Genomic DNA, 57,671 nt, shown 5'->3' with positions numbered 1-57,671 from the left:
CTTGATGGTCTCGTCCAGGTCGTCGATGGCCCGCACCAGCCGCTCCACCGCTCGCGGGTCGTCGACGATCCGACGGGCGCTCTGGAGGGTCATTCCGGTGGCGAAGAGGCGCTGGATGGCGAGGTCGTGCAGGTCGCGGGCGATGCGCTCGCGTTCGGTGAGCAGCGTCATCCGCTCGGTGTCCCGGCGGCGGTCGGCGAGTTCGAGGGCGAGGGCCGCATGGTCGGCGAAGGCGGACAGCGGCCGGGTCTCGGCGTCGGTGAGGGGTGGCCGCCCCGTGGCGCGGGCCAGGACCAGTACCCCCCGTACGGAGTCCCCGGAGCCCACCGGAACCGCGACCGCCGGGCCGAAGCCCTTCCAGCGGTCGGCCTCGGGGGCCGGACGATCGTCCCCGGCGAGGTTCGCCGTCGTCGTCCGGGCCCGGTCGGCGAGGGCACGGCCCGCCAGAGTCCCCTCCCGGGGCACCCGGGCCCCGGCGAACGTCCCGGCACGTTCGCCGAGCGCCAGCGCCACCCGCAGAGCGCCGTCCGCCTCCAGCAGATGGACGACGCCCAGGTCGGTGCCGGTGATCTCCCGGGCCCGCTCCACGATCTTCTCCAGCACCGTCGACTCCGGAGAACCCGAGAGCAGGGCGTTGGTGAACTCGGCGCCGGCGGCGAGCCAGCGCTCGCGGAACCGGACCTCCTCGAACAGCCGGGCGTTCTCGACGGCGATCCCGGCCGCCACCGCGAGCGTCGAGAGAACCGCCTCGTCCTCGGCGTCGAACTCGCCGCCGCCGCGCTTCCCGGTGAGGCGGAGATCGCCGAAGACGGTGTTCCGGACACGGATCGGCACTCCGAGGAAGGAGCGCACCGCCGGATGGCCCGGCGGGAAGCCGGACGACGCGGGATGCGCCGGGAGCTCCCCGGGCCGCAAGGGGGCGGGATGCCGGATCAGCTCGCCGAGCCGGCCTTGCCCCGACGGCGGATCGCCGATCTCGGCCCGCAGCGCGTCACTGACGCCCACCGGCACGAACTCGGCGAGCCGGTCGCCCTGCCCGACCACCCCCAGGGCGCCGTACTCGGCGTCGACCAGGACCACCGCGGCCTCCACGATGTCGTGGAGCACCTGCGGCAGATCCAGCTCGCGGCCGACGGAGAGCACCGCTTCGAGCAGGCCGTCCAGCCGGTCCCGGCCGCCCCGCACCTCGTCGATGCGGACTCGCACCTCACCGAGGAGTTCGCCGAGCCCCAGCCGGGGTGCCGGGTCCGTACGGCGTTCGTCCCCGCCCATGGAACCTCCGGGGGCTGACGGGCAGCGTCTGCCGAAGAGACTTCCACCGTAGCGCCGACCGGGGCCCAGGTCGCGCCGGAAGGGCGCGGGAGGGGGTCAGGAGGGTCCCAGTTCGTTGCTGATCCGCCGACCCGAGATCCGCCGGGGGGTGATCGCGAGCCAGATCGCCCGGTCCTCGCCGGCCCAGGCCAGCCCCGGTGCCCTCGCCTCCAGTTCCCGTACCTCCGCCGCGTCGGTGACGAACCGGCCCGGGCCCGTCGCCAGGATGCTCCAGCCCCGGCGGAAGGCGTCGTCGACGCGGTCGATCTCGAAGCAGACCTCCTGCTTCGCGGCTGCGGAGGGCGCGGAGCCCGGCGCGGTGCGGTAGAAGATCTCCCCCTCGGAGAAGAAGTAGTTGACCGGAGCGATCACCGGGCCCTCGGACGTCTCCACGGCCACCCGCCCCACTCCGCCCCGGCCCAGCAGCTCCCGGCACTCGGTCTCGTCCAGGACCTGGAGCGAGGCCCCCGCGGCGGCCTCGCCGGTGCCCGGCGGCTCGGTCGCCGACTTCCCCGTCAGCTCGTCGACGCCCACTCCGAGGGCGTCGGCGAGCCGCAGCATCACCCCGGTCCCGGGGGCACCGCCCCGCTCCTCGATGTACTGGATGTATCCGGGCACGGCGCCGCTGCGCTCGGCGACCTCCTCCCGGCTCAGGCCCAGCTCCCGCCGCCGGGCGGCGAGCCGTCGGCCGAAGTCGGTACGGTGTCGCGGACTCTCCGCGGTCATGGCGATCCCCTCTCAGGCCGGTACGACGGTGTCGTGCGGGACGCCGCCGAGTACCACCTTGAGGGCGCCGGTGTCGGCGGCGCGCGCGAAGACGTCGTACGCCTCCGCCATCCGGCCCAGTTCGAAGCGGTGGGTCACCAGGGACGACGAGGAGAGCGTGCCGTTGCCGAGCAGCCCCAGCAGGAGATCGGTGGAGAAGGTGTCGACCAGGCCCGTCGTGATCGTCACGTCCTTGATCCACAGATCCTCCAGATGCAGGGTCGCGGGCCGGCCGTGGACCCCCACGTTGGCGACCCGGCCGCCGGGGCGCACCACCCGGGCGCAGAGCTCGAAGGTCTCGGGCAGTCCCACCGCCTCCACGGCCACATCGGCTCCGAGCCCGCCGGTGAGATCGGTGATCAGCTGTTCGGGCTGCTCGTTCCCGCTGACGGTGACATCGGCGCCGATCTCGCGCGCCGCCGCCAGCCGGGAATCCGCCACGTCCACCGCGATGATCCGGCCCGGGGAGTAGAGCCGCGCGGTGGCGATCGTGGCGAGCCCGATCGGCCCGGCGCCGACCACGGCGACCGTGTCACCGGGCCGTACCCGGCCGTTCAGCACACCGACCTCGTAGGCGGTGGGGAAGATGTCCGCCAGCAGTACGGCTTCGGCGTCGTCCACCGGGCCTGGCAGCTGGTGCAGGGAGAGGTCGGCGAAGGGGACCCGGACGTACTCGGCCTGCGTGCCGTCGATCAGGTGCCCGAGGATCCAGCCGCCGCCCCCCTGGCAGAGCCCGTAGCGGCGCTCACGGCAGAAGCGACAGCCTCCGCAGGGGCTGATGCAGGAGATCAGCACCCGGTCGCCGGGCCGGACCGTGCCGACCTGCGCCCCGGTCTCCATCACCTCGCCCACGGCCTCGTGTCCGAGTACCGTGCCCGGGGCCACTTCGGGTACGTCGCCCTTGACGATGTGCAGATCGGTACCGCAGATGGTCACCGCGTCGACGCGGACGACGGCGTCCGACGGGTCCCGCGGCGCCGGATCGGGTACATCGCGCCAGGCGGTCCGTCCCGGACCTTCGAAGACAAGGGCCTTCATGGCGGCGGCCTCGCTTCCTTCCGACTGTGCCGGTGCCACCAAGCCTGCCGCCGGTCGCCGGTGCCGTCCTTGGGCCGTCCGGGTCGGCCCTGACCCGGACGGCCCTCCCCGGTGCGGCCCGAGCGGAGGAGACTGACCCGTACGGCACGCGTACCGCCGTCCGTCAGCAGGCGAAGGGCCCCGCCATGAACCGAAGCCCGTTCCGGGTCCGGGACGTGATGACCGCGCGGGTCGTGGCCGTCGCGCCGGAGACCGGATTCAAACAGATCGCCGACACCCTCGAAGAGTGGCGGATCACGGCGGTGCCCGTGGTGGACGCCGACCGCCGCGTCCTGGGGGTGGTCTCCGAGGCCGACCTGCTGGCCAAGGAGGAGTTCCACGACAGGGACCCCGGGATGACCGACCCGCTGCGCGAGGGGGACCGCCGGGTCAGGGCGGGCGGCACCCGGGCGGCCGACCTCATGACCGCCCCCGCGGTGACCGTGGGGGCCGACGCGCCGCTGCCCGAGGCCGCCCGCCTGATGGCCCGGGGCGGGATCAAACGTCTGCCCGTCGTCGGCGCCGACGGGGTGCTGCACGGCGTCGTCAGCCGGTCCGATCTCCTCAAGGTGTTCCTGCGTACGGACGACGAGATCGCCGACGAGGTCCGGACGGATGTGGTCCGCCGGGTCTTCCCGGTCTCCCACCGGGGGGTGGAGGTCTCGGTGCGGGACGGTGTGGTGACCCTCTCCGGCATCGTCGCCGACGGGGCGCTCATCCCGCTGGCCCGGCGGCTGGCGCTCACCGTCGAGGGCGTCGTCGGCGTGGAGTGCGTCCTCGGCACCTCGCCGACCCGGGCCCCGCTCTGACTCTCAGAGGCCGGCCGCGCAGGGGGTCCGGGTCTCGCCGGGCCTTGCGGTCGCGACCCGGTCCCCGAGTTCGACCCGGACCGGCATCCGGTCCGAGCGGGGCACGGTGATCAGCGGCCGCCCCCGCTCCAGCCGCAACCGGGCCCGGGAACGCAGCCGCCCCGGCAGCCGGAGGGCGACCGGGCGGACTCCGGCGCCGTCCGTCCCCAGCCGGGCCGGATAGGCGCGCTCCTTGGCCGACGCGACCGCCCGGACCTGCTCTTCCGTCGGGCGCGCTCCGCGAGCGGAGGAAGTCGCGCGCTCCGTCGAGCCGGGACCTGCCGTCGACGTGGCGCGGATAGTCCCCGACGGCGTCGAACGGCCGCCGGGCCCCGTCCCCCTCCGCGGCGAGAACGGGCCGAACGCCTCCTTCCAGGCGGCGGCGTGAAGCCGGGCCGTGTCGGTGAGGACGCCGTCGGTGTCGAAGACCGCCGCCCGGATCCCCCGGATCCCGCCGTGCGGAGCGAGCCCGCCGGGCCGGGGGCCCGGGGGCGGTCGTCCCGGCCTCACCCGTGCGGTACGACGGCGACCGGCACCGGGACGTGGTGCAGGACCCCGTACGTCACGGATCCCGCGCGGGTGCCCACCGGGAGTCGTCGCTCCCGGCGCCCCACCACCAGCAGGGCCGCCTCCCGCGAGGCGTCCGACAGCAGATCCACGGGCAGCCCGGCGGCGGCCCGGGTGGTGACGTCGACGGCCGGGTGGCGCTCGCGCCAGGGCCGGAGCCGTTCCCGGAGGGCGGTGACCTCGCTCCGTGCGCGGTCGGTGGTAAGCGCGTCACCGGCGACCATGCCGAAACCGTAGTAGCCGGGGATGCGCCACGCGTGGACGGCCCGCAGCGGGCATCCGCGCCGGGCCGCGGTGTCGAAGGCGAAATCCAGCGGCGCGTCGGCGCCGTCCGAGACCCCCACCACGACCGGGCCGTCCCGGGCGCCCGGCGACCCGGTCCGCACGAAGACCAGGGGTGTGCCGGTCACCTCGCCGAGGAGCAGATGTCCGGTGGAGCCGACCAGATATCCGGACAGGCCGCTCAGCCCCTGGGAGCCCAGGACCAGGAGCGCGGAGTCCGCCGCCGCCCGCGCCAGGGTCTGTCCGGGCAGTCCGTCGATCTGCTCCACCGAGAGTTCCAGACCGGGACGGGCGTGCCTGATCCGGCCTTCGGCCTCCCGGGGGACCCGGGAGGCCCAGTGCTCCAGGGCCTCCCGCGCCTCGGCGGCCTCCGGCTCGGGGAACGGCTTCCGCCAGGCATGGACGACGCGGAGCGGCAGACCGCGCAGCTCAGCTTCGCGGGCCGCCCAGTCGGCGGCGGCGAGGCTCTGCGGGGACCCGTCGACACCGACGGTGACGGAGCGGGGCACGGGACACCACCTCCGGGAACGGGGCACCGTGAGCGGCCCTGACTCCAGGATGGGGTGGCGGCCCGCCCGGCGCGAGGCGTCGGCCGCCGGCCCGTCCGGCTCAGGGAGCCCACGGCTGGCGGAAGGGGCACGGGAACCGGAAGGTGGAGCACGAGGGTGGATGCCCCGTGGGCGGATCACCGGAGGTGAGGAAGGATGCACGCGAGTATCGGAGACCGTCTGGTGGTGGAGAGCGCCACCACCGGGGCGACCAAACGCGACGGAGAGATCGTCGGGCTGCACCACACCGACGGGACGCCGCCGTACGACGTGCGCTGGTCGGACAGCGGCAGGGTGACCCTGGTCTATCCGGGGCCCGACGCCCATGTGCACCACCACCGGGGCGGGGAGGGCGCGGCTCGCCGCCGGGAATGATCCGCCGCGCCTTCGTCCGGCCCCGGGGGCCGGACGCCCCTCCGGGGGCCGGACGGCCCATCCCCGGATCCCGCCGGGCGGCCCACTGTGGAGACAGGGGCCGTCGGCCCGCGCCGAGGAGGCAGCGATGAGTACTTCGCCGCACCGGGTGAGCGACGTCATGACGCACACCGCCGTGGCGATCGGCAGACACGCCGGTTTCAAGGAGATCGTCGAGCTGATGGACCAGTGGAAGGTGAGCGCGCTGCCGGTGCTGGAAGGCGAGGGCAGGGTCGTCGGGGTCGTCTCGGAGGCGGATCTGCTGTCCAGGGAGGAGCACCGGGACGACGGTCCCGCGACGGGCGGGCGACCGCCGGCCCGGCCGGACGAGGCCGCCGGGCTCACCGCGGAGGAGCTGATGTCGGCGCCCGCCGTCACGGTCCATCCCGACGCCGCACTGGCCGAGGCAGCGCGGATCATGGCCCGCCGCCGGGTCAAGCGGCTCCCCGTCGTCGACTCCCTGGGTCTTCTGGAGGGGGTCGTCAGCCGGGGGGACCTGCTGAAGGTCTTTCTGCGCCCGGACGAGGAGATCGCGAAGGACGTCCGGCACACCCTTCGCGACACCGTCCCGGGTACGGAGCGGGTGACCGTATCCGTACGGGACGGAAAGGTCACCCTGCACGGCCCTGTGGACGACCGGGCCCTGATCCCCCTGCTGGAGCGGGCCGTACGGGCTGTGGAAGGCACGGTCGACACCCGGATGGACCTCGGAACCGGCACCCCGTGAGCGATGCCCCGCGGGGGCCGCGCGGGGCGGCCCGGTCACCGGGGCCGGGAAGGCGATGACCACATGGGACCGACGACACCGGTGTCGGCGCTGATGAGCGCACCCGCGGTGACCGCCGCGCCCTCCGCCGCCGTCCGGGAGGTCGCCGGGCTGATGGCCCGCCACGGCGTCGGCGCCGTCGTCCTGGTGGACCACGGCCGTCCGGAGGGCATCGTCACCGATCGCGACCTCGTTCTGCGCGCCCTCGCCCGCGGCGCCGACCCGGGGGGTTCCGTCCGTGCGGTGATGTCGGCACCGGTGATCGCGGTGGACGTCGATGACGAGATCCGGGCGGTCTACGACGTCTTCCGCCGGAGCGGGGTACGCCGGCTGCCCGTCCTCGACGGCGCCGGGATCGTCGGCATGCTGAGCGTGGACGACATGTTCCTCGACGTCTACCGGAGGATGTCGGATCTCCTCAGCGGCCCCGTGGCCGGGAGCGTGCTGGAGGAGCGCTACCGGCGGAACGGCGGGCCCGGACCGCCGCACCGGGCAGGCTAGGCCGTGTCGTCACGTTCCCGCCTGGCCCGCGACGCCCGGCACGCGCGCTCTCCCCCGTAGTCCTTCGGGCGCGGTAGGTACCCCCGGCGTTGCCGGGATTTCCCCAGTACGTCCCGTACGAGGGAGACCGCCCCCCCGGCTTCGCCGGGGGACCCCCACCGCCGTCGCGAATTCGCGCGCACCGGACGCCGCGAGCCCCGCCCTCCGGGCGGACGGCGCCATTTCGACGACACGGCCTAGGAGCCGCTGGCGGGAGCCGCCGCCCAAGCGGCGGCCTCGTCGAGCGCGTCGTAAGGGAAATGACGTACCTCGGCCCGGACGAAATGGTTGGCCAAGGGCGGTACGAGACCGGCGAGCCCGCTTTCGGCGACCAGGGCGATCCTCCGCACCCTCCGGTGGTGGTCCCGGACGAAGCGCAGATGGCGGAGGAGACCGCCGATGTTCTCCCAGCCGGGAAACGTCCGGGCCCGGATCACCACGCCCGCCAACTCCTCATGGGTCTCCAGCCAGGAGTCGACGGTGAGGGCGAGGGCGTCGAAGTCGGCGGCGCGCAGCGGCTGATCGACCTCGATCCGCAGAACGGGGGAGCCGGGGAGCAGCCGGTGGGAGATCCCGGGCCCCTCGGGGAGCGAGGCCAGCCAGCTCAGCGCCCCGACCCGGTCGCGCAGCGGAACGGCCTTCACCGGACAGGGCATCAGAAAGCCGCTCAGCCGGGTCGCTTCCCGGATCCAGCCGATGTCGGTGACGATCGCGCACCCCTCGAACAGCCGGGTGGCGCCGATGCCGACCCGCAGGTCCTCCCACGCCGCACCCGGGGTGAAGGACTCGAAGCCGGAACCGAACTCGCACAGCATCCTGATCCGACGGCCCTCGGCCCGCGCCGAGTCGATCAGAGGCTCGATCACGCTCTCGTAGTCGTGTCTCGACACGACCCCGACCGCCTTCAGCGCGTCGACCCCGGCGGGCGCACCGCCGATCCGCTCCAGCATTCCGCTCATCCCTCCGGGTCGGCCCCGACGGCGCCGGTACCCGCTCCCGCCGCCCGTCGAACGCCCGCGGGCGGCGGATCCGGCGGTTCCGTCCGGGGCGGTCCAGCCGATGGACCCGGGACCGACCGTACGCCCCGAACACCGGGGGCGCACCGCGACCGCCCGGGCACGGTCCCCGCCGACGGCGGATCCTCGGACTCCTCCCGCAGCCCCGGTCGCCCCCGGCCGGCACCGGTGACGAGACCCAGGTCACTGCCGTCGAGCGGTCCGGGTGGCACTGTGTTCGGGACGTACCGGGAGGCTTCACCGGATCCGGGACGTGTCACCGAGCCGACCGACCGAGTGGGACCGCCATGACCGCTGCCGCCGCCTCCGTACCCTCCCCGTCCGCCGCCCCGGCCGCCCGCGCCGGGACCGGCGGCCCCGGCGACCGGGCCGATCTGCTGGAGCAGATCCTCGGCTGGACGCTGGTCGTCCTCGTCGCCGTCCTGGTCACCCGGCTGGGCCTGCTCTGACAGCACTCGGCCGCCACCGTCACCGGGTGATTTCCCGGTCGTACCCCGGCCGGGAAATCACCCGGTGACGGCGGTGCGCTGATCGGGCATACTCAACGCGCCGACCGCCGACATGGGGCCTTTCCGCGATCCGGGAAGGCAGCATCGGCACGGCAGAAACCGGTGGCGCGCGCACACCCGTCGACGCGTGGCACCGCAGCGCCCGACAGGGAGGAGAGCGCGCTATGTCCGACCGTGCCCCGCAGCCGGTGGAACGTCAGCTGCCGACCGAGGAGGCCGGGGAGCTGATCGCCCTGGCCCGTGAGATCGCCCGGCGGGAGATCGCCCCGCGCGCCGCCGACGAGGAGGACGCCGGGCACTTCCCGCGCGACACCTTCGCCCTGCTCTCCGAATCCGGACTGCTCGGCCTCCCGTACGGCTCCGAGTACGGCGGCGGGGAGCAGCCGTACGAGGTCTACCTCCAGGTACTGGAGGAGCTGGCGGCGGCCCGGCTCACCGTCGGCCTCGGTGTCAGCGTCCATTCGCTGGCCTGCCACGCCCTCGCCGGATACGGCACCAAGGAGCAGCGGGCCGAGTGGCTGCCCGCGATGCTGGGCGGCGGTCTGCTGGGCGCGTACTGCCTCTCCGAGCCGTCCTCGGGCTCGGACGCCGCGTCCCTGCGCACCCGGGCCGAGCGCGACGGCGACGACTGGGTGATCACCGGTACCAAGGCGTGGATCACCCATGGCGGGATCGCCGACTTCCATACCGTCTTCGCCCGGACCGGCGGCCCCGGCGCCCGGGGGATCACCGCCTTCCTGGTGCCCGGCGGGGCCGAGGGGCTCGTACCGGCCGCCCCGGAGCGGAAGATGGGGATGAAGGGGTCGCCCACGGCCCAGCTCAGCTTCGACGGTGTCCGGGTCCCCGACAGCCGCCGGATCGGAGACGAGGGGCAGGGGTTCGGGATCGCCCTGGCGGCGCTGGACGCGGGCCGGCTGGGGATCTCCGCCTGTGCCGTCGGGATCGCCCAGGCCGCGCTGGACGAGGCGCTGGGCTATGCCGCCGGACGCCGCCAGTTCGGCCGGCCGATCGCGGACTTCCAGGGGATGCGGTTCCTGCTCGCCGACATGGCGACCAAGGTGGAGGCGGGCCGTGCGCTCTATCTGACCGCCGCCCGGCTCCGGGACGCGGGACGGCCCTACTCCCGGCAGGCGGCGATGGCCAAACTCTTCTGTACGGACGCGGCGATGAGCGTCACCACCGACGCCGTGCAGGTACTGGGCGGCTACGGCTACACCGCGGACTTCCCCGCCGAGCGGTACATGCGCGAGGCGAAGGCGCTGCAGATCGTGGAGGGGACCAATCAGATCCAGCGGATGGTGATCGCCCGTCATCTCACCGGTCCCGAGACCGGCTGAGGCGGGGCGTGGAAGGGGCGGGCGGCCGGCCTGCCCCTGCCGAACGGCCGGGCGGTGGTCCGCCCGGTCCCGGTGGTGGCGGGGCGCCCCGGTCCGTGGAGGGGGTGCCCGGCGCCGTCGTGGCGGCCGGGTTCAGGCCGCGCGGTCGCGCATCGCGGGCAGCCTGCGCAGCGGTCGCGACTCGGGGCCGCCGACGTGCGAGAAGGGCTGCATCCGCCAGTCGAGGCCCTGGGGGAGGGTCAGCAGCAGGCCCATCTCCTGCTCCTGGGGCTCCGGGCTCTCGTCGGCCGAGCGGGCCTCTGCGGCCGACCGGCCGGTGCCCGCGCACACGGTCAGCCCGAACGGGTTCCAGGGGGTGGGGCAGAGGGCGTGTTCGGGCAGTACGTCCTCATCGGCGAGCAGTGCGATCGGCTGTGCGCAGTCCGGGCAGACGACCCGGAACATCTCGAAGGTCTCGTACGCGTTCACCTCGTCCAACTCGACAGCCCTCCCGGAGTCCGCGGACCCTGCCGCCTCCGCCGGATCAACGGGCTCCGGTTCGGTACGGCCACTGCTCTTGACACTCTGCATGGAGAATCTCCCCCTCGGGTGGGCCGACCTGGCTCGTGTGGCCTCGACCACACCAAGCACTTCCCATCCGAAGTGCTGGATAACCATCCGGTTACGGTCAAGACCATTCCAATCTTGTGGCGTTCGTCACATCGATCGGCCGGTTCGGCCGTCGGGCCGCCGGGCGGTGTGCCGGAACCCCCGCGGGCAATTAAGTTGATGCGCATGGAGGAGTTGGATCGTCAGATCGTCGAGTTGCTCGTCAAGGACGGGCGGATGAGCTACACCGACCTGGGCAAGGCCACCGGCCTGTCGACCTCGGCGGTGCATCAGCGGGTCCGCCGTCTGGAGCAGCGGGGTGTCATCCGGGGCTATGCGGCCGTCGTCGACCCGGAGGCCGTCGGGCTGCCCCTGACGGCGTTCATCTCGGTCAAGCCGTTCGACCCGAGCGCGCCGGACGACATCTCCGAACGCCTGGCGGGCGTCGCGGAGATCGAGGCGTGCCACAGCGTCGCGGGCGACGAGAACTACATCCTCAAGGTCCGGGTCGCCACCCCGGCCGGTCTGGAGAACCTCCTCACCCGGATCCGTACCCTCGCCGGGGTCTCCACCCGGACGACGGTCGTCCTCTCCACTCCCTACGAAGCCCGCCCCCCGAGCCTCTGACCCCCCGTCCGGCCTCCGGGGCCGGGTCCCGCGGGCACCGTCCTCCGGGCGGACGGCGCCGCCCTCCGGACACGGCCTAGGCTGGGCGCCATGAGTGATCGCACCGCCCCCGTTCCCGGCGCTCCCGACGTTTCCGAGCGGACCGTTCTGCTGCGCGGCGGCGAGGTCCACAGCCCCGCCGACCCCTTCGCCACGGCGATGGTCGTCGAGCGGGGACACATCGCCTGGGTGGGATCCGAGGGGGCGGCCGACGCCTTCGCCGACGGCGTCGACGAGACCGTCGACCTCGCCGGGGCGCTCGTCACCCCGGCGTTCGCCGACGCACATGTGCACACGACCGCCACCGGGCTCGCGCTCACCGGACTCGACCTGTCGGGCGCCGCCTCCCTCGCCGACGCGCTGGCGCTGGTACGGAAGCACGCCGCCGCCCACCCCGGCGACGCGGTCCTGCTCGGCGGCGGCTGGGACGCGGCCCGCTGGCCCGAGCGGCGGCCCCCGTCCCGGGCCGAACTGGACGAGGCGACCGGCGGACGGCCGCTCTATCTGCCCCGGGTCGACGTCCACTCGGCCGTCGCCACCACCGCCCTCCTCGACCTGGTCCCCGGCGTCACCGGGCTGACCGGCTACCACCCCGGGGCACCCCTCACCGACGCCGCCCACCACGCCGTACGCGCCGCCGCCCACGGAGCCGTCACCCCCGCCCAGCGGACGGCCGCCCAGCGTGCCGCGCTCGACCGGGCCGCCGCCCTCGGCATCGGCACCCTCCACGAGTGCGCCGGGCCCGAGATCTCCTCCGAGGCCGACCTCGCCGGACTGCTCGCCCTCGCCGCCGACGGCCCCGCCCCCCGGGTCGTCGGCTACTGGGCCGAACCCGTCGCGGACGCGAAGGACGCCGAACGGATCCGCGCCCTGGGCGCCCTGGGCGCGGCGGGCGACCTCTTCGCCGACGGCTCCCTCGGCTCCCACACGGCCGCTCTGCGCGCCCCCTACGCCGACGCCGGCCACGCCGGTAAGGCCCACCTCGACGCCGCCGCGGTCGCCGCCCATGTCGCCGCCTGTACCGAGGCCGGGCTCCAGGCCGGATTCCACGCCATCGGCGACGCCGCGCTCACCGCCGTCGTGACCGGCGTACGGGCCGCCGCCGGCCGGCTGGGCACCGCCCGGATCAGGGCCGCCCGCCACCGGGTCGAACACGCCGAACTGCTCACCCCCGAACACATCGCGGCCTTCGCCGAGTTCGGGCTCACGGCCTCCGTCCAGCCCGCCTTCGACGCCGCCTGGGGCGGCGACGAGGGCATGTACGCCGAACGGCTCGGCGTCGAACGGGCCAGGACCCTCAATCCGTACGCCGCCCTGCTGCGCGCCGGGGTGCCGCTGGCGCTCGGCTCGGACAGTCCGGTGACCCCGCTGGACCCCTGGGGCACGGTCCGGGCCGCCGCCTTCCACCGCACGCCCGAACACCGGATCTCGGTCCGGGCCGCCTTCACCGCCCACACCCGGGGCGGCTGGCGGGCCGTCGGCCGGGACGACGCGGGAACCCTGGTCCCCGGAGCGCCCGCCGACTACGCCGTCTGGCGGACCGGCGACCTGGTGGTCCAGGCCCCCGACGACCGGGTGGCGCGCTGGTCCACCGACCCCCGGTCCGGCACCCCGGGGCTGCCGGATCTGACCCCCGGAGCCGAACTGCCGTTCTGTCTGCGCACAGTAGTGTCGGGACAAATCATCTTTGATCGTCTGAATGGGTGACGTCCGGACATTTCGCTCAACGGCCCGGCCTTCCGGGCTCTCCGCCGCTACCTGCGAATCTGCGGCGCCGGTCGGGCGAATTGGGCAAACCGCCCAGATCGCACGACTGTTGACACGGAGCGCCCAGGGGCGGGTAGGTTCGGCCGAGTCCACCACAGGACGTCCGACCGGACGAGCATCCACACACGTCTCGAACGCCGCTGGGTCATGGGGCAGCGCACCGCACCGGAGCGCTGCCACTGGGAGCCAGGTCCAGCGCCCGCGCCTCGGGGGCGAGGGAAGGTTTCAGCCGGTCGGCAGGTGTGACCCGGATAGGGGTCCGGCGTTCAGTAGACAACGGCTCTCGGTCGATCCGCAGCCAGCGGGTCCCAGGTCGGCCCGAAGGACGCCGGTCCCCGATCCGTCCGCCCCTCGCCTCCGGTGCCGCCGGCCGCCCCCGGAACCGTCCCGGCGGCCCTTTCCCGACACCCCATATCCCGAGCCGCCGCTGCCCGCCGCCCCGCGATCGCTAAGGTGGGTCCCTGTGCACGACATGAAGGGGCAGCAGTGAACGAGGGTGCTACGGACCGCGGGGTCCAGAGGCGGTACGGGCCACTCGGCCGGGCCTTGGTGATCATCCCGACCTATAACGAGGCGGAGAACATCAAGAAGATCGTGTCCCGGGTCCGGGACGCGGTACCGGACGCGGACGTGCTGGTCGCCGACGACAACAGCCCCGACGGCACCGGAAAGCTGGCCGACGAGCTGGCGGCCGAGGACGAACAGGTCCATGTACTCCACCGCAAGGGCAAGGAGGGCCTGGGCGCGGCCTACCTCGCCGGCTTCTCCTGGGGCCTGGAGCACGACTACGGCGTACTGATCGAAATGGACGCCGACGGCTCCCACCAGCCCGAGGAGCTGCCCCGGCTGCTGACCGCGCTCAAGGGCGCCGATCTCGTACTCGGCTCGCGCTGGGTCCCCGGCGGCCGGGTGGTGAACTGGCCGAAGTACCGCGAATTCCTCTCCCGGGGCGGCAGTACCTACTCCCGGCTGCTCCTCGGCATCTCCATCAGGGACGTCACCGGCGGCTACCGCGCCTTCCGGGCCGAGACGCTGCGCGGCCTCGGGCTCTCCGAGGTCGCGTCCCAGGGCTACTGCTTCCAGGTCGATCTGGCCCGCCGGGCGGTGGCCGCCGGCTACCACGTGGTCGAGGTCCCGATCACCTTCGTCGAGCGGGAGCTGGGCGACTCCAAGATGAACCGGAACATCGCCGTCGAGGCGCTGTGGCGGGTCGCGGGCTGGGGTCTGTCGGACCGGGCGAACCGTGTCCGGGGCCGGTCGGCCCCCTGACGCGCCCCGGAGCCCCCGCCCCGGCCGGAACGGCCCGTACGGGACCCGTAAGGGCTCGTCGGGCTCGTACGGGCGGGAAACCGCCCGGGAGCCGACCGAAGATCACCCGGCCGTGCCGGAGCGGTGCCCGCCCAGGCACACTGGGGGCATGACGACCGGCCCCGTGCCCCCGACGGCACCCCAGAGCTCACGTGTCCGCAGGCTGCTCCCCTTCGTCTCGCTCGGCTGGCTGGCGCTGGAGATCTGGCTGCTGATCCTGGTCGGCGGGGCGATCGGGGTGCTCCCGCTGTTCGCGCTGCTGATCGCCCAGGCCGTGGCCGGCGCTGCGATCGTCAAGCAGGCGGGCCGCAACGCCTTCCGGAACCTCAGTGAGACCCTTCAGCGGGCCCAGCGGCCCGGGGCCGACCCGGCGAAGGCGCCGGAGTCCTCGGGGAACGGCTTCCTGATGCTCGCCGGGGTGCTGATCATGTCCCCCGGGTTCGCCTCCGACGTCATCGGTCTGGTGCTGCTGGTACCGCCGGTCCGCAAGGCGCTGAGCCGGTCTCTGGAGCGGTCGATGGAGCGCCGGATGCGGGCCGCCGCGCCGGGCACGATCGGCGACGCCTTCAACCAGGCCAGGATGCACCGTCCCGACGGCAAGGTCGTACCGGGCGAGGTCGTCGACCCGGCCCCGGCGCCGCCGTCCGCCCGGCCGGAGGAGGCCGACCGGCCTCCGAAGATCATCGAGGGCCGGGTCATCCGTCCCGACGAGCGCCCGTAGGGCCTGCCCGGTGAACAGCGGATCGCGAGGCGGCGAGTAGAGGCACCTCTCCGCGCCGCCGTGCCCGAGGGGAACGCGGGGCCGGTCGGCGAGGCCGGTGAGGCGGAGCCGGTCGGGGGCGCCGTGAGTGCCGGTGGCGCTGGGGGCCCGGCGCCGAAGGCATAGGGGGCGGAACCGCGTGACAAGCCCCTGCCGGGCCGCCCCGGTCGTCGGAGCCATTGGGCCGTGTCGTCACGTTCCCGCCTGGCTCGCGACGCCGGTACGCGCGCTCTCGCCCGTAGTCCTTCGGGCCCGGGAGGTGCCCCCGGCGTTGCCGGGGTTTCCCGAGTGCGTTCCGTACGGGGGAGACCGCCCCCTGGCTTCGCCGGGGGACCTCCATCGCCGTCGCGGATCGCGCGCACCGGACGCCGCGGGCCCCGCCCTGCGGGCGGACGGCGCCATGGTGACGACACGGCCCAGGGGCCGGGGCGGCGGTGCGGCTGCCCTGAGCGGGGCGGAGGCCCCTCTCCCGGCCGTACGGGTGTCCCGGCGTCCGGGCGGCCCGCGCCACCGCCGTGCGGCCGTAGACCGGACGCGGACCGTACCGGAGCCTCCCCGCGTCGGCCCGGCCCTCGTCGGCGGAGGCCGGGACGCTCCGGCGTCGGCCCGTCGGGGAGCGCGAAAGCAAACGCCCGCGGGCCGGGTCACCAGAAGGTGACCCGGCCCGCGGGCGTTTCGATGGTCGCCGAAGCCGCTCGAGCTATCCGTCCGTACCGTCAGACGGTCCGGACGGACGGGCTCACGCGGACTTCCGGCTGTCCCGCGGATGCACCGCGATATTCATGGCGCCGGAACGCAGGACCGCCAGCCGCTCGGCCAGGACCTCCTCCAGCTCCTCGCGGGTCCGCCGCTCCATGAGCATGTCCCAGTGCGTCCTAGCGGGCTTGCCCTTCTTCTCCTCGGGGCCGTCGCCGTCCACCAGGAGTGCCTGGGCGCCGCACGCCTTGCACTCCCACTCCGGCGGAATTTCCGCCTCCACCGAGAACGGCATCTCAAAACGATGTCCGTTCTGGCATGCGTACTCCACCGCCTGGCGCGGGGCCAGATCGATGCCGCGGTCCGTCTCGTAGCTGGTCACCACGAGTCGCGTGCCGCGGAGAGCTCGCTCACTCATGAATCGTGCCTCCCGGGCTTGTCGCCCACAGGACAGGTGTCGCTGTCGTCGTCATCCGGTCAACGTCCGGTCGGCCGTAAAGATTCCCGTTCCGGGTCATGCGTCGCCCGTCGTGCCGCTGCTTCCCCCGTGTTGGGGTACCCGCCGACGCCCGGTTTGTCACATCTGGCAGAAAGTGTCACCCAGTGATGTCGCTTTCACCGTGCGCAGTAACGGTCCGCCTGGCAGGCCAAACGCGTACACTACCGGCCTTTCACTTCAAGGTCTAAATCCGGTCCGGTACGGGATTGCCCGCCGCGGCCACCGCGCGCCGCAGCGGCACCCTCGCGAGCAGGACGAAACCGATCGCGAAGAAGGCCACCAGGGAGAGGATCGCGTCCCGGTAGCTCCCGGTCAGCTGGTACGCGAGACCGAAGACGAGCGGTCCCAGCCAGCTCAGCCCCCGGTCGCTCAGCTCGTACGCGGAGAAGTACTCGGCCTCCTTGCCGCGCGGCACCAGATGGGAGAAGAGGGACCGGGACAGCGCCTGGCTGCCGCCCAGGACCAGGCCGATCGCCGCCGCGAGGCCGAAGAACCAGACCGGGGCCCGGGCGGGCAGGAAGTAGGCCGCCGCCAGGATCAGGGTCCAGACGCCGAGCGATCCGAGGACGACCGGCCGCGCCCCGTACCGCCGGGCCAGCCGCCCCATCCCCAGCGCCCCCGCCACGGCCAGTACCTGCACCAGCAGGACCGCCACGATGAGCGTCGTCTGGCCGAGATCCAGCTCCTCCTGGCCGTAGACCGACGCCTGGGAGATCACGGTCTGGATCCCGTCGTTGTAGACGAGATACGCCAGCAGGAACGAGAGCGTCAGCGGATGCCGCCGCATGTCCCGCAGGGTGGCCGCGAGCTGCCGCAGCCCGCCCGCGCCCGCGGCCCGCTCCCCGGGCGGAATCCTCCGGTCCCGCAGCCGCCGCAGCGGGATGAGGGTGAACGCGCCCCACCAGAGCCCGGCCGAGGCGAGACAGATCCGTACCGCCTCCGACTCCGACAGGCCGAAGCCCTCGTGGTTCCCGTACAGCACCAGATTGAGTACCAGGACCAGGGCACCCGAGGTGTAGCCGAAGGCCCACCCCCGGGAGGAGACCGCGTCCCGCTCGGCGGGCTCCGCCAGCTCCGGCAGATAGGAGTTGTAGAGCACCATCGAGACCGCCAGCGCCGCATTGGCGACGATCAGCAGCGCCGCCCCCAGCAGATAGCGGTCCCCGTCGAGGAAGAACATGCCGGTCGTCGCGGCCGCCCCGGTATAGGCGGAGACCGCCAGCAGCGGCTTCTTCCGGCCAGTACGGTCCGCCCACGCGCCCGCCAGCGGCATCAGCACCACCGCGAGCACCAGCGACACGGAGACGGCGTAGGCGAAGAGGGAACCGGCCCGGACGGGTATCCCCAGGGGATGGACATAGCCGTCGGCCCCGGCCGCCGCCTTGGTGACCTCGGTCAGATACGGCCCGAGGAAGACGGTGACGACGCTGGTGGAGTAGACCGAGCAGGCGAAGTCGTAGAAGTACCAGCCGTGCCGCTGCCGGGCGAGCTCCCGCCCGTCCGGGCCGCCGTTCCCGTCCCGGTTCCCGTCTCCGGCACCGTTCCCGTTCTCACCGCCGTGGCCCGCCGGTTCCGTGATCTCGGCGACCATGCCGCGCCCCCCTCGTCTCTCGTGGCGCGGACGCGGCGGATCAGACCCAGGCTCCCCGTTCGGTCAGCACCGCGCGCAGCGTCTCCAGATGATCGGTCATGATGCCATCCACGCCCAGGTCGAGCAGGGCCCGCATCCGGGCGGGGTCGTTCACCGTCCAGACATGGACCTTCAGCCCCCGCCGCCGGGCCTCGGCGACGAATCTCCGGTCCACCACCCGGATCCCGCCCCGGTACTCCGGGACCTGGACGCAGACCGCGCCGGGGCGCAGCGGCGCCGGGATCCGGAGCGACCGCAGCCGCAGTCCGACGACGCCCCCGACGCCGTACGACGTCGCCAGCCGGGGGCCCGCCACCCGGGCCGCCCGGGCGATCCGGCCCTCCGAGAACGAGCCCGCGCAGAGCCGGTCCCACAGATCCGCCCGCCGGACCAGTGCCACCAGCGGTTCCACCGCCGACTCGGCCTTGAGGTCGACGTTCCAGCGGGCCCAGGGCAACTCCTCCACCAGTTCCTCCAGCAGTACCGGCGGCTCGACCCCGCCCACCCGGGCCCGCCGTACCTCGGACCAGGGCAGCTCGGCGATCCGCCCCCGGGCGTCGGTGACCCGGTCCAGCGTCTCGTCGTGGAAGGCGACCAGGCGGCCGTCGGCGGTGGTGTGGACATCGGTCTCGAACCAGCGGTAGCCGAGGGCGGCGGCGCGCCGGAAGGCGGTGAGGGTGTTCTCCAGACCGTCGGCCGCCCCGCCCCGGTGCGCGAAGGGCACCACCGAGGGGTGGTCGAGATACGGATGGGTCCGGGGCGGGGGAACGCTGCTCACCGCCGCAGTATCACCCGGTCCGGGGTGCCTTTGGCCACGACCCGGCTGGTGGCGTCCGGCTCGGGAACGGCGAAGATCCGGAGGAAGAACTGGGCCAGCGGGCCGATGGCCAGGGTGTAGGCGATGGTTCCGACACCGACCGTGCCGCCGAGCAGGAAACCGGTGGTGACCACCGTCACCTCGACGATCGTCCGCACCAGCCGGATCGACAGGCCCGTCGCCCGGTGCAGTCCGGTCATGATGCCGTCCCGGGGCCCCGGACCGAACCGGGCCGCGATGTAGAGGCCGGTCGCCACCCCGTTCAGTACGATCCCGGCGACCGTCACCGGGATCCGTACGGCCAGGCCCTCCGGCTCCGGCAGCACCATCAGCGCCCCGTCCATGACGAAGCCGATCACCACCACATTGGAGACCGTGCCGAGACCCGGGCGCTGCCGGACCGGGATCCACAGCAGCAGTACCAGGGCGCCGACCGCGGTCATGACCACCCCCATGGAGAGCCCGGTGCGCTCGGAGAGCCCCTGATGGAGGACGTTCCACGGTTCGAGGCCGAGCCCGCCGCGGAGGATCAGCGCGCAGCTGACGCCGTACAGCACCAGTCCGGCGTAGAGCTGGGTCAGCCGGCGGGCGAGCCGTCGGCCCCCGGGGGCGGGCGGTGCCCCGGCCGTGCCGTCCGCCGTGCCGCCGGTCGTGCCGTCCACCGCGGCGCCCCGGTCGCCGGCGGTGTCGGCGGAGGGTGCCCGCTCGTCGGCGGGAACGTTCCGGCGATCGGCGGGGTCATGCCGCCGGGTTTCCTCGGGCACGGGCTCGGTGGACACGGTTGGCCCCCTCCTGGTCTCAGTGGACTGACTTATGTCACCCTGTGGCCATGGGCTGGATGCCAGCCATGGCCAATTCGCGGAAGGTGGACTGATTTCCTTGTCCCGGTGGACTTCTGCCGTCGGTGCGGCCCAGCTCGCCCGTCAGCTCGCCGCCCAGCAGCCCCGCCCGGCCGGGCCCGGCACCCGCAAGCCGCCCGCCTACCGGGCCCTCGCCGACGGGATCCGGGTCCTCGTCCTGGAGGGCCGCGTCCCGGTCGCCGCCCGGCTGCCCGCCGAACGGGAGCTGGCCCTGGCGCTGGCCGTCAGCCGGACCACCGTCGCCGCCGCGTACGAGGCGCTGCGCACCGAGGGCTTCCTGGAGTCCCGCCGGGGATCCGGGAGCTGGACCGCCGTACCGGCGGGCAATCCGCTGCCCGCGCGCGGCCTCGAACCCCTGCCGCCCGAAGCCCTCGGCTCCATGATCGACCTGGGCTGCGCCGCCCTCCCCGCCCCCGAACCCTGGCTCACCCGGGGGATACAGGGCGCCCTGGAGGAGCTGCCGCCGTACGCCCATACCCACGGCGACTACCCGGCGGGCATCCCCGTCCTGCGGCAGCTGCTCGCCGAGCGGTACACGGCCCGCGGCATCCCCACCATGCCCGAACAGATCATGGTGACGACCGGCGCGATGGGCGCCATGGACGCGCTCTGCCATCTCTTCGCGGGGCGCGGCGAGCGGGTCGCCGTGGAGTCCCCGTCGTACGCCAACATCCTCCAGCTGATGCGCGAGGCCGGGTCGCGGCTGGTTCCGGTGGCGATGCTCGAAGGGCTCGGCGGCTGGGATCTGGACCGCTGGCGGCAGGTGCTGCGGGAGGCCGCGCCCCGGCTGGCGTACGTCGTCGCCGACTTCCACAACCCCACCGGCGCGCTCGCCGACGAGGAGCGGCGGCGCGGACTGGTGGAGGCGGCCCGGTCCGCCGGGACCGTACTCGTGGTGGACGAGACCATGACCGAGCTACGGCTCGACGAGAAGACCGACCAGCCCAGGCCGGTCTGCGCCTTCGACCCGGCGGGCAGCACGGTGGTGACCGTGGGCTCGGCCAGCAAGGCGTTCTGGGCGGGGATGCGGATCGGCTGGGTCCGGGCCGCTCCCGATGTGATCCGCTCCCTCGTCGCCGCCCGCGCCTACGCCGACCTGGGCACCCCCGTCCTGGAGCAGCTCGGCGTCAACTGGCTGATGCGGACCGGCGGCTGGGAGGAGGCGGTCGCCGTCCGGCGCGCCCAGGCCCGGGAGAACCGGGACGCGCTGGTCACCGCGGTCCGCCGCGAGCTGCCGGAGTGGGAGTTCACGGTGCCCGCGGGCGGGCTGACGCTCTGGGTGCGGACCGGCGGGCTGTCGGGGTCCCGGATCGCGGAGGCGGGGGAGCGGGTGGGCATCCGGGTACCGTCCGGTCCCCGGTTCGGTGTCGACGGGGCCTTCGAGGGGTTCGTACGGCTGCCGTTCACGGTCGCCGGGCCCGTCGCCGACGAGGCCGCGACCCGGCTGGCGGCGGCGGCCCGCCTGGTGGAACGCGGCGGCACGACGGGCACGGAGCCGCAGCGTACCTTCGTGGCCTGACGGGGCCTGGGCGGCCGGCTGTGGGGGTCCGGCCGCGTCCGGCTGCCCACGGGGTAGTCGTCGGTCCGCGGACCGTGCGTGGTTGCTCGCGCAGTTCCCCGCGCCCCTGAACACCTTCACCTGAGCCCGCCGACAGGGGGAGAGTATCCAGGGGCGGCGGGGAACTGTGCGACAAGCCGGTTGCGATCCGAAAGGCACCTTCGGGCGCCGGGCGCGGCCGGAACCCGTAGTGCCGGCCGCCCGAGGCCCCGTCAGCTGTCCGCCGGGAGCGCCGCCGGGATCTGGGGCCGTACGTCCGGCGCCGGGTCCGGCAGCTCGTCATGGCGTTCCGGCAGCAGATCCAGTACGGCCTCGCGGCTGGTCTCGTCGGTCGCGTCGTCGTACGGGTCCGGGGTCGCCGGTACCTGGATCCGCAGTACGGGACCGGTGCCGAGCCGGGCGTAGCCGCGTCCCGGCGGGACCTGTGCGAGCGGGGTCGTCGGCGGGCCCTCGCCCAGGACCTCGGCGATCCGCCCGGCCGGCAGGGGGCCGAGCGCCACCCGGGCCCTGGTGTGATCGCGTACCGCGTCGGTGAGGCAGTCCAGGGAGTCCGCCTGCTCGGCCACCACCACGATCACCTGGGCCGCCCGGCCGTGCCGCAGCGGGATGCGCAGCAGGTCCTGCGGGTCGGGGCGCTCGTCGGCGGCGGCCGGATGCGCCAGGGCCGACGGCCGGTCCACCAGGATCCACAGCGGCCGCCGGGTGTCGGGGGGCGCGGGCAGCCCCGCCCGGCGGGCCCGGTCGGCGGAGATCAGCCGCCGCTCGGTCTCCCGGGCGGCCCGGTCGAGCGCCGCGACCGCGCCGTCGGGGGTGCACTCGACGGCCACCACGCCCACCCGGCCGGCCAGGAACGCGTACTCGCCCGTACCGCCGCCTTCCACGATCAGGACGTCGCCGCCGTGCCGGAGCGCCTGGACGGCGATCGACCGCAGCAGGGTCGAGGCGCCGCCGCCGGGGTCGCCCACCACCAGGAGATGCGGTTCGGCCGAGCGGGGGCCGGTCCGCCAGATCACCGGCGGGGCGTCCCGGACGCCGCCGTCGTCGTCGCCGGACGCGTCCCGGTCCCGGACGGGCAGGGTCCGCCGGACGGCGCCCTCGTCGGTGAAGCCGAGGACGGTCTCCCCGGGAGCGGTCACGAAGTGCTGGGCCACGACGGTCGTCGGCAGCGGCGGGAGGACGCCGAGGGTCAGTTCGTTGCCCTCCTCGTCCCAGTCGAAGCGGTACTCGCGGCCACGGCCCGACTTGGCGTACAGCACCTGCTCCACCCTGGCCCGGGACGCGGCCTCGCCGTCGGTGAAGTACGCCGGGTAGCGGATCCGGAGCGCCGTCAGCCGTCCGGCGTCGTCGAAGGCGGCGTCGGAGAAGGCGCTCTCCCACCGGCCGCCGGGGGCGAACAGCGGAGCCGGGTCGTCGGGGACGGCGAAGTACGGCACCAGAGCCTCGTAGAGGGCCTGGAGCCGCCCGGTCTCCGCCTCGTCCGGCCCCGTGTCGACGGGCGCGGGCGCCCGCCCCTTCCAGGCGGCGGCGGACATCAGCGCGATCAGGGCCGTGAGGGGTCCGTACGGGACGAACGCGACCACCAGCACCCCGGCACCCGCGAAGAAGAGGGCGGGGCCCCGCTTCTCCTTCGGCGTATCGGCCCAGCGGCGCCGGGCCGCGCCCGCCAGCTCCCGCAGCCCCCGGGAGAGGACGATCAGCGGATGGAGCACGTCCGTGGCCCCGGCACCGGCCGAACGGGCCAGTTCCCGGCTCCGGGCGAGCCGCGCGGTTCCGCTGCTCATGATGCGGGTGAGTGGTCGCGGGGCCACGTCGTACTCCTGATCCTGGGGGTCCTCGAAGGCGGGGCTGATACGGACAACGGCCGCGGGGGATCAGAACTTGATGCCGCCCAGCAGGCTGGCCAGGCTCTGGCTGCCCGCGGTGATGCTGGGCGCGATGGCCGTGCCCGCGAGGAAGAAGCCGAAGAGGGCGCAGACCAGCGCGTGGGACGCCTTGAGGCCGTCCTTCTTGAAGAAGAGGAAGACGATGATCGCGAGCAGGACCACGCCCGAGATGGAGAGGATCATGATGTTCTCCTGGGTGAGGGGACAGTCACCTTGAGTACTTCCAGCCTCACAGGAAGTGCATATGTGATTAAAGGTGCAAAAGGGTGAAAAATTGGAATGTTCACCAGAGTGGCGGACAAACCAGTTGGAATCGGTGATCGAACCGGACCCGGGCAGCCGGAAGGCGGGGTCGGCCGACGGAATCACGGCCGTCCCGGCGGCCGCCGGGACGGTGCCGGGCGTACGGGCAGTACGCTGTCCGTCGCTCGTACGGCTGTTCCCGCCGTACGCCCAGGTCAGCGGAGCCGGAGACGGCCCGCCGACAGCACCGGCGAAACCCCGACGACCCCGACGATGCCGACGACCCCGACGATGCTGACGAGTGAAAGGCGGTCCCCGCGATGAGTGAGTCCCCCGACCCGGACGTGGTCGAACTCGCGACCAAGGTCTTCGACCTGGCGCGCCGCGGGGAGACCGAGGCGCTCGCCGCGTATGTCGACGCCGGAGTCCCCGCCGACCTCACCAACGACCGCGGCGACACCCTGGTGATGCTCGCGGCCTATCACGGGCACTCCGCCGCCGTCGAGGCGCTGCTCGCCCGCGGGGCCGCGCCCGACCGCGCCAACGACCGGGGCCAGACCCCGCTCGCCGGAGCCGTCTTCAAGGGCGAGGACGAGGTCGTCCGCGTCCTGATCGCCCACGGGGCCGATCCCGGGGCCGGAACACCCTCTGCCGTGGATACCGCGCGAATGTTTGGGAAGACAGAGCTTCTGGAACTGTTCGGCCACCCCGGCGACCACTGAGGCGATCGAACGGCTCCCACCCCTTCGTCACGGAGAGTTTCCGGCTCCGCCCCGGAGACCACACCCGCCGAATGCGGGGATCACCGGCAAAGGACGTCGTAAATGTGGTCGCGGTGGCGATATGGGTGGGTCATCATGACGACGGGTCCCGTCCCGGACATCACCGGGAGTTCCCCCGGGGACCCACCGACGAGAGGCGAAGAAGATGGTCTACACCAAGCGACGTGCGTGGAGGACGAACAAGGCGAAGGCCGGTTCCTCGGGCTGTTGCGCGGCTTAGGCATCTCCGTCCCCGGTTGCGTCGAGAGCTTGATGTGAGGCTTTCCCCATGTTCGATCCAGTCATAGCGCCGAGCGGTACGCTGCTCGGCCTGTTGCAGAGGGGCCGCGGCGACGGCACGCTGCACGCCCTCGCCGCCCCCCGCGCCGAGGCGCTCGCCGCCCTCAACCACTGCGTGCTGAACGATCCCCGCCACGACTGGCAGGTCGAGAACCGCTCCCTCTACTACGCCCGGCTCTACCTCGACCTCCACGGAGGTCTGGAGGAGATCAGGCGCCATCTGTCCGACGCCGACGACGTCCTCGACACCGACGAGGCCAGGACCGGGCTCGCGCTCGCCGTCCTCGGCCATCTCGCTGCCTACGGCCGGCCCGACGCCCTCGCCCTGCTGCGCGACTACGCCGCCCGCGGGTCGAACTGGGAGTGGGCGCTCGACGAGCTGGCGCTCCGTGACGACGACGCGGGGCTGCGCGCCCTCGCCGAGCCCGTACTCGCCAGATTCCCCGCCGGACCGGAGGGCGACGCCGAACTGGCCGTCGCCGTCCGCGACGCCTTCGAGCCCCGGCCCTGGCGGCTCTGGGCCGAGGACCCGCGCGAGGACGTCGGCGCCCGGGTGCGGGCCGCCCGTGAGGCGGGCTCCTTCGACCGCTGGCAACGCCAGATGCGGCCCTCAGGGCCCCGGCCCGACTGGAGTGTGCAGTCCGTCTTCGACTGGGCCGACCAGGGCCAGGAGCGCGGCACGCCCCTGCACGTCCCCGCGGCCCGCTGCCTGACGGCCGTCGCCGGTGACGCCGACCGGCCCGCCGTCCTGGTCGCCGCGCGCGACGGCGCCGACGGCGCCCGCTCCGCGGCGCTCCACTACCTCGCCGAACGAGGCGACCCGGCCGTCCTCGACCTGATCGAATACGCGGTCTCCACCGGCTCCCGTACCGTCGCCGACGCGGCCGTCGCCGCGTTCGAGCGGATGTGCGGCGAGGCGGCCGTCGACCGGGCCCGCGGCTGGGTCCAGCGGCCCGACGCGCTCGGCGCCTCGGCCGCCGGGGTGCTCGCCTGCCGGGGCGGTACGGACGACGCCCGGCTCGTCCTCGGCGCGCTCCGCGAGACCGTCCGGGCCCAGGGCCCCGACTCCCCCCTGCTGTGGACCCTGGTCGACGGCGCGGGGCGGCTCGGCATCGGCTGCGCGGCGCCCGTACTGCGCCATGTCTACCGCGAGACCGCGTCCTCCTGTCTGCGCGGCCGGACGGCCCGCGCCCTGGCCGCGACCGACCCGTCCTTCGCCACCGGCTTCGCGGTGGAATGCCTGTGGGACTGCGAGGAGACCACCCGCGAGGTGGCCGCCCACCACGCCGCGACCGGCGACCTCCGCGTCGCCGAACGGTTCCGCCGCCTCGCCGCCGATCCGGCGGAGGAGGCCGAGGTCCAGACGGCGGTCCGGAGCCGGATGGCCGCGGACGGCCCGCCCCACTGATACCCGTCGTACGCCCCGCCGCCCGGCACCGAACCCGCCGGGCGGCGGCCCGCCGCGCGTACGACCACCACCGCGCCCCGGCCCTGCCGTGCCGCCCGCGCGGTCACATGCCGTCCGCTCACCCGGCTCGCGCGCGGCCCCGGTACGGGTGCCGTATCCCGGGGCCGTGAGACCGTACGCGCCGACCGGCTCAGCCCTCTTCCTCGGCCCGACGGCCGGCCGACGCGGCCTGACCGGCCCGTACCGGTTCCCGGCCGACTCCGCTGCCGTACGGGCCGACCGCGGCCGGCCCTACCGGACCGTCGGCGTACCGTGCCCCGGCCGTGCCGTACGGACGTACGCGATCAGCCGGCGTCCGCCGTCGCGCCGCCTGCCCGGGCGCGACGCGCCGACGCCGCCCGACCGGGCAGATTCCGATTCCGATTCCGGTTCCGGAGCCGCGGACGCCGCCCCGGCCGGGCCGGGCCGGAAAGACCCACGCCGTCACCCCCGCCGGTTCAGAATGGGGATATGACCGGGCGCTGGGAGTTCTGGATCGACCGAGGCGGCACCTTCACCGATGTCATCGGACGGCGGCCCGACGGGCGGCTCGTCACCCGCAAACTCCTCTCCCACGACCCCGGGCGCTATCGCGACGCCGCCGTCGCCGGGATCCGGCTGATCCTCGGCCTCGCGCCCGGCGAACCCGTGCCCGCCGAACGGGTCGGCACGGTCCGGATGGGGACGACCGTCGCCACCAACGCCCTGCTGGAGCGGCGCGGCGAACCCACCGCGTTGCTGATCACCGAGGGGTTCGGCGACGCCCTCGCGATCGCCTACCAGAACCGGCCCCGGATCTTCGACCGCCGGATCGAGCTGCCGTCGCCGGTCTACGAACACGTCGTGGAGATCCCCGAACGGGTCGATGCCCGCGGCACGGTCGTCCGCCCCCTCGACCTCACCGCAGTCACCGAACGTCTCGCCGCAGTCCGGGACGCCGGGGTCCGTTCCGCCGCTGTCGTCCTGCTCCACGGCTACCGGCACCCCGGACACGAGATCCGGGTCGCCGACGCCGCCCGGGACCTCGGCTTCACCCGGATCAGCTGTTCCCACGAGGTCAGCCCGCTGATCAAACTGGTGCCCCGGGGCGACACCACCGTCGTGGACGCCTATCTCTCGCCCATTCTGCGGCGGTACGTCGACGAGGTCGCCGCCGAACTCCCCGGGATCCGGCTGCTGTTCATGCAGTCCAACGGCGGACTGCGCGAGGCCGCCCACTTCCGGGGCAAGGACGCGGTGCTCTCCGGCCCCGCGGGCGGGGTCGTCGGCATGGCCGGAACCGCCGCCCAGGCCGGATGCGACCGGGTCATCGGCTTCGACATGGGCGGTACGTCCACCGATGTCTCCCACTACGCCGGGGAGTTCGAACGCGAACTGGGCACCCGGGTCGCGGGCGTGCGGATGAGCGCCCCCATGATGAGCGTCCACACCGTCGCCGCGGGCGGCGGCTCGGTCCTCCACTTCGACGGCCGCCGCTACCGGGTGGGGCCCGACTCGGCGGGCGCCGACCCCGGCCCGGCCTGCTACCGCCGGGGCGGACCGCTGACCGTCACCGACGCCAATGTGATGCTCGGCCGGATCCAGCCCGGCCACTTCCCCGCCGTCTTCGGACCCGACGGCGACCAGCCCCTCGACGCCGGCGTCGTCCGCGAGCGCTTCGCCGCGCTCGCCGAGCGCGTCCGCCGCGAGACCGGGACCGACCACGGCCCCGAGGAGGTCGCCGCGGGCTTCCTGGAGATCGCCGTCCTCAATATGGCCAACGCGGTCAAGAAGATCTCCGTACAGCGGGGACACGACATCACCCGCTACGCCCTCACCTCCTTCGGCGGCGCGGGCGGCCAGCACGCCTGCGCGGTCGCCGACTCGCTGGGCGTCGGCACCGTCCTCGTACCGCCGCTCGCCGGGGTGCTCTCCGCCTACGGCATCGGGCTCGCCGACGCCACCGCGATGCGGGAGCGGTCCGTGGAGACCGTACTGACCGGACCCGCCGTCGCGCAGGTCCGGGAGCTCTGCGACCGGCTGGCCGACCGCACCCGGGCCGAACTGCGCGCCGACGGCGTACCCGACGAATCCATCACCACCCGGGCCCGGGTCGTCATCCGCTACGAGGGCACCGACGCCGGGCTGCCCGTACCACTCGCCGACGCCACCGCGATGCGGAACGCCTTCGAGACCGCCCACCGGGCCCGATACGGCTTCACCATGGAGAAACCCCTGGTCCTGGCGGTCGTCTCGGTCGAGGCCACCGGCGCGGCGGGGGAGCGGCATCCGGCGGACGAGGCCGCGCCGCCGCCCGCGGACCACCCGGGACGGAGGCCCGCGCCCCGAGCCCTCGTCCCCCTCCACACCGAGGGCGCCCGCCGGGACGTCCCCCTGTACCGCCGCGCGGACCTGCGCCCCGGCGACACCGTCACCGGCCCGGCGATCCTCACCGAGGACGACGCGACCACCGTCGTCGACCCCGGCTGGCGCGCCGAAGCAGGCGCCGTCGGGCATCTGCTGCTCACCCGGGCCGAGCCCCGCCCGGCCGAGGCCGCCGCCGGAACGGCCGTCGACCCCGTACGGCTGGAGGTCTTCAACAACCTCTTCATGGCCATCGCCGAGCAGATGGGCGTCCGGCTGGAGAACACCGCGCACTCCGTGAACATCAAGGAACGGCTCGACTTCTCCTGCGCCCTCTTCGACGCCGAGGGCAATCTGATCGCCAACGCCCCGCACATCCCGGTCCATCTGGGCTCCATGGGCGACTCCATCAAGGAGGTGCTCCGGCGCGACCGGGACGGCACCGGCCACGGAATGCGCCCGGGCGATGTGTTCGCGATCAACGATCCGTACCACGGCGGCACCCATCTGCCCGATGTGACGGTCGTGACCCCCGTCTACGACGGTTCCGGCACCGAGCTGCTGTTCCTGGTCGCCTCCCGGGGCCACCACGCCGAGATCGGCGGTATCACCCCCGGCTCCATGCCCGCCTTCAGCACCACCGTCGAGGAGGAGGGCGTCCTCTTCGACAACTGGCTGCTGGTCCGGGACGGCCGGCTGCGGGAGCGGGAGACCCGGGACCTGCTCACCGGGGCCCGCCACCCCTCCCGCGCGCCCGACGCCAACATCGCCGACCTGCGCGCCCAGATCGCGGCCAACGAGAAGGGCATCGCGGAACTCCGCAAGACGGTCGACCAGTTCGGCCTCGATGTCGTACGGGCCTATATGCGGCACGTCCGCGACAACGCCGAGGAGTCCGTCCGCCGGATCGTGGCCCGGCTCGGCGACGGCTCCTACGCCTACGAGACGGACGGCGGCGCGGTCATCCGGGTCGCCGTCCGCGTCGACCGCGCCCGCCGGAGCGCCGTGATCGACTTCGCCGGTACGTCCCCCCAGCGGCCCGACAACACCAACGCGCCCACCTCCGTGGTCACGGCCGCCGTGCTCTATGTCTTCCGTACCCTCGTCGGCGAGGACATCCCCCTCAACAGCGGCTGTCTGGAACCACTGGACATCCGGGTACCGCCCGGGTCGATGCTGGCACCCGAACCGCCCGCCGCGACCGTCGCGGGGAACGTCGAGACGTCCCAGGCGGTGACCGGCGCGCTCTACGCGGCCCTCGGCGTCCAGGCGGAGGGCTCCGGCACGATGAACAACGTCACCTTCGGCGACGACCGGGTGCAGTACTACGAGACCGTGGCCAGCGGCTCCGGCGCGGGCGACGGCTTCGACGGAGCCGACGCGGTACAGACCCATATGACCAACTCCCGGCTGACCGACCCGGAGATCCTCGAATGGCGCTACCCGGTCCGGGTCGACTCCTTCGCCGTCCGCCCGGACAGCGGGGGAGCGGGCCGGTGGCACGGCGGGAACGGGGTCGTCCGGCGGCTGCGCTTCCTCGAACCCATGACCGTCGCCCTGCTCACCGGCCACCGCCGGATCGCCCCCTACGGCATGGCGGGCGGCGCGCCGGGCGCGCTCGGCGAGAACCGGATCGAACACGCCGACGGTACGGTCACCCCGCTCGCCGGAACCGATACGGCCGAGGTCGCGCCGGGCGACGTCCTGGTCGTCGTGACCCCGGGCGGCGGAGGCTACGGCACCCCCGGCGATCCCCCGCGTCCGGAGCACCCCGCGCACTCCGGGTGAGCCACCCGGCGGCGCGCCCCAGGGCCCGCCCGGTCCACCGCACCCCACGGACCCACCGGCTTCGTCGATTCCCGCCTCCTCAAGCGCCCGGCGACCCACCCGCCCGGCCCCGCCCGGCGGCCACCCGCCACCCCGTCCGACGGGTCGTTCCGGTCGTACCGGTACCGCCCGTCCCGGCCGTACGCGGACAGCGGGCGCGGTCGGCACCGCGGGCCCGCCCGGCCCGGCGGCGTCAGGACAGGGCGACGAACCGGACGGGAGTGCCCGGGACCGCCTGGGCCGCCGCGGGCAGATCGCGGCCGTCGACCACCGCGACCACCGGATAGCCGCCCGTCGTCGGATGGTCCGCGAGAAAGACCACCGGCCGCCCGTCCGGCGGGACCTGGACCGCGCCCAGCACCATTCCCTCACTCGGCAACTCCCCCTTCCGCGCCCGCCCCAGCGGCGGGCCCTCCGTCCGGATCCCGATCCGGTTGCTCGCCGGGGAGACCCGGTGACCACCGGAGACCAGGGCCCGCAGCGCGGCCGGGGTGAACCAGTCCGCCCGGGGCCCCGTCCGGATCCGCAGCACCAACTCGGCGGGCGGCCCCGGCCACGGCACCACCCCGCCCGCACCGGACGGCGGACCGCCCGGACCGCCCAGCGGCAGCACCGTTCCGGCGGCGAGCACCGGAGGACCGAGACCCGACAGCAGATCCGTCGACCGGCTCCCCAGGACGGGATCCACGGCGATCCCGCCCGCGAACGCCGCGTACGTCCGCACCCCCCGGGCCGCCCGGCCGATGTCCAGCAGTGCCCCCGACGGCACCCGTACCGGCGCGCCCCACGCCACCGGGCGCCCGTCCACCCGCACTCCGCAGGGCGCCCCGCCGACGGCCACCGTCACCGCCCGGCGCGGCCGGAGCGCACAGCCGTCGACCGTGGTCTCCAGCACCGCCGCGTCCACCGGATTGCCCACCAGCCGGTTCACCAGCCGGGCCGAGGGCGCGTCCAGGGCACCCGACCGGGGCACCCCGAGATGGGCGTACCCCGGTCTTCCCGAGTCCTGAACCGTGGTCAGCGCCCCGGCCCTGACCACCACCACCGCCCGATCGGTCATGAAGCCGTCGGAACGAACCGCACCCGTACCCCCGGCGACAGCAGCGCGGCCGGTTCCCGGCCCGGATCCCACAACTCCAGCTCGGTCCGCCCGATCAGCCGCCAGCCCCCGGGCGACGCCCGGGGATAGACCCCGGTATAGGGCCCGGCGAGACCGACCGCCCCGGCGGGCACCGCCGTCCGCGGCGTCGCCCGGCGCGGCACCGCGTACCGTGCGGGCAGCCCGGTCAGATAACCGAAGCCGGGGGCGAAACCGCAGAACGCGACCCGGAACTCCACCGCCGAGTGGATCGCGGCCACCTCCTCCGCCGGCACCCCCCACAGCGCCGCCACCTCCGCCAGATCGGGCCCGTCGTAACGGACCGGCACGTCGACCGTGCCCGCGCCTTCGGTGACCGGCGGCGCGGGCTCCCAGCCGGCCAGCTCCATCGCCAGCCCCCCGGGATCCGCCACCCCGTCCAGCAGCACGGTCCGGGCCGCGGGGACGATCTCCGCCACCGGCGGCAGCCGCCCCTCCGCCCGGCGGCGCAGCAACTCCGCGTGGAGCGCCCCCACCTCCTCCCCGTCCGCCAGCTCGACCAGCAGCCCCCGCTCGCCCACCCGCAGCGACCTCATCCGAACGCCTCCACCCGGACCCCCGCCTCCGTCAGTCCCCGCCGCACCCGGCGGGCCAGTTCCACCGCGCCCGGGGTGTCCCCGTGGACACAGAGCGACCTGGGCCGCATCGGTATGGTCCGTCCGCAGTACGTGGTGACCGTCCCGAAGCGGGCCATGCCGACCGACCGTTCGACCACGGCCGCCTCGTCCGTGACCACCGCCCCCTCCTGTCCCCGCGGCACCAGGGTGCCCTCCGCCGTATAGGCCCGGTCGGCGAACCCCTCCGTGATCACCGGCAGTCCCGCCTTCTCCGCCGCCGTGTGCAGCGCCGACCCCGGCAGGGAGAGCAGCGGCAGCCGCCCGTCCGCGAGCAGTACCCCCTCCACCACGGCCGCCGCCTGCTCCTCGTCCCGTACCACCCGGTTGTAGAGGGCGCCGTGCGGCTTCACGTACGACACCCGGGAACCGGCCGCCGCGGCGAAGATCCCCAACGCGCCGATCTGATAGGCGACTTCGGCCGACAGTTCCCGGGCCGGTACCTCCATCGCCCGGCGCCCGAACCCGGCCAGGTCCCGGTAGGAGACCTGGGCCCCGATCCGTACCGACCGCTCGGCCGCCCAGCCGCACACCTCCCGCATGGTCGCCGCGTCCCCCGCGTGGAAGCCGCAGGCGACATTGGCGCTGGTCACCACCGACAGCAGCGCCAGGTCGTCGGTCAGCCGCCAGCGGCCGAACCCCTCGCCCAGATCGGCGTTGAGATCGATGGACGCCCAGGACATCCGGTTTCTCCTCTCCCGGGGGAGTCGTATTTCGGTGATCACGGTGACGGGCCGGACCGGCCCGCCGCCGTCACAGCAGCTCCCGGCCCCGGGTCTCGGGCAGGCCGAGCAGGGCCACGACGGCCAGACCGTAGCCGACGGCGCCCAGGGCCAGCGCTCCGCCGACTCCCCAGCTGTCGGAGAGGAAGCCGACCAGGGTCGGCAGAAAGGCCCCCACCGCCCGCCCGCTGTTGTAGGTGAAGCCCTGGCCCGTGCCGCGGACCTCGGTGGGATACAACTCGCTCAGGAAGGAGCCGAATCCGCTGAAGATGGCCGACATGCAGAACCCGAGCGGGAACCCGAGGGCCAGCAGCAGCCCGTTCTCCCCGGCGGGCAGCTGGGAGTAGGCCAGCACACCCGCCGCGGAGAGCACGGCGAAGAGCCGGATGTTGTTCTTGCGGCCTATTCGGTCGGTGAGATAGCCCCCGGTCAGATAGCCGAGGAAGGCGCCCGAGATCAGCAGGGCCAGATAGCCGCCCGTGCCGACCACGGTGAGTCCGCGTTCCTGCTTGAGGTAGGTCGGCACCCAGGTCGCCAGGGTGTAGTAGCCGCCCTGGACGCCGGTGGAGAGCAGGGTGGCGAAGAGGGTGACCCGCAGCAGGTCCTGCCGGAAGATCGCCGGGAAGGAGCCGCGCCGCGCATCGCCGTCGCGCGCCGTCTCCACCCGGGGCGCGTCCTTCACATGCCGTCGTACATAGATCACCAGCAGGGCCGGGGCGGCGCCGGTGAAGAACATGACCCGCCAGGCCGTGTCCGGGTCGAGCAGTTCGAAGACCAGGGTGTAGACGAGGACCGCGAGCCCCCAGCCGACGGCCCAGGCGCTCTGGACGACGCCGAGGGTACGACCGCGGTGCTCGGCCCGCGCGTACTCCGCGACCAGGATCGCCCCGACCGCCCACTCGCCGCCGAAGCCCAGCCCCTGGAGGGCGCGGAACACCAGCAGGGTCTCGTAGTTGGGGGCGAAGCCGCAGGCCACGGTGAAGACCGCATAGGTGATCACGGTCGCCATCAGCGCCTTCACCCGGCCGATCCGGTCGGCCAGGATCCCGGCCAGCGCGCCGCCCACGGCGGAGACCACCAGCGTGACCGTGGTCAGCAGCCCCGTCTGCCCGTTGTCCAGGGAGAAGTAGGCCGAGATGGCCATCATGCTCAGCGGCAGCGTGAAGTAGTCGTACGAGTCGAGGGCGTAGCCCCCGAACGCACCGCCGAAAGCGCGGCGTCCGCGCGGCCCGAGCGCCCTCAACCAGGCGAAAGCGCCGGTGTCCTCGGTGGATCCATCCTTCGTCGGCTGTACCCGGACCGTACTCATCTGCACCTCGCAGCAGGAAGAAGCGCATGGAACGCCGGAGCGGAGCACGGGCGGCACCGCCCGCGTGGCGGCAGCGACCCTGTTCCGTCAAGCTAGAGGATTGTTGAACGATCCGACAAGGGGCGCGTCGGCTCGTCGCGCCCTTCTACGATGGCTACCGTGCGCCGGGTTGAAACGGCCGGGACGGGAGAGAAGGGGTGTTGTGGCGACAACGGGACGGGGAACGAGCGGAACCGGCGCGACCGCGGGCGGTCTCGCGGACGACCGGGCGCTGCTGAGCCGTACCAGCACCGCCGAACGGGTCGCGGACATCCTGCGCGGCCGGATCGCCGAGGGCTACTTCCGGCCGGGCGAACGGCTCTCCGAGGAAGGCATCGGCAAGGCCCTCAACGTCTCCCGCAACACGCTCCGCGAGGCGTTCCGGCTGCTGACCCACGAACGGCTGCTGGTCCACCAGCTCAACCGGGGCGTCTTCGTCCGCAGACTCGCCGTCCGCGACGTCGCCGACATCTACCGCACCCGCCGGCTCGTCGAATGCGCCGTCGTCCACGACCTCGGCGAGCCCCCCTACCCCCTCGACGGTCTCGAAACGGCCGTCGCCACCGGCGAGCGCCATGAGCACGAGGCGGACTGGACCGGCGTCGCCACCGCCAATATCCACTTCCACCGCGAGCTGGTCGCCCTGGCCGGCAGCGCCCGCACCGACGAACTGATGCGCGGCGTCCTGGCCGAGCTGAGGCTCGCCTTCCACGTCGTGGACGACCCCCGCGGCCTCCACCGCCCCTATCTCCTGCGCAACCGCACGATCCTCGAAGCGCTCCGCGACGGCGACCGGACCGCCGCCGAGCGCCTGCTCGCCGACTATCTGGAGGACTCCCGCGCCCAGCTCGTCGAGGTGTACTCCCGGGTCGTCGCCGACGAGGACACCGACGCGTTCTGACCGCCCCCGCGAGCGGCGCGCCGGGACCGGCGGCGCCCGGTCCCGCCACCCGGCGACGCCATCCGGACAACTGTCGCGTTTCGTCGTTTCGACCGTTGTCAGTGCGAGGACCTAATCTGTCCACCGTGACTTCGCCCGCCTCGACGGAAACCGTTCCGCCCCAGCTCAGCCCGGGGCCGCGACCCGCGCAGGGCCCGGCCGCCGACGAAGGGCTGGCGCGGCGGCTCCGCGCGCTCGCCTGTACCGCCCCGCTGCACGACCTCGACGTCCGCAAGGCGAACCTCGCCGGTGAGTACTCGGTCTACGCGATGGCGGAGGTCGCCCTCGCCGCCATCGACCTCGTCACCCTCAACATGGACTTCGACACCGGCGCCGACCACGAGCAGATCATCGCCAGACTGCTGCCCCGCATCACCGCCCAGGCCCCCGCGCGCCCCGCCGCCGAACACGAGCGCGTCGCCCGCTGGGTGCTGGAGAACCTGATCAACGTCGGCAGCGTCGACCGCGGCTTCCGCGCGGTCTACGGCACCTTCGGCGCGGACGGTGTCTACACCCGCCGGGACTACGACTTCAAACTCGTCGAAGAGGTCCCCGGCTACGGCGGCGCCGTCTATCTGCGTACCACCGACGAGGCGGTCAACGTCCTCGTCGGCGCCCTCGACACCGATGTCACCAGCGCGCAGATCGCCGCCGAGGTCAAGCTGGAGGTCCTGATCAGCCGGGGCAGACTGGCCGACGCCCAGCTCGCCGCCGAACAGGCCCGCTACCGCACCGTGCAGTACTCGGAGACCCTCCGCCGCACGCTTGAGGCCACCCGGCGCAACGTCCGCGCGGTGGACTGGCTCAACACGGTCCCCGACATGATCGCCGAAGCCCTCGACCACGTCGCCGACCGCTACCGCCACGAGAACGCCATCCTCACCAACATCCGCAAGGCGCGCGACGAGGCCGAGGACCCCGAGCACAAGCGGCGGGCCGCCGAACTCGTCGACATCGTCAAGGACTGCATCCGCCGCCACACCCAGCTCCAGTCCCGGCTGCTGGAGGCGGGCCCCCTCTTCCGCGCCGAACAGGACCGGCAGGCCTTCGCCCGGCCCACCACCCGAACCGGACTCGACCTCTACGGCCAGCTCGTCGCCCCCCTCCTGCCGCTGCCCCTGGAATCCGCGATCAGGGTCACCGACGCCTTCTTCACCCGGGGCACCGGACTGCGCACCCCCTCGTCCGTCCGGGTCGGCGACCTGGTCGAGCTGCTGCTCACACCCCCCGTCGAACGGGAACACCTGGGCGCCGAGATGCCCGAGCCCGATCTCATCGCCACCCCCGACGACAGCCGCTTCTCCGAGGAACAGCTCGCCCGCGCGATGGAACTGCTCGACCTGGAACACGACGCGCCGCGCCGTCTCTCCGGACTGCTCGCCGACGCCCGCCGCCACGACCCCGACCTGCCGTATCTCGTCGCCCTGCTCGCCGTGCACGCCGCCAGCCCCCCGGTCGGCACCGCCTACCGCCAGGGCGAGGAGCGGCTGCTGTTCGCCGTCGACGACGGCACCCGGCTCGACGACCCCGAATTCGGCGGCGCCGATCTCATCGTGGGCACCGCCCTGCTCGACGCGGCCGGGATGGCCGCCGACCGCACGGAAGCCGCATGACCCCCGGCGGGCCGCGCCCGGACCGCCGCGCCCCCGGCGCCGTACCCGAGCGCACCGCCCCGTACCACCGCACCCCGCAGCCGCACGAGGAGCCCGTCCAGTGACCGAACCGCACCCCGAGCGCGATCCCCGGCGCGACGCCGCCGACGCGCCCGCCCCCGCGGGGTCCCCGGGCCCGGGCGCCCCCGCCGTCACCCCGGCCGACGCCGCCGACGCCGCCCGCCTGGTCTCCTTCGGCCTGCAACCCAAACTGCTCCCCGCCCGCGACGCGGAGTACGCCGACCTCCTCCGCCGCTACCGCGAGGACACCCCCTTCGCCCGGCTCGCCGACGCCGTCGCCACCGGACTCGGACTCGTCGTCCTGGAGGTCTCCCCGCGCGCCGGAATGGCCGTCACCGCGGGCGAGGACTCCGTCTTCGCGGTCCGGATGGGCGACTACGCACGCCGGGCCTCCGCCGACTCCGCCGACCGCTTCCTGCACGGACTGGCCCATCTCGCCGTCGCCGCCATGGCCTTCCCCCGGCCCGAGGACCTCGCCGACGACGGCTATATCGGCCGGATCACCGTCAACGGCGTCGACGCCTTCGTCCGCCAGGCGTGCCGCAGGCTGGAGGAGCGCGCCGACGCGGCCGGGGAGAACACCGACCCGGCCACCGGCGCCCCCGGCCTCGAATCCGCCTGGCGCGTCTACGCCCGCCGCAGCGCCACCGGAGCCACCAAGGACGCCCGCCGACTCGCCGGCTCCACCACGGGCATCGTCGGCAAGGCCGCCGCCTTCCTCACCGACTCCGGCTTCCTCCAGCGCACCGGCGACGACGCCGGAGGCACCTACCGGACGACCGCCCGCTACCAGCTCCAGGTCCGCGATCTCGCGGGCACCGCCGCCATGGCCGAACTCCTCGATCTCGGCGTCGTCCCCGTCAGCGACGGCACCGCCACCCTGCTGCCGCCGCCCGACGGCGACGACCTCGAACTCGCCGCCGACGCCGGTCTCCCCTTCCACGCCTGAGCGGGTCCGGCCTCCACCGCCCGCCCGCCCCTACCGCCTTCCCGCCGTCCGCCCCGACCAGTCGACCCCTGAGAGTCCGTAGCCATGTACGAGCTGTCCCGCGTCCGCCTCTACTCCATCGGGCCCGCGGGTGCGCGCTACGCCGACACCGTGCTGGATCTGCGCGGAGTCGGCGACCCGGTTCCCGACCCCGCGCCCACCCAGGCGGAGTTCTTCGAGGACGAGCCGGTCGGCCCGCCCCGCCGCCCCGCCCCCGCGGGCGTCCTGTTCCTGGAGAACGGCGGCGGCAAGTCCGTACTCCTCAAGCTGATCTTCTCGGTGATGCTGCCCGGCCACCGCAACACCCTGGGCGGCGCCAGCTCGGGTGTCCTGCGCAAGTTCCTGCTCGCCGACGACTGCGGCCATGTCGCCCTCGAATGGCAGCACACCCTCACCGGCGAACCGGTCGTCGTCGGCAAGGTCAGCGAATGGCGCGGCCGCCAGGTCTCCAACGACCCCCGCAAGTTCGCCGAGGCGTGGTACTCCTTCCGGCCCGGTCCCGGACTCGGCCTCGACTCCCTCCCGGTCGCCGAGTCCACCGCCGTACGGCCCGCCGCCGAAGGCGCCTCCGGGGCCCGGGGCCGCCGCCGCACCATGAAGGGCTTCCGCGACGCGCTGACCGACGCGGGCAAGGCGTACCCCCATCTCGACGTCCACTGGGAGGAGATCCACGACCGCTGGAACGAGCACCTCGGCGATCTCGGCCTCGACCCCGAACTCTTCCGCTACCAGCGCGAGATGAACGCCGACGAGGGCGAGGCCGCCGGACTCTTCGCGGTCAAGAAGGACTCCGACTTCACCGATCTGCTGCTGCGGGCCGTCACCGACACCCGCGACACCGACGGCCTCGCCGACCTCGTCGGCGGCTTCGGCGACAAACTGGGCCGCCGGGCCGAACTCACCGCCGAACGCGACTTCACCGCGGGCTCCGTCGACCTCCTCCACCGGATCGTCGAGGCCGCCGACCGCCGCGGCCGGACCCGGGAGATCCACACCGCCGCCGAGCGCCGCGCCAGGACCCTCGCCCGGCGCCTGCTCGCCCGCGCCGGTGCCGAACGGGGCCGCGCCGCCGACCTCGCCCAGCAGGTCACCGCCGCCGCCCACACCGTCACCGAGGCCGAACACGCCCGCGGCCGAAGCGCCCTCGTCGCCGCCGAACTCGCCTACCGCCACGCGTCCCTGGCCCTCGCCGCGGCCGAGAAGGGCGCCGCCGCCCAGCGCCGCGAACTCACCGAGGCCCGTACCCTGCACTCCGCCTGGCAGGCCGCCGAGGCCGTACTGCGCCACCGGGCCGCCGCCGACCGCTCCGCCCGGGTCGCCGCCGCCATCCGCGAGGCCGAACGCGACGCGGCGCCCGCCCTCGCCGCCCGGGCCGAGGCCGCCGCCGACCTCGTCCGCGCCCTGCACGCGGCCGCCGCCCGCGGCGAAGGGCTCGCCAACGAACAGGAGGAACGCTCCGCGACCCTCCAGGAAGCGGGCGAGGCCGCGCACCGCGACGCCACCGCCGCCGCCACGGCCGCCCAGCGCGCCCGGAGCGAGATCGGCCACCTCCGCCAGCGGCTCGCCGAAGTGGCCCAGGAGACCGACGAGGCGGTACGGGCCGGCTGGCTCGACGACACCGCCCCCGACGCCGACCCCGCCCGGGCCGCCCTCGCCGCCAGCGACGCCGAGAAGACCGCCGTCGCGGCCTGGGACACCGCCCGCGAGACCGGCCGGACCGCCGCCGAACGGGCCAAGGAGACCGCCGCCGCCGAGACCCGGGCCGAACTGGCCGCCGCCCGGGCCGCCGACGCCGCCGCGGCCGCCGAGAACGCCCACGCCGCCGAGTACCGGGCCGCCGCCGCCATCGCCGAAGACCCCCGGCTGGCCGAACTCCTCAGCCTCCCCGCACCCGCCCCGTCCGGACCGGGAGCCCCGGACGGACAGGACCGGCCGGAAACCCGCGCGGCCGGATCCGCCGCCCGGCCCGACCGCGCCGACGGTCCGCTGACCGCCGAAGACCTCGACCGCTGGGCCGACGACCTGCGCGAACTGCTCGACCAGTACGTGACATCGGCCGAGCGCCAGCTGTTCGACCTGCGGACCGCCGCCGCCGACGACGCCCGGATCCTCGGCGCCCTCGGCGACGGCGGACTGCTGCCCCCGAAGCCCGATGTCCTCGCCACCGTCGAATACCTGGCGGAACACGGCATCCCCGCCCTCCCCGGCTGGCGCTACCTCGCCCAGGCCGTCGATCCCGCCGACCACGCCACCGTCCTCGCCGCCCGGCCCGAACTCGTCGACGGCGTCGTCATCACCGACCCCGAGTCCCACCACCGGGCCCGGGACGTCCTCGGCGGCGCCGCCCTGCTGCCGCGCTCCGCCGTCGCCGTCGGCACCGCGGCCGCCCTTCTCGCCCCCGTCCCCGGCCCCGGCGCCACCGGGGGCGACCCCGGCGTCTTCCTCGTACCGCCCAATCCGGCCATGCACGACGAGGGCGCCGCCGACGAGGAACGACAGGCCCTGCGCGCCCGCGCCGCCGCCCGCGACGAGGAGATCAGGACCCTCGCCGCCCGGCTCGCCGGGGACCGCGCGCTCGCCGCCCGGCTCGCCTCCTGGCGCGCCGACTGCCCGCCCGGCATGCTCGCCGAACTCGCCGGAGGGGCCACCACCGCCCGGGAGACCGCGGAGACGGCCCGGGAGGAGCTGGCCGTCGCCCGGGCCGCCAGGACCGAGGCCGACGAAGTCGCCGCCGAGACCGCCCGGATCCGCGAGGAACGCCAGGAGACCGCCCAGCGCGCCCGCCGGGCCGCCGACGCCCTCGCCGGGCTCGCCCACCGGCTCCGGGAACGGTCCGGCTGGCAGCTCAAACTGCGGGAACTCGCCGATGACGCCGTCGAGGCCGAAGCCCGTGCCACCAGCTGTCTGGAGCGCGCCAAGGCCGCCGACGAGGACCGCCGCGCCGCCCAGCGCGCCGCCGACGACGCCCGCAGGACCGCTCGCGCCCTGCGCGCCGAACGCGCCGAGATCGCGGGCGCGCCCGACCACGCCGAACAGCCCGAGCCGGACGGAGCGGACGGGACACCGGACACCGCCGAACCGCTGAAGGTGTCCCTGCCCGCCCTCCGCGAGGCGTACCGGGCCGCGTCCACGCTCTACGAGAAGGTCGGCGTCGGCGCCGACCTCCGCGCCGAGCAGGCCCGCGCCGAAGGCGACGAAAGCGCCGCCCTCGCCGAACTCGACCGGCTCACCAACAAGGTCCGCACCCGCGCCGCCCAGCTCCTGGAGAGCCCCGACGGCGCCGACGGACCCTCCCGCCAGGCCGCCGCCGCCCGCGCCGAATCCCTCGTCCAGATGCTGGAGTCGCGTACCTCCGAGGCGAGCGAGAAACTCGGCCGGCTGCGCGGCGAGGCCGAACGGCTCGCCCCCGCCGACGGCACCGCCCACACGGAGCTGCCCGAAGATCTCGTCCCCGCCGACGCCGAGCACGCCCAGAGCCTGCTGCGTACCGCCACCGGCGAACTGGCCGCCCGCACCGACGCGCTGGACACCGCCCGCGCCGCCCACAGCACCCTGCTGGCCGCCCATCGCACCGCCGAGGACGGCGCGGGCGGCTTCGACGAGACCGCCGCCCAGCTCCGCGATCTCCTCCGCGACCACCAGGACGACGACGCCCCCGAGCCGCCCGAGCCCTACACCGACGCCCTCGCCGAAGCCCGGCAGGCCGCCGCCGAGGCCCGCCGCTCCCTCCGGGGCTGCGCCACCGATCTGTCGGCGGCGGAGACGGCCGTACGGGAAGCCTCCGACGTCCTCGTCCGGCACGCCAACTCCACCCGCTACGAACAGGTCCGCACCCCCGCCCGCCAGCAGATCCGGGAGCTGCCCGCCTCGGCCCTGCCGGAGCACGCCGCCGCCTGGGCCGAGGCGTTCGCGCCCCGGCTGCGCGTCCTCACCGACGAACTGGCCCAGCTGGAACGGAACCGCGACACCATCGTCGACCGGCTGCGCGGACTGGTCGAATCGGCCCTGGCCACCCTCCGCTCCGCCCAGCGCCTCTCCCGGCTGCCCGAAGGGCTGGGGGAGTGGTCCGGCCAGGAATTCCTCCGGATCCGCTTCGAGGAGCCCGACCAGGCGACCCTCGCGGAGCGGCTCGGCGAGGTCGTCGACGAGGCGACCCGGGCCGCCCTGCGCAAGAACGCCTCGGGCGCCTACGGCGAAGGCCGCAGGGACGGGATGTCCCTGCTGCTCCGAGGGGTGCAGGCGGCGCTCCAGCCCAAGGGCGTCGCGGTGGAGATCCTCAAGCCGGACGCGGTCCTGCGCGCCGAGCGGGTCCCCGTCGGGCAGATGGGCGACGTCTTCTCCGGCGGCCAGCTGCTGACCGCCGCCATCGCCCTCTACTGCACGATGGCGGCGCTCCGCAGCAACGACCGGGGCCGGGACCGGCACCGCCACGCGGGCACGCTTTTCCTCGACAACCCCATCGGCCGGGCCAACGCCACCTATCTGCTGGAGCTGCAGCGCGCGGTCTCCGACGCCCTCGGCGTCCAGCTCCTCTACACCACGGGCCTCTTCGACACCACGGCACTGGCGGAGTTCCCCCTGGTGATCCGGCTGCGGAACGATGCCGACCTGCGGGCGGGCCTGAAGTACATCAGCGTCGAGGAGCATCTGCGGCCCGGACTGCCCCAGGCCGACCCGTCGGGCGAGCAGATCCACGGCGAGATCACCGCGACCCGGATGTTCCGGCGCGCCCCGGCGGAACCGCCCGTGGTCCCCGCCCAGGCAGCCCCGGCGGACTCCGGCCGTCCGGCTCCCGCGATCCCGTCCCCGGCCGACGGCGGCACCCCGCCCGTCACCAGCCGTACGGGCTCCGCCGCCCCGGCGGACGACACCACGCGGCCCCCGGCCGGGGGCTGAACCCCCTCCGGACCCGGCACGGCGGGGACGTTTCCCCCGGACCGGTTCCCTCGGCGGGGACCGGATCAGCGGAAACGCCCTGCCCGCGGCCGTATGCCGACTCGGAAATGATGCGACTACCGCTCACCGGCGGCCCACCCTCCGGAGCCCGACCGGACGCCGGGAGCACGGCCCGGCCCGGACACCGCCCGGGCCGAGGGCCGGTCAGACCTCGGCCTCGGCGACCCGTCGGCCGCCCCGGTCCCCGCCCTCCCGGCGCCGTATTCGCGCGTCCTCACGGGCGGCCGTCCGCGCCGCGCGCCGCGCCCGGCGGCGCTCCCGCCGCAACGCGCGGGCGCTGCTGCTGGGCTCGGACACCACCCCGTTCCGCTGCTTCCAGACCTGACGGGTGATCCAGACGTCGAGAACCGCCCAGGTCGCCACGACCGTACTCGCGACACTGCTGAGCACCATCGGGAAGGCGAGCCACGAACCGGCGAGGGTGCACAGAAAGGCGACCATCGCCTGAATCAGGGTCAGCGAGACGATGAGCACGGCCCGGACCGCCGCCGTGCGCACGGGATCGGCCATCCTGGCCCGGGTCGTCGGCTCGTCGACCCAGAGCTGTCGCGGTACGCCGTCCCCCGGTACCGGGCGGTCCGCCTCCTCGCGACGCTCGCCCCTCACCATGGTCCTGGTCACTCCCCACGTCCCCCGTATCCGTTCCGGTACCGCCTTGGGTGCCCGGAATACCTGGTTCTACTCACGACCGGCGGCGGCCCGGCCATTCCGTGTCCGGATGCGACGGCCCCGAGGCCGTCCGGCCCCGCGACACCGAAGCCGTACGCCCCTGAAGCCTGCCCGCCCCGGTCCGCCGACCTCTGCCCGGCACCCTCAGGGCCCCGGGGCCCTCCTGACGCCCTCCGGAAAGGAGTTGGCATCCCGGGCTCGCGATAACCGACAGTGCGGGCGAATATCGCAGTACCGGTCGCTATCGGCCGGGTTGCCAACAGCCCTGTACATAAGGACGCGTCGGACCCCCGTTTTGTTCCGTCCCCGGGGCGCCGATCCGTAGGATTCCGGCCATCTCCCGCACCGCTCCCCGTGACGCCACACCCCACGCACGCCGACACGCCGGGAATCCCAGCACCTCGAATGCGGCGACGGACACTGATCCGGGCCCGCCGGTCGGCCGAAAATCGCCCGGGCGGCCCTTCGAGTTGATTGTCCGACAGTAGTAGGCTCGCGCCGTTTGCTGACGGAGAGGTACGGAGGAGCACCGCCCGGGGGCGGGTTCGTACAGGGGGAGGCCATGCGCTTTCGCGGGAAGTCCATCCGCCGGAAGATCGTGGCGCTGCTCCTGGTCCCCCTGCTCTCCCTCACCGGCCTCTGGGGCTTCACCACCGTGCTCACGGGCCGGGAGGCGGGCCGGCTGCTCGACGTCAACCAGGTCGTCGACGCCGTCGGCGAGCCGGTGACCGACGCCGTCGCGGCCCTTCAGCAGGAGCGCCGCCATACCCTCGTCTATCTAGCCGACCGCCGTTCGTCCGGCGCCCTGACGGCGTTGCGGGACCAGCGCACCGCCGTCGACCGCGCGGTCGCCGCCGTCCGCGCCGGGGCGGCGGGCGACGAGGTCCGAGACACCTTACGGTCCGACGGCGACCGCAAACTGACCGCGCTCCTCAAAGGCTTCGACGGCCTCACCGGACTGCGCCGCTCGGTCGAGGCGGGTACCGTCTCCCGGGCCCGCGCCATGGCGTACTACAACGGCGTCATCGACCCCGCCTTCCCCTTCCTCAACTCCCTCCACACCCTCAGCGATATCGGGATGGAGCGCCAGGGCCGGGCCGTCGTCGGCCTCGTCCGCGCCGTCGAGACCGTCGCCCGCGAGGACGCCCTGATCGCGGCCGCCCTCACCTCGGGCCGGGTCACCCCGGCCGAGCGCCGCGCCCTCACCGGACTCGTCGCCCGCCGCGAACTCCTCTACGAGACCAGCCTCGAATCCCTCCCCGGCAAGGAGCGCGAGGTCTACCACGCGCTCTGGAACGGCCCGAAGACCCTGCCGCTGCGCGACGCCGAACAGCGGCTCACCGTCACCGGCCCGGAGCCGGGGACCGCGGCTTCCGAGACGGCCCCTTCCGAGACCGCGGAGTGGCGCGAGGCGGTCGCACCCGTCATCGGCGAACTCCGCCGCGAGGCCGTGGCGTCCGAGGACCGCCACGAGGACCAGGTGGAACCGGCCGCGTACAACGTCTTCCTCAAGGCGGGCATCGCCGGTGTCCTCGGCTTCCTCGCCCTGCTGGTCTCCGTCGTCGTCTCCGTCCGGATCGGCCGCGAACTGGTCCGCGACCTGTCCCGGCTGCGCCGCGAGGCCCACGAGGTGTCCGGCGTACGGCTGCCCGGTGTGATGCGGCGGCTCGCCGCGGGCGAGCCGGTCGACGTCGAGACCGAGGCCCCGCGTCTGGACTACCCCGAGGACGAGATCGGCCAGGCGGGCCGCGCCCTGAACACCCTGCAGCGCGCCGCGGTCGAGGCCGCCGTACGCCAGTCCGAGATGCGCCGCGGGGTCTCCGAGGTCTTCGTCAACCTGGCCCGCCGGAACCAGGTCCTCCTCCACCGCCAGCTCACCCTCCTCGACGCGATGGAGCGCCGTACCGAGGACGCCGACGAACTCGCCGACCTGTTCCGGCTGGACCACCTCACCACCAGGATGCGACGGCACGCCGAGGGCCTGGTAATCCTCTCCGGTGCCGCGCCCTCCCGCCAGTGGCGCAAGCCGGTCCAGCTGATGGACGTCGTGCGGGCCGCGGTCGCCGAGGTCGAGGACTACGAGCGGATCGAGATCCGGCGGCTGCCCCGGATCGGCGTCGGCGGCCAGTCCGTCGCCGATCTGACGCATCTGATAGCCGAACTGCTGGAGAACGCGACCGTGTTCTCGCCCCCGGACACCGCCGTCCAGGTCCACGGCGAGCGGGTGGCCAACGGCTTCACCCTGGAGATCCACGACCGGGGACTCGGGATGCAGCCGGAGGCCCTGCTGGAGGCCAATCTCAGGCTCGCCGAGACCCCCGAGTTCGAACTGTCGGACACCGACCGCCTCGGGCTCTTCGTGATCAGCCGGCTCGCCCAGCGACAGAATGTCCGGGTGTCCCTCCAGGCGTCGCCGTACGGGGGGACCACGGCCGTGGTGTTCCTTCCCGCCGCCCTGCTGACCGACGCCCCCGAGGAGCGGGAGTCCGGCTTCCGGCTGGACCGTACGACGCAGGGCGCGGCCGACCGGCGGACGCGCTCCGGCCCGCCGCCCGCGGCCGTCGGAGGGGTCGGTGTCGCGGGCCGGTCCCGGTCGGCCCTGCCCCGGGGGTCGGACACCCCCGGCGACCGGTTCACCGGCCCGGACTCCGGCCCGGGTCCCGACCGTCCCGACCGCTCCGGCGGCGGCTTCGGCCCGGCGGACGGCGCGCTCGCCGCCTCCTTCGGACTCCCGGGCGACGGCTACGACCCCGCGCACCCGGGCGGCCCGGACTCCGCGTTCCCGGGCGGCGGCTACGGCCCGGCGCAACCCACCGACCCGTACCGGACCACCGACCCGTACCGGAGTCCGCCCGGCCGTCCCGACGCGTACCGCGAGCGGCCCGGCGGAGACCAGGGACCGGCGGGCCGCGAGGAACACCAGCAGGCCGGTGAGCCCGCCGCCGACGGCACCCCGGCCCCGTTGCCGCGCCGCCGCAAGTCCCCGGGACCGTCCCCGATCGGCCGCGGCCCCGGAGGAGCGGGGCCCCCCGGACCCGCCGGACCCCGCCGGGGCCTTCTCCCGGGCGGTGGCGCCGAGCCCCCCACCGGGGGCCATCGCAGGGCCGACGAGATGCCCGGCGGCCCGCTCGCCCCGGGCGCCGTACCCGCGTTCGTCGACGGACTGCCCCGCCGGATCCGCCAGGCCAGCCTCGCCCCGCAGCTCCGCGACGCCCGGGCTAGGACCCGGGGCCGGGCCCCGGCACCGTACGACACCCCGGACAGGACCCGCCGCCCAGGGACGGAACGCGACGCGGACTCCGTACGCGACCGGATGGCGTCCCTCCAGCGGGGCTGGCAGCGGGGCCGCCGCGAGAACGACACCCCCGATAACACCGACACCGCCGCTGACACCACCGCCGACCACTTCGCTGCCGACAACGACGTCCGGAGCAGCGCCACCGGCCGTACCGGCCGTCCGGAACCACGAACGACATCGGAGGGGAACGGTCCATGACCGCACCGCACGCCACAGCCGACACCACAGCCGGCCACCCACGGACCCGGAGCGGTTCGGGGCCGCTCGACTGGCTGCTCGATGAACTCGTCGACCGGGTCGGCAGCATCCGCCGGGCCCTCGTCCTCTCCGGCGACGGACTGGCCACCGGCAGCTCGCGCGAGCTGAGCCGGGAGGACGGCGAGCACCTCGCCGCCGTCGCCTCCGGATTCCACAGCCTGGCCAAGGGGGTGGGCCGCCACTTCGACGCCGGTACGGTCCGGCAGACCGTGGTGGAGCTGGACGACGCGTTCCTCTTCGTCACGGCCGCCGGTGACGGCAGCTGTCTCGCCGTACTCGCCGACGCCGATTCCGATATCGGCCAGGTGGCGTACGAGATGACGCTCATGGTCAAGCGGGTCGGCGCCCATCTCTCCACCGCCCCGCGGACCGGTCATCCCGCCGGATGACGAGCTCCGGATGAGCGACGGCCGGGACACCAGGGGCGACGGCACCGAACCCGCGGCCCACGACCCCCAGGACCCCCGCCGCTTACACCCGTCCCCCTATTCACACGGGCCTCCCGCACCCTCGGGACCGCATGGGCCCCCCGGACCCCAGCAGATCCGGCAGCCTCCGGGGCCCGCCCAGGAACCGGTGCCACCGCCGGAGCCCCTGGAACAGGAGGCGCAACGACCCCGGCAGCCCCGGCACTCACGGCCGCCGTACCACTTCGTGGACGCCGAGGCGGGTCCGGTGGTCCGCCCCTATGCGATGACCCGGGGCCGGACCAGCAGTACGGCACAGCACCACCGGCTCGATCTGATCGCCCTCGTGGTCCCGGAGCCCGTGGCCGGCCACCCCGGCCACCATCTCTCCCCGGAACACGTCGACATCGTCGAACGGTGCGAGCTGAGCCCGCAGTCGATCGCCGAACTCGCGGCCGGTCTCGACCTGCCCGTCGGGGTGATCCGCGTCCTGGTCGGCGATCTCGTCGAGGACGCGCTCGTCCAGGTATCCCGTCCCGTTCCGCCGGCCGAGCTGCCGGACGTGAACATCCTCCGCGAGGTGATCAATGGTCTTCGGGCGCTCTGACCGGGAGCGGCGCCGTACGCCGGTGGCTCTGAAGATCCTGGTCGCCGGTGGTTTCGGGGTCGGGAAGACGACGCTGGTCGGCGCGGTGAGCGAGATCCGTCCGCTGCGGACCGAGGAGGATCTCACCGAGGCGGGCCGCCCCTTCGACGACACGGGCGGTGTGGAGGCCAAGACGACCACCACCGTCGCCATGGACTTCGGGCGGATCACCCTCCGCGAGGATCTCGTCCTCTATCTCTTCGGCACCCCCGGGCAGGATCGTTTCTGGTTCCTCTGGGACGAACTGGCCCAGGGGTCGCTGGGCGCGGTGGTGCTCGCGGACACCCGGCGGCTCGCCGACTCGTTCGCCGCCGTCGACTACTTCGAGCGCCGGGACATCCCCTTCACCGTCGCCGTCAACTGTTTCGAGGGGGCGGAACGGTTCGCCGTGCCGTCGGTCCGCGCGGCCCTCGACCTCGACGAAGGGGTACCGCTGCTGCTGTGCGACGCGCGGGACCGGGAGTCCGTCAAGACGGTCCTGGTGACGGTCGTCGAACACGCCCTGGCCCGGGTGGACCCGGCCCATCGGCACGCCACCACCTGACGCCGCCGGCCGCGGGCTCGCGGTGCCGGACCGTGCCGGCGCGTCCTCGTACCGTTCCGGCTCCGGTGCCGGAACGGCCGTACGTCCCGGCCGCTCCCGGACCCGGTACACGCCGAAGCCCTCCCGCGACCGCCACCCCGCGCCCCGCCGCCACCCGGCCGACCCGGCGCGACGTCAGGAGTCCGCCGAGGGCCCCCCGCTCCGCGGCGAGCCGGGTGCCGCCGGATCGTTCCCCACGATCACGAAGCGCGCGGGCCGTGCCGTCCCGTAACCGGTCGGCGGCAGCGCCGCCGCCCGGCGCGGACGGCCCCGCGCAGGCCCGTAGCGGACAACAGACGGCGACCGCCGCGTCGTCGGTGTCCCCGCCGGACGCGTCCGGCGGGCCGCGCCCCGGAGGCATCGCCGCGCAGCAGGGCCGGAACTCCTCGTACGCATCGACAGTACGGTCCATGAACCCGCGCCGCGGCCCGCCCGGCCGCCACCGGCCGGAGACGCACCCGCCCTCCGCTACAGTCCGCCAATGCCCCTCGACTCCCACTGCGGCGCCTGCGGAGCCCCCTACGGCCCGGCCGCCGACTGGCCCCGCACCTGCCCCGCCTGCGGTACGACCGCCTACCGCAACCCCCTCCCCGTCGCCGTCGCCCTCCAGCCCGTCCACGACGACCGGGGCACCGGCCTGGTCGTCATCACCCGCGCCGTCCCACCGCGAGTAGGCGGTATCGCCCTCCCCGGCGGATTCGTCGACCACCGGGAGAGCTGGCAGGAAGCCGCCGTCCGGGAACTGTCCGAGGAGACCGGTATCACCGCCGACGCCGACAGCGTCCGGCTCGCCGACGCCCTCAGCGCCCCCGCCACCGGCCACCTGCTCCTCTTCGCCCTGCTGCCCGCCCTCCCCGCCGCCGCCCTCCCGGCCCCCGCCCCCAACCCGGAGACCACCGGACGCCATCTCCTGTACGCCCCCGAGGAACTCGCCTTCCCCCTGCACACCCGGGCCGTACGCGACTGGTTCGCCGGGCGTTACCGCTGACCCCGCCCGCCCCGCACCCGCACCGGACGATCCGGCCGCACCGCCCCGTCGCCCCGCACCCGCCGCACCACCACCCGGCCCGCCGCCCAGCGGACCGCGTACCGCTCGACCTCCGCCCGCTCCCAGCCGTCCCCCGGATCCGGCACCACCAGACCGCCCCCCTTACGGCCCGGCACCGGAGCCCACACCTCCAACTCGATCCCGCCGTCCGCACCCCGCACCGGCACCACCGAACCCGCCCGCGCCAACACCGGAATCCGCGACACCGGCGCCTCCAGAAGGACCCGGCCAGGACCGTCGTACGCCCGCCCCGACACCGTGTCGTACCACCGGCCGCGCGGCAGCCGCACCGTCCGCCGCGCCACCCCCGGCTCCAGCACCGGCGCCACCAGCAACGCGTCACCCAGCAAAAACGCGTCCTCGCAGTCGCGCAGCTCACGATCGCCCGGCGCGTCCCACCACAACGGCCTGACATACGGCGCCCCCGTCAGCCGCGCCAGATGCGCCAGCGTCACCAGATAGGGCCGCAGCCGCTCCCGCTCCACCAGCGCCGCCCCGGCGTGCTCCAGCACCATCGGCCCGAACTCCCACGGCTCCCGGCGTCCCGCCCCGAGCGCCGAATGCGTCCGGAACAGCGGCAGATACGCCCCCAGCTGGAACCAGCGCAGATACAGCTCCGGCGACGGCACACCGTCGAAACCCCCCACATCCGGACCCGAGTACGGCACCCCGCACAACCCGAGACCCAGCACCAGGGCCAGCGACGCCCGCAACCCCGCCCAACTGCTCGCCACATCACCCGACCAGGTACCGCCGTACCGCTGCAACCCCACCCAGCCCGACCGAGAGAACAGAAACGGCCGCTCCCCGGGCCGCAGCCGCCGCAACCCCTCGTACCCCGCCCGCGCCATCGCCAGGCCGTACACATTGTGCGCCTCGCGATGATCACCACCCCGGCCCTCCAGCACATGCCGCGCCGACCTCGGCAGCGTCGCCTCCCCGAACGGCGCGAACGCCACCGGCTCGTTCATGTCGTGCCACACACCCGAGAAACCGAGCCCGAGCCGCTCCGCGTACAACTCCCCCCACCAGCGCCGCACCACCGGATCCGTGAAGTCCGGATAGGCGCACGCCCCGGGCCACACCTCCCCGCGCACCTCCCGCCCCCGCCCGTCCCGGACGAACGCCCCGATCCGCCGCCCCGCGTCGTAGACCGCGTCCCCCCGCCCGGCCCGTACCGCCGGATCCACGATCGACACCAGCCGCACCCCCGCCGCCCGCGACCGGGCGGCCAGACCCGGCAGATCCGGAAACCGCGCCCGGTCCACCGTGAACACCCGCCGCTCGTCCAGATGGTCGATATCCAGATGGACCGCCGACAACGGAAGCCCCCGCTCCCGATAGCCCGCCACTACCCGCCACACCTCCTCCTGGTCCCCGAACCCCCACCGGGCGTGCTGCGGCCCCAGCGCCCACGACGGCGGCACCGCCGCCGGACCCGTCAGCCGCGACCAGCGCGCCAGCACCCGGGCCGGCGTCCCCACCACCACCCAGCAGCGCAGCGGCCCCCCGGCCATCCGCAGTTCCACCGTCCCCGGCCGGTCGTGCCCCGAACCGTCCCCCTCCCGGCCCTCCCGCAACGTCACCAGCCCGTCCCAGGTCGAATCGTGGAACACCAGATGCGTCCCCGCGTCCGCCACCACCAGCTGCACCGGCATCGTCACCGACAGCGGATCGTCCCCCGGACCGAACGAACCCCCCGGATCGGTGTTCCACAGCCGGTACGCGCCGTCCCGCAGCCGAGGACCCGCCGACCGGCCCCCCAGACCGAAGAACCGCGCGTCCGCCGCCACCTCAGTGCGCACCGACCAACGACCCGGACCCCCGCCCTCCGGCTCCCACCAGCGCGGCGGCAGATCACGCCGCAGCACCACCCCGCCCGGCGTCCGCACCTCCACCGCGCCCAGCCGCGACACCACCACCGTCACCCGCTGCGAAACCACCCGCCAGCCACCGTCCGTATCCGGTTCCAGACCCGCCCGCGGATCCGGCTCGGGCACCGGCGCCGCCAGCCCGTACGACGGCTCGGGACCGGCCCCGTCCCACCCCCAGAACACCGCGCCCCCCACCGCCACCACGATCCGCAACTCCGAACGGGCGAACCGCACCACCCCGCCACCCGGCGACGGCTGCGCACCCACCACCGACCCCGGCACCCGCGCCAGCTCGGGCCCCCGACCCGCCCGCGCCACCGCGTCCGTACGCCGCCGACGCCACGCCCAGCGCACCGCCCGCAGCCCCGGCCGCGCCCCCAACGTGCGCAGCCGACCCACCGAGCGCACCAGCTCAACACCGTCCATACGGGTCAGCCTGCCACCGCCGGACCACCGGAGCCGCCGGGTTCAGCCCGCGTTCACCCACTGTCGGCCCGCCCGCCCGAGCCCACCACGGCACCCCCACCCGCCCCACGACACCCTGGTGCTCCGGACGATCACATGGCATCGTCCGTAACACCGAGGACCGCGCACACACCGGCGCGCCACGGCCACCGCAGACACCGCGCAGCGCCCCACGGCCCGGCAGGACGTGGGACGAGACCAGATCCTCCGGAGCCGCACTGTGACCCCAGTGAATCCAGCGACCCCCGCGACCCCCGCGGACGATCCGGCCCCCCTGTGGCAGCCGGCCGCCGAACGGATCGCCGCCGCGCGGATCACCCACTTCCAGCGCTGGGCCGCCGAACACCACGGGGCGCCCGCCGACGGCGGCTACCCCGCCCTCCACACCTGGTCCGTCGAATCGCTCGAAACCTTCTGGCGTGCCGTCGCCGACTACTTCGACGTCCGCTTCACCACCCCCTACGAGCGCGTCCTGCCCGACCCCGCCATGCCCGGCGCCCACTGGTTCACCGGCGCCACCCTCAACTACGCCGAACACGCGCTGCGAGCCGCCGACACCCGCCCCGGCGAAGCCGCCCTCGTCCATGTCGACGAGGCCCACGAACCCGCCGAGACGAGCTGGGCCGAACTCCGCGACCAGGTCGCCGCACTCGCCGCCCACCTCAGGGATCTCGGCGTCACCCCCGGCGACCGGGTCTGCGCCTATCTGCCCAACATCCCGCAGGCCGTCGTCGCCTTCCTCGCCAGTGCCGCCGTCGGCGCCGTCTGGACCTCCTGCGCCCCCGACTTCGGCGCCCGCGCCGTCCTCGACCGCTTCCAGCAGGTCGAACCCGTCGTCCTGTTCACCGTCGACGGCTACCGCTACGGCGGCAAGGAACACGACCGGACCGACACCGTCGCCGAACTCCGCGCCGGACTCCCAGGACTGCGCGGCACCGTCCACGTACCGCTGCTCGGCACCCCGGCCCCCGACGGCGCCCACGACTGGTCCGCCGTCACCCGCGGCGAAGCGACCCCCGAGTACACCCCGCTCCCCTTCGGACACCCCCTCTGGATCCTCTACTCCTCCGGTACCACCGGACTCCCCAAGGCCATCGTCCAGTCCCAGGGCGGCATCCTCCTCGAACACCTCAAACAAATCGGCCTCCACTGCGACCTGGGCCCCGGGGACCGCTTCTTCTGGTACACCTCCACCGGCTGGATGATGTGGAACTACCTCGTCTCCGGCCTGCTCACCGGAGCCACGGTCGTGCTCTACGACGGCAGCCCCGGCCACCCCGACACCGGCGCCCAGTGGGGCATCGCCGAACGCGTCGGCGCCACCTTCTTCGGCACCTCGGCCGCTTATGTCATGGCCTGCCGCAAAGCGGGCGTCCACCCCGCGCGCGACCACGACCTGTCCCGCGTCGGCTGCGTCGCCACCACCGGATCCCCGCTCCCGCCCGACGGCTTCCGCTGGCTCCACGACGAGTTCGCCGACGCCGGACACGACCTCTGGATCGCCTCCGTCAGCGGCGGCACCGACGTCTGCAGCTGCTTCGCCGGAGCCGTCCCCACCCTCCCCGTCCACATCGGGGAACTCCAGGCACCCTGCCTCGGCACCGATCTGCGCGCCTGGGACGAAGCGGGCCACGACCTCGTCGACGAGGTCGGCGAACTCGTCGTCACCCGCCCCATGCCCTCCATGCCGACCGGCTTCTGGAACGACCCCGACACCGCCCGCTACCGCGCCGCCTACTTCGACACCTACCCCGGCGTCTGGCGCCACGGCGACTGGATCACCCTCACCCACCGCGGCACCGTCGTCGTCCACGGCCGCTCCGACTCCACCCTCAACCGGCAGGGCGTCCGGATGGGCTCCGCCGATATCTACGAAGCCGTCGAACGCCTCCCCGAGATCCGCGAATCCCTCGTCATCGGCGTGGAGGAACCCGACGGCGGCTACTGGATGCCCCTCTTCGTCCAACTCGCCGACGGCGCCGCCCTCGACGACGAGCTCCGGACCCGGATCAAGACCACCATCCGTGCCGAGCTCTCACCCCGGCACGTCCCCGACGACATCGTCGAGATCCCCGCCGTCCCCCACACCCTCACCGGGAAGCGCCTCGAAGTCCCCGTCAAACGCCTCCTCCAGGGCGAATCCCCCGCCAAGGCCGTCAACCCGGGCTCCGTCGACCGGCCCGAACTGCTCGACCACTACATCCGGCTCGCCGCCGAACGCCGCGCGAGCCGCGAGGACCGCGCCGACTGACCGCCCCGGGGCCACTGTCAGTGGCGACCGCTACGGTGAGTAATCAATGCTCGACCGTACGTACGCCACTCGAGGGGGACCCATGACCCGCGACACCACACCCACCGGCGGCGACCGCCCGCGCACCCGCCGCCGGGGCACGGACCGCCCGCGGAACAGGGCCGCCGTCCGCCGCGTCCTGCGCCGCGAGATCCCGAGCACCGTGGGCGTCCTCGCCGACGCCCACGACTTCGACGCCATGCGCGGCTACCGCACCTTCACCTTCGACGACCACCCCGACTACCTCCGGCACATCGAGGACCTCCTCACCACCGTCGCCGACCACCACCTCCTCACCACCGTCGTCCTCTTCGACCCCGAGGAGTACGCGGCCTACTGCGCCGACGAGGGTATCGACCCCGACACCCCGCTCAGCCGCAGCCGCTACACCGCCGTCGCCGCCGCCCGCGGCGGCGCCGTCCCCTATACCGGCCAGCCCCTCGACACCCTGCTGCCCCAACTCGTCCACCACGCCGTCCGCGAAGCCACCTGGGAGTACGCGGCCACCCTGCTCGCCGCCATCGGCAACTGCGCCGACTGCGGCCAGGACATCGGCAAAGCCGGCTTCGACCGGGCCTCCCACCTGCTCACCCGGCTGCTCCAGGCCGCCGGACCCGGCGACCACCACCTGGTCTGCAGCGTCGCCGCCCCCGAGGAAAAACTCCTCGCCACCCTCACCGCCACCGGCGACACCACCACCCCCACCGCCCGGCTCGACGCCCTCGAATGCACCGAGTTCGTCACCGTGCTCGCCGTCGCCGTGGCCCTCGACCGGCCCGGGGGAGTGGTCCTGCGCACCCGCACCCCCGACGCCCCCGACCGGCTCCACGGCTGGACCGTCCACCGGAGCCGGTTCGTCCCCCTCACCGAGGCCGAGGTCTTCAGCGCCTACTGCACCGACGCCCGCGACGGCAGCCCCGTCCCACCCGAACCCGGTGCCGAGTACCGCGCGGGCTTCGACATCCCCACCGACCCGCCCGACACCCACCACTGACCCCCGGCCCGCCCCGAAATGACGGGAGGGCCCCGCTACCGCGAGGCCCTCCCGTCACACCCAGCCCGGCTACTCGCCGGAGAGCACCGCGCGCGCCGCGAGCCGCGCCTCCTCGGCACTGTCCGCCGCCCGGGCCGCCGCGGCGGCCCGCTCGCACTGCGCCAGCGTGTGCTGCGCCAGTGCCGCCCGGACATAGGGGATCGAGGCGGCGCCCATCGACAGGGACGTCACCCCCAGCCCCGTCAGCACACACGCCAGCAGCGGATCGGAGGCCGCCTCACCGCACACACCACAGCTCTTGCCCTCGGCCTTCGCCGCCTCCGCCGACAGCGCCACCAGATCCAGCAGCGCGGGCTGCCACGGATCCTGCAACCGCGACACCGCCCCGACCTGACGGTCGGCGGCGAAGGTGTACTGCGCCAGATCGTTGGTGCCCAGCGAGAGGAACTCGACCTCCTGGAGGATCGAACGCGCCCGCAGCGCGGCGGACGGAATCTCCACCATCGCACCGAACTTCGCCGAAAGACCGGCGTCCCGGCACGCGTCCGCGAACGCCTTGGCGTCCGCCCGGTCCGCCACCATCGGAGCCATCACGTCCAGATAGACCGGCAGCCCCTCCGCCGCCTTCGCCAGCGCCGTCAGCTGGGTCCGCAGCACCTCCGGATGGTCCAGCAGCGTCCGCAGACCCCGTACGCCCAGCGCCGGATTCGGCTCGTCCGCCGGAGTGAGGAACGCCAGCGGCTTGTCCGCGCCCGCGTCCAGCACCCGGACGACGACCCGGCCCTCCGGGAACGCCTCCAGTACCTTGCGGTACGCCTCGACCTGCTTCTCCTCCGACGGCGCCCGCTCACTGTCGTCCAGGAACAGGAACTCGGTACGGAACAGACCGACGCCCTCGGCACCGGCCTCCACCGCCGCCGGTACGTCGGCGGGCCCGCCCACATTCGCCAGCAGCGGCACCTTGTGCCCGTCCGACGTGGCACCCGGACCGCTCGACGCGGCCAGCGCCGCCTTCCGCTCGGCCGCCGCCCGGGTCAGCGCCGCCCGCCGCTCGTCGGTCGGCCGTACGAAGATCTCCCCCGTACTGCCGTCGACCGCGACCAGCGTGCCCTCGGCCAGATCCCCGGCCCCCGGCAGCGCCACCACGGCCGGCACCCCCAGCGCCCGCGCCAGGATCGCGCTGTGGCTCGTCGGCCCGCCCTCCTCGGTCACGAACCCCAGCACCAGCGCCGGGTCCAGAAGAGCGGTGTCCGCCGGCGCCAGATCCCGGGCGATCAGGACGTACGGCTCGTCACTGTCCGGCACCCCCGGCATCGGCACCCCGAGCAGCCGGGCCACGATCCGGTTCCGTACGTCGTCCAGGTCCGCGACCCGCCCGGCCAGATACTCCCCGGCCCCGGCGAGCAGCGCCCGATAGGAGGCGAACGCGTCGTACACGGCCCGCTCGGCCGTACTGCCGACCGCGATCCTGCGGTCCACGTCGGACATCAGCTCTGGGTCCTGCGCCATCAGCGCCTGGGCCTCCAGCACGGCCTGCGCCTCGCCGCCCGCCAGATTGCCCCGGGCGATCAGATCGGCGGCCACGGCCTCCACCGCCTGGCGGGCGCGCCCCTGTTCGCGCTCCGTGTCCTGCGCGGGGTTCTGCTTGGCCGGCGGCTCCAGAACCGCCGTACCCATGTGCCGCACCTCGCCGATCGCCACTCCGTGGCTCACGCCGACGCCTCGCAGCGTTGTCTCCATGTCACCCGTTCCCGGTCGAGCGGCGGACAGGTCCGCCGCGATGGTTGTCGAACCGCTGTCGCCGGTACGGCGTCACTGCCAGCTGAAGAGCTGGTCTCCGGGCTTCACATCGCCGTCCTCGCGGACGTCCCCGAGCGCGTCCGGGGTGGCCTCCAGCGCGACGACGGGGCAGATCGGCGACTTGCCCGCCGCTTCGACGGCGACGGGGTTCCAGCGCACGATCGCCTGGCCGCGGGTGACGGTGTCCCCCTTGTTGACGAGCAGCTCGAAGCCCTCACCGTTGAGCTGCACGGTGTCGATGCCGAGGTGCGTCAGCACTCCGTGCCCCTCGGAATCCACCACCACGAAGGCGTGGGAGTGCAGGGAGACGATCACCCCGTCGACGGGGGAGACGGCCTCGGAGGGTTCGCGTACGGGGTCGATGGCGGTACCGGGACCGACCATGGCACCGGAGAAGACCGGGTCCGGTACGGCCGCGAGTCCGATGGCACGTCCGGCCAGCGGCGACGTCACTGTGGTCATGGGGAGCCTCCCAGGGGCGGAGAGTCGTCGCGCCCTCGTCAGGGGGTGGCGCGGGGCGACGCACTGTTCAGAGCTGTATCAGAGCGTATGTCAGGTGAAGTCCCAGTTCCGCCCGAAAGCAACCGGTTGACGGACCTAGGGACGCACCGGAAACGATTTGCCTCGCACTCCGGTGACCTGTACTGTCGTACCCCTGCCTGAGCCCAACACGACATCGCGTCGGGGCTCGGCAGCGACGTATCAAGCCGAGATCCTAACTGGTCTAAACCTCTGCATGCCCGCAGGGGGAAGGGCCGGGGGTGGTCACCGGGCCGGAAAAAGCCTGATAAGGTTTGAAACGTCGAAGGGAAAGCCCGGAGGGCCTGGTGAAAAGGGCCTGAAGGAAGCGTCCGTTCCTTGAGAACTCAACAGCGTGCCAAAAGTCAACGCCAGATATGTTGATACCCCGTTCCCGGCCACCTCGTGTGGTGGGGGATGAGGTTCCTTTGAAACACACAAAATACAGCGAGGACGCTGTGAACCGCCCGGATTATTCCTCCAGGCGGTTCCGCTCTCGTGTGTGTCA

The 57,671-nt window shown here is 74.1% G+C and carries 45 protein-coding genes and 1 pseudogene (1 of these 46 running past the window's edge); 25 read left to right on the top strand and 21 right to left on the bottom strand.

Annotated elements, in window-relative coordinates; translation table 11 throughout:
* The 3 genes from ABZ714_RS10640 to ABZ714_RS10630 all read right to left on the bottom strand — a co-directional run.
* On the bottom strand, nt 1-1,272 hold the 5' portion of the coding sequence (locus ABZ714_RS10640; RefSeq protein WP_358824805.1) for a GAF domain-containing sensor histidine kinase. It extends 444 nt beyond the left edge of the window; only the first 1,272 of its 1,716 coding nucleotides appear in the window; the start codon lies at nt 1,270-1,272; its stop codon lies off the left edge, out of view.
* Nucleotides 1,273-1,368: 96 nt separating this feature from the next.
* Nucleotides 1,369-2,037, bottom strand: coding sequence for a pyridoxamine 5'-phosphate oxidase family protein (locus ABZ714_RS10635; RefSeq protein ID WP_358824804.1), 669 nt, complete (start codon nt 2,035-2,037; stop codon nt 1,369-1,371).
* 12 nt (nt 2,038-2,049) lie between these two features.
* The gene (locus tag ABZ714_RS10630; protein WP_358824803.1) at nt 2,050-3,114 is read right to left on the bottom strand and encodes an alcohol dehydrogenase catalytic domain-containing protein; all 1,065 of its coding nucleotides are present in this window, start codon (nt 3,112-3,114) and stop codon (nt 2,050-2,052) included.
* A 185-nt stretch (nt 3,115-3,299) separates the two neighbouring features.
* Between ABZ714_RS10630 and ABZ714_RS10625 the strand changes: the two genes are divergently transcribed.
* Nucleotides 3,300-3,962 (top strand): CBS domain-containing protein, encoded by a 663-nt coding sequence (locus ABZ714_RS10625; protein ID WP_358824802.1) that lies wholly within the window; start codon nt 3,300-3,302, stop codon nt 3,960-3,962.
* A gap of 3 nt (nt 3,963-3,965) precedes the next feature.
* On the opposite strand, the gene ABZ714_RS10620 is transcribed toward ABZ714_RS10625, so the two are convergent.
* Both ABZ714_RS10620 and ABZ714_RS10615 read right to left on the bottom strand, forming a co-directional pair.
* A complete protein-coding gene (locus tag ABZ714_RS10620; RefSeq protein WP_358824801.1) occupies nt 3,966-4,511 on the bottom strand; it encodes a hypothetical protein in 546 nt (181 codons plus the stop codon).
* Nucleotides 4,508-5,359, bottom strand: a complete 852-nt coding sequence (locus ABZ714_RS10615) for a universal stress protein (RefSeq protein ID WP_358824800.1) — start codon at nt 5,357-5,359, stop codon at nt 4,508-4,510. Before ABZ714_RS10615 ends, ABZ714_RS10620 begins: the two co-directional genes overlap by 4 nt.
* 195 nt (nt 5,360-5,554) lie before the next feature.
* Between ABZ714_RS10615 and ABZ714_RS10610 the strand changes: the two are divergent.
* From ABZ714_RS10610 to ABZ714_RS10600, 3 genes and pseudogenes are all read left to right on the top strand, one after another.
* Nucleotides 5,555-5,734 (top strand): annotated as a pseudogene (locus tag ABZ714_RS10610) (DUF1918 domain-containing protein); the annotation flags it as partial.
* 166 nt (nt 5,735-5,900) lie between these two features.
* The gene (locus ABZ714_RS10605; RefSeq protein ID WP_358824799.1) at nt 5,901-6,539 is read left to right on the top strand and encodes a CBS domain-containing protein; all 639 of its coding nucleotides are present in this window, start codon (nt 5,901-5,903) and stop codon (nt 6,537-6,539) included.
* Between the two features lie 63 nt (nt 6,540-6,602).
* On the top strand, nt 6,603-7,079 hold the full coding sequence (locus ABZ714_RS10600) for a CBS domain-containing protein (protein ID WP_358824798.1): 477 nt from the start codon (nt 6,603-6,605) through the stop codon (nt 7,077-7,079).
* A gap of 236 nt (nt 7,080-7,315) precedes the next feature.
* On the opposite strand, the gene ABZ714_RS10595 is transcribed toward ABZ714_RS10600, so the two are convergent.
* Nucleotides 7,316-8,077 (bottom strand): STAS/SEC14 domain-containing protein, encoded by a 762-nt coding sequence (locus ABZ714_RS10595; RefSeq protein WP_358824797.1) that lies wholly within the window; start codon nt 8,075-8,077, stop codon nt 7,316-7,318.
* Nucleotides 8,078-8,421: 344 nt separating this feature from the next.
* On the opposite strand from ABZ714_RS10595, the gene ABZ714_RS10590 reads away from it, so the two are divergent.
* Complete coding sequence (locus tag ABZ714_RS10590; protein ID WP_358824796.1) at nt 8,422-8,583, top strand: SCO1431 family membrane protein; 162 nt, start codon at nt 8,422-8,424, stop codon at nt 8,581-8,583.
* Between the two features lie 224 nt (nt 8,584-8,807).
* Nucleotides 8,808-9,980 carry an acyl-CoA dehydrogenase family protein gene (locus ABZ714_RS10585; RefSeq protein WP_358824795.1) on the top strand — a complete coding sequence of 391 codons (1,173 nt, stop codon included), beginning with the start codon at nt 8,808-8,810 and terminating at the stop codon, nt 9,978-9,980.
* A 132-nt stretch (nt 9,981-10,112) separates the two neighbouring features.
* On the opposite strand, the gene ABZ714_RS10580 is transcribed toward ABZ714_RS10585, so the two are convergent.
* Complete coding sequence (locus ABZ714_RS10580; RefSeq protein WP_358824794.1) at nt 10,113-10,550, bottom strand: hypothetical protein; 438 nt, start codon at nt 10,548-10,550, stop codon at nt 10,113-10,115.
* Between the two features lie 204 nt (nt 10,551-10,754).
* Here ABZ714_RS10580 and ABZ714_RS10575 point away from each other — a divergent pair, with 204 nt between their 5' ends.
* From ABZ714_RS10575 to fxsA, 4 genes are all read left to right on the top strand, one after another.
* The gene (locus ABZ714_RS10575) at nt 10,755-11,195 is read left to right on the top strand and encodes an Lrp/AsnC family transcriptional regulator (protein WP_358824793.1); all 441 of its coding nucleotides are present in this window, start codon (nt 10,755-10,757) and stop codon (nt 11,193-11,195) included.
* Nucleotides 11,196-11,285: 90 nt separating this feature from the next.
* Entirely contained in the window at nt 11,286-12,941 is a 1,656-nt protein-coding gene (locus tag ABZ714_RS10570; RefSeq protein WP_358824792.1) for an amidohydrolase family protein, read from the top strand.
* 546 nt (nt 12,942-13,487) lie between these two features.
* Entirely contained in the window at nt 13,488-14,270 is a 783-nt protein-coding gene (locus ABZ714_RS10565; RefSeq protein WP_358824791.1) for a polyprenol monophosphomannose synthase, read from the top strand.
* Between the two features lie 148 nt (nt 14,271-14,418).
* The gene (gene fxsA, locus ABZ714_RS10560; protein ID WP_358824790.1) at nt 14,419-15,030 is read left to right on the top strand and encodes an FxsA family membrane protein; all 612 of its coding nucleotides are present in this window, start codon (nt 14,419-14,421) and stop codon (nt 15,028-15,030) included.
* Between the two features lie 778 nt (nt 15,031-15,808).
* Here the strand turns inward: fxsA and ABZ714_RS10555 are convergent.
* The 4 genes from ABZ714_RS10555 to ABZ714_RS10540 form a co-directional block, all read right to left on the bottom strand.
* Nucleotides 15,809-16,183: an RNA polymerase-binding protein RbpA gene (locus ABZ714_RS10555; protein WP_003959706.1), complete on the bottom strand. Its 375-nt coding sequence runs from the start codon at nt 16,181-16,183 to the stop codon at nt 15,809-15,811.
* A 265-nt stretch (nt 16,184-16,448) separates the two neighbouring features.
* The gene (locus ABZ714_RS10550; RefSeq protein ID WP_358824789.1) at nt 16,449-17,855 is read right to left on the bottom strand and encodes an MFS transporter; all 1,407 of its coding nucleotides are present in this window, start codon (nt 17,853-17,855) and stop codon (nt 16,449-16,451) included.
* 40 nt (nt 17,856-17,895) lie between these two features.
* Nucleotides 17,896-18,672, bottom strand: a complete 777-nt coding sequence (locus tag ABZ714_RS10545; protein WP_358824788.1) for a glycerophosphodiester phosphodiesterase — start codon at nt 18,670-18,672, stop codon at nt 17,896-17,898.
* Complete coding sequence (locus tag ABZ714_RS10540; protein WP_358824900.1) at nt 18,669-19,292, bottom strand: hypothetical protein; 624 nt, start codon at nt 19,290-19,292, stop codon at nt 18,669-18,671. Before ABZ714_RS10540 ends, ABZ714_RS10545 begins: the two co-directional genes overlap by 4 nt.
* A gap of 298 nt (nt 19,293-19,590) precedes the next feature.
* Here ABZ714_RS10540 and ABZ714_RS10535 point away from each other — a divergent pair, with 298 nt between their 5' ends.
* A complete protein-coding gene (locus ABZ714_RS10535) occupies nt 19,591-21,090 on the top strand; it encodes a PLP-dependent aminotransferase family protein (protein WP_358824787.1) in 1,500 nt (499 codons plus the stop codon).
* A 251-nt stretch (nt 21,091-21,341) separates the two neighbouring features.
* Here the strand turns inward: ABZ714_RS10535 and ABZ714_RS10530 are convergent, their stop codons facing one another.
* Nucleotides 21,342-22,937, bottom strand: coding sequence for a hypothetical protein (locus ABZ714_RS10530; protein WP_358824786.1), 1,596 nt, complete (start codon nt 22,935-22,937; stop codon nt 21,342-21,344).
* A gap of 63 nt (nt 22,938-23,000) precedes the next feature.
* Complete coding sequence (locus ABZ714_RS10525; RefSeq protein WP_358824785.1) at nt 23,001-23,195, bottom strand: hypothetical protein; 195 nt, start codon at nt 23,193-23,195, stop codon at nt 23,001-23,003.
* A gap of 380 nt (nt 23,196-23,575) precedes the next feature.
* On the opposite strand from ABZ714_RS10525, the gene ABZ714_RS10520 reads away from it, so the two are divergent.
* The 3 genes from ABZ714_RS10520 to ABZ714_RS10510 all read left to right on the top strand — a co-directional run bounded on the left by ABZ714_RS10520 (nt 23,576) and on the right by ABZ714_RS10510 (nt 29,894).
* Nucleotides 23,576-23,977, top strand: a complete 402-nt coding sequence (locus ABZ714_RS10520; protein ID WP_358824784.1) for an ankyrin repeat domain-containing protein — start codon at nt 23,576-23,578, stop codon at nt 23,975-23,977.
* A 328-nt stretch (nt 23,978-24,305) separates the two neighbouring features.
* Entirely contained in the window at nt 24,306-25,724 is a 1,419-nt protein-coding gene (locus ABZ714_RS10515) for a HEAT repeat domain-containing protein (RefSeq protein WP_358824783.1), read from the top strand.
* Between the two features lie 510 nt (nt 25,725-26,234).
* On the top strand, nt 26,235-29,894 hold the full coding sequence (locus tag ABZ714_RS10510; RefSeq protein WP_358824782.1) for a hydantoinase B/oxoprolinase family protein: 3,660 nt from the start codon (nt 26,235-26,237) through the stop codon (nt 29,892-29,894).
* Nucleotides 29,895-30,126: 232 nt separating this feature from the next.
* Here the strand turns inward: ABZ714_RS10510 and ABZ714_RS10505 are convergent, their stop codons facing one another.
* The 4 genes from ABZ714_RS10505 to ABZ714_RS10490 form a co-directional block, all read right to left on the bottom strand.
* Nucleotides 30,127-30,993, bottom strand: coding sequence for a biotin-dependent carboxyltransferase family protein (locus tag ABZ714_RS10505; RefSeq protein ID WP_358824781.1), 867 nt, complete (start codon nt 30,991-30,993; stop codon nt 30,127-30,129).
* Complete coding sequence (locus tag ABZ714_RS10500) at nt 30,990-31,607, bottom strand: allophanate hydrolase subunit 1 (protein ID WP_358824780.1); 618 nt, start codon at nt 31,605-31,607, stop codon at nt 30,990-30,992. Before ABZ714_RS10500 ends, ABZ714_RS10505 begins: the two co-directional genes overlap by 4 nt.
* Complete coding sequence (locus tag ABZ714_RS10495; RefSeq protein ID WP_358824779.1) at nt 31,604-32,368, bottom strand: 5-oxoprolinase subunit PxpA; 765 nt, start codon at nt 32,366-32,368, stop codon at nt 31,604-31,606. Before ABZ714_RS10495 ends, ABZ714_RS10500 begins: the two co-directional genes overlap by 4 nt.
* 70 nt (nt 32,369-32,438) lie before the next feature.
* Nucleotides 32,439-33,716: an MFS transporter gene (locus ABZ714_RS10490; protein WP_358824778.1), complete on the bottom strand. Its 1,278-nt coding sequence runs from the start codon at nt 33,714-33,716 to the stop codon at nt 32,439-32,441.
* Nucleotides 33,717-33,918: 202 nt separating this feature from the next.
* On the opposite strand from ABZ714_RS10490, the gene ABZ714_RS10485 reads away from it, so the two are divergent.
* The 4 genes from ABZ714_RS10485 to ABZ714_RS10470 all read left to right on the top strand — a co-directional run bounded on the left by ABZ714_RS10485 (nt 33,919) and on the right by ABZ714_RS10470 (nt 42,252).
* The gene (locus ABZ714_RS10485) at nt 33,919-34,656 is read left to right on the top strand and encodes a GntR family transcriptional regulator (protein ID WP_358824777.1); all 738 of its coding nucleotides are present in this window, start codon (nt 33,919-33,921) and stop codon (nt 34,654-34,656) included.
* Nucleotides 34,657-34,781: 125 nt separating this feature from the next.
* On the top strand, nt 34,782-36,308 hold the full coding sequence (locus tag ABZ714_RS10480; protein WP_358824776.1) for a hypothetical protein: 1,527 nt from the start codon (nt 34,782-34,784) through the stop codon (nt 36,306-36,308).
* Between the two features lie 100 nt (nt 36,309-36,408).
* Nucleotides 36,409-37,317 (top strand): hypothetical protein, encoded by a 909-nt coding sequence (locus tag ABZ714_RS10475; protein ID WP_358824775.1) that lies wholly within the window; start codon nt 36,409-36,411, stop codon nt 37,315-37,317.
* A gap of 84 nt (nt 37,318-37,401) precedes the next feature.
* Nucleotides 37,402-42,252 carry a hypothetical protein gene (locus ABZ714_RS10470; RefSeq protein ID WP_358824774.1) on the top strand — a complete coding sequence of 1,617 codons (4,851 nt, stop codon included), beginning with the start codon at nt 37,402-37,404 and terminating at the stop codon, nt 42,250-42,252.
* Between the two features lie 204 nt (nt 42,253-42,456).
* On the opposite strand, the gene ABZ714_RS10465 is transcribed toward ABZ714_RS10470, so the two are convergent.
* The gene (locus ABZ714_RS10465) at nt 42,457-42,921 is read right to left on the bottom strand and encodes a hypothetical protein (RefSeq protein ID WP_358824773.1); all 465 of its coding nucleotides are present in this window, start codon (nt 42,919-42,921) and stop codon (nt 42,457-42,459) included.
* A 622-nt stretch (nt 42,922-43,543) separates the two neighbouring features.
* Between ABZ714_RS10465 and ABZ714_RS10460 the strand changes: the two genes are divergently transcribed.
* The 5 genes from ABZ714_RS10460 (at nt 43,544) to ABZ714_RS10440 (ending at nt 49,161) form a co-directional block, all read left to right on the top strand.
* Nucleotides 43,544-46,477 carry a nitrate- and nitrite sensing domain-containing protein gene (locus ABZ714_RS10460; protein WP_358824772.1) on the top strand — a complete coding sequence of 978 codons (2,934 nt, stop codon included), beginning with the start codon at nt 43,544-43,546 and terminating at the stop codon, nt 46,475-46,477.
* Nucleotides 46,474-46,926, top strand: coding sequence for a roadblock/LC7 domain-containing protein (locus tag ABZ714_RS10455; protein ID WP_358824771.1), 453 nt, complete (start codon nt 46,474-46,476; stop codon nt 46,924-46,926). Before ABZ714_RS10460 ends, ABZ714_RS10455 begins: the two co-directional genes overlap by 4 nt.
* A 205-nt stretch (nt 46,927-47,131) precedes the next feature.
* A complete protein-coding gene (locus ABZ714_RS10450; protein WP_358824899.1) occupies nt 47,132-47,551 on the top strand; it encodes a DUF742 domain-containing protein in 420 nt (139 codons plus the stop codon).
* Complete coding sequence (locus tag ABZ714_RS10445; RefSeq protein ID WP_358824770.1) at nt 47,532-48,134, top strand: ATP/GTP-binding protein; 603 nt, start codon at nt 47,532-47,534, stop codon at nt 48,132-48,134. The genes ABZ714_RS10450 and ABZ714_RS10445 overlap by 20 nt, the downstream gene beginning before the upstream one ends.
* Nucleotides 48,135-48,654: 520 nt before the next feature.
* Nucleotides 48,655-49,161 (top strand): NUDIX domain-containing protein, encoded by a 507-nt coding sequence (locus ABZ714_RS10440; RefSeq protein ID WP_358824769.1) that lies wholly within the window; start codon nt 48,655-48,657, stop codon nt 49,159-49,161.
* Here the strand turns inward: ABZ714_RS10440 and ABZ714_RS10435 are convergent.
* Entirely contained in the window at nt 49,152-51,521 is a 2,370-nt protein-coding gene (locus ABZ714_RS10435; protein WP_358824768.1) for a glycoside hydrolase family 31 protein, read from the bottom strand. The genes ABZ714_RS10440 and ABZ714_RS10435 overlap by 10 nt on opposite strands.
* 268 nt (nt 51,522-51,789) lie before the next feature.
* Here ABZ714_RS10435 and ABZ714_RS10430 point away from each other — a divergent pair, with 268 nt between their 5' ends.
* Together ABZ714_RS10430 and ABZ714_RS10425 are read left to right on the top strand one after the other, a co-directional pair.
* The gene (locus ABZ714_RS10430; protein ID WP_358824767.1) at nt 51,790-53,811 is read left to right on the top strand and encodes an acetoacetate--CoA ligase; all 2,022 of its coding nucleotides are present in this window, start codon (nt 51,790-51,792) and stop codon (nt 53,809-53,811) included.
* 82 nt (nt 53,812-53,893) lie between these two features.
* Complete coding sequence (locus tag ABZ714_RS10425) at nt 53,894-54,844, top strand: hypothetical protein (protein ID WP_358824766.1); 951 nt, start codon at nt 53,894-53,896, stop codon at nt 54,842-54,844.
* 69 nt (nt 54,845-54,913) lie between these two features.
* Here the strand turns inward: ABZ714_RS10425 and ptsP are convergent, their stop codons facing one another.
* Together ptsP and ABZ714_RS10415 are read right to left on the bottom strand one after the other, a co-directional pair.
* On the bottom strand, nt 54,914-56,584 hold the full coding sequence (ptsP, locus tag ABZ714_RS10420; protein WP_358824765.1) for a phosphoenolpyruvate--protein phosphotransferase: 1,671 nt from the start codon (nt 56,582-56,584) through the stop codon (nt 54,914-54,916).
* A 72-nt stretch (nt 56,585-56,656) separates the two neighbouring features.
* The gene (locus ABZ714_RS10415) at nt 56,657-57,106 is read right to left on the bottom strand and encodes a PTS glucose transporter subunit IIA (protein WP_358824764.1); all 450 of its coding nucleotides are present in this window, start codon (nt 57,104-57,106) and stop codon (nt 56,657-56,659) included.
* Between the last annotated feature and the right edge of the window lie 565 nt (nt 57,107-57,671).

The organism is Streptomyces sp. NPDC006798 (assembly GCF_040635975.1).
GTDB lineage: Bacteria > Actinomycetota > Actinomycetes > Streptomycetales > Streptomycetaceae > Streptomyces.
This window is presented reverse-complemented; position numbering and strand designations above follow the sequence as displayed.

Excerpts from the sequence above, each read along its gene's own strand:
- ABZ714_RS10635 (WP_358824804.1), bottom strand. The coding sequence starts at position 2,037 with ATGACCGCGGAGAGTCCGCGACACCGTACCGACTTCGGCCGACGGCTC.
- ABZ714_RS10630 (WP_358824803.1), bottom strand. The coding sequence starts at position 3,114 with ATGAAGGCCCTTGTCTTCGAAGGTCCGGGACGGACCGCCTGGCGCGAT.
- ABZ714_RS10625 (WP_358824802.1), top strand. The coding sequence starts at position 3,300 with ATGAACCGAAGCCCGTTCCGGGTCCGGGACGTGATGACCGCGCGGGTC.
- ABZ714_RS10605 (WP_358824799.1), top strand. The coding sequence starts at position 5,901 with ATGAGTACTTCGCCGCACCGGGTGAGCGACGTCATGACGCACACCGCC.
- ABZ714_RS10600 (WP_358824798.1), top strand. The coding sequence starts at position 6,603 with ATGGGACCGACGACACCGGTGTCGGCGCTGATGAGCGCACCCGCGGTG.
- ABZ714_RS10595 (WP_358824797.1), bottom strand. The coding sequence starts at position 8,077 with ATGAGCGGAATGCTGGAGCGGATCGGCGGTGCGCCCGCCGGGGTCGAC.
- ABZ714_RS10590 (WP_358824796.1), top strand. The coding sequence starts at position 8,422 with ATGACCGCTGCCGCCGCCTCCGTACCCTCCCCGTCCGCCGCCCCGGCC.
- ABZ714_RS10585 (WP_358824795.1), top strand. The coding sequence starts at position 8,808 with ATGTCCGACCGTGCCCCGCAGCCGGTGGAACGTCAGCTGCCGACCGAG.
- ABZ714_RS10580 (WP_358824794.1), bottom strand. The coding sequence starts at position 10,550 with ATGCAGAGTGTCAAGAGCAGTGGCCGTACCGAACCGGAGCCCGTTGAT.
- ABZ714_RS10575 (WP_358824793.1), top strand. The coding sequence starts at position 10,755 with ATGGAGGAGTTGGATCGTCAGATCGTCGAGTTGCTCGTCAAGGACGGG.
- ABZ714_RS10570 (WP_358824792.1), top strand. The coding sequence starts at position 11,286 with ATGAGTGATCGCACCGCCCCCGTTCCCGGCGCTCCCGACGTTTCCGAG.
- fxsA (WP_358824790.1), top strand. The coding sequence starts at position 14,419 with ATGACGACCGGCCCCGTGCCCCCGACGGCACCCCAGAGCTCACGTGTC.
- ABZ714_RS10555 (WP_003959706.1), bottom strand. The coding sequence starts at position 16,183 with ATGAGTGAGCGAGCTCTCCGCGGCACGCGACTCGTGGTGACCAGCTAC.
- ABZ714_RS10550 (WP_358824789.1), bottom strand. The coding sequence starts at position 17,855 with ATGGTCGCCGAGATCACGGAACCGGCGGGCCACGGCGGTGAGAACGGG.
- ABZ714_RS10525 (WP_358824785.1), bottom strand. The coding sequence starts at position 23,195 with ATGATCCTCTCCATCTCGGGCGTGGTCCTGCTCGCGATCATCGTCTTC.
- ABZ714_RS10520 (WP_358824784.1), top strand. The coding sequence starts at position 23,576 with ATGAGTGAGTCCCCCGACCCGGACGTGGTCGAACTCGCGACCAAGGTC.
- ABZ714_RS10515 (WP_358824783.1), top strand. The coding sequence starts at position 24,306 with ATGTTCGATCCAGTCATAGCGCCGAGCGGTACGCTGCTCGGCCTGTTG.
- ABZ714_RS10510 (WP_358824782.1), top strand. The coding sequence starts at position 26,235 with ATGACCGGGCGCTGGGAGTTCTGGATCGACCGAGGCGGCACCTTCACC.
- ABZ714_RS10505 (WP_358824781.1), bottom strand. The coding sequence starts at position 30,993 with ATGACCGATCGGGCGGTGGTGGTGGTCAGGGCCGGGGCGCTGACCACG.
- ABZ714_RS10500 (WP_358824780.1), bottom strand. The coding sequence starts at position 31,607 with ATGAGGTCGCTGCGGGTGGGCGAGCGGGGGCTGCTGGTCGAGCTGGCG.
- ABZ714_RS10495 (WP_358824779.1), bottom strand. The coding sequence starts at position 32,368 with ATGTCCTGGGCGTCCATCGATCTCAACGCCGATCTGGGCGAGGGGTTC.
- ABZ714_RS10490 (WP_358824778.1), bottom strand. The coding sequence starts at position 33,716 with ATGAGTACGGTCCGGGTACAGCCGACGAAGGATGGATCCACCGAGGAC.
- ABZ714_RS10470 (WP_358824774.1), top strand. The coding sequence starts at position 37,402 with ATGTACGAGCTGTCCCGCGTCCGCCTCTACTCCATCGGGCCCGCGGGT.
- ABZ714_RS10465 (WP_358824773.1), bottom strand. The coding sequence starts at position 42,921 with ATGGTGAGGGGCGAGCGTCGCGAGGAGGCGGACCGCCCGGTACCGGGG.
- ABZ714_RS10460 (WP_358824772.1), top strand. The coding sequence starts at position 43,544 with ATGCGCTTTCGCGGGAAGTCCATCCGCCGGAAGATCGTGGCGCTGCTC.
- ABZ714_RS10455 (WP_358824771.1), top strand. The coding sequence starts at position 46,474 with ATGACCGCACCGCACGCCACAGCCGACACCACAGCCGGCCACCCACGG.
- ABZ714_RS10445 (WP_358824770.1), top strand. The coding sequence starts at position 47,532 with ATGGTCTTCGGGCGCTCTGACCGGGAGCGGCGCCGTACGCCGGTGGCT.
- ABZ714_RS10440 (WP_358824769.1), top strand. The coding sequence starts at position 48,655 with ATGCCCCTCGACTCCCACTGCGGCGCCTGCGGAGCCCCCTACGGCCCG.
- ABZ714_RS10435 (WP_358824768.1), bottom strand. The coding sequence starts at position 51,521 with ATGGACGGTGTTGAGCTGGTGCGCTCGGTGGGTCGGCTGCGCACGTTG.
- ABZ714_RS10425 (WP_358824766.1), top strand. The coding sequence starts at position 53,894 with ATGACCCGCGACACCACACCCACCGGCGGCGACCGCCCGCGCACCCGC.
- ptsP (WP_358824765.1), bottom strand. The coding sequence starts at position 56,584 with ATGGAGACAACGCTGCGAGGCGTCGGCGTGAGCCACGGAGTGGCGATC.
- ABZ714_RS10415 (WP_358824764.1), bottom strand. The coding sequence starts at position 57,106 with ATGACCACAGTGACGTCGCCGCTGGCCGGACGTGCCATCGGACTCGCG.